Source organism: Klebsiella sp. A-Nf5 (genome assembly GCF_002810545.1).
In the GTDB taxonomy this organism is placed as follows: Bacteria; Pseudomonadota; Gammaproteobacteria; order Enterobacterales; family Enterobacteriaceae; genus Klebsiella; species Klebsiella variicola.
The window spans coordinates 1-57,671 of the sequence record NZ_PIOG01000121.1; the positions used below are offsets into that span (position 1 = coordinate 1).

Sequence of the window (57,671 nt, forward strand, 5' to 3'; positions counted from 1 at the left end):
GCTACGCTTGCCCGGCCTACACGAGTGCGCAGGGAGAATGTAGGCCCGGTAAGGCGCAGTCGCCACCGGGCATTGAAGCGGGAACGGCGCAGAATGCCCCTTGCCGGTGACTGCCGGACGGTTCCCTCTCCCTTCAGGGAGAGGGTTAGGGTGAATGGAAGTGGCGTGACACTGTCACATCTCGACCCACCCCTGCAGGGCCTCGGTCATTAGCTCGCCGAGCAGCGCCACGGCGGCGGAATGCTGTCCCTCTCGCGTGGTTTGTTGCAGGTTAACGGCCAGGCTCCCTGGCGATGGCAGTCGCCCGGCGACGGTGCGCAGGTTGCCGGGCATACCGATGCGGGTGCGTATCGTCAGCCCCAGGCCAGCCTGTACCGCCGCCCAGATGCCGTTCAGGCTGTGGCTGACGAACACCACCTGCCAGGGGATCCCCGCGGCATCGAGACAGGCGATAGCGCGGGAACGCATCAGGCACGGGCTATCGAACATCACCAGCGGCAGCGGCTCGCCGGACGCCAGCAGAGCACGAATATCCAGGTCAGGATGTGCAATCCACGCCAGCGGGCAGCGACCCAGCCCGGGGCCCTGATCTTCGGTTTGCCACAGCAGCGCCAGATCCAGCGTCTCCTCCGCCAGCGCCTGGCGCAGCGGAGTATTGCGATCCACCCTGGCGACTATCCGCACCTGCGGATGGTGCCGTTTAAACTGCCCAAGGATCCCCGGCATCAGCGATTCGCCAAAATCTTCTTGCATACCAAGGTGGATCTCGCCGGTGAGCCGCTCGCCCCGCAGCGCGCGCAGGGTTTCATCATTGAGCGCCAGCAGTCGTCTGGCGTAGCTCATCAGCTTTTCGCCTTCCGCGGTGAGCACCAGATGCCGCCCCTGTTTGGCCACCAGCGCCGCACCGCACTGGCTCTCCAGCTTTTTAAGCTGGGCGCTGACGGCGGAAGTGGAACGCGACAGGCGCTGCGCTGCCTGGGCGAAGCTGCCGCACTCCATGCCGGTCACAAAGCTGCGCAGGGCGTCGAGATCCAGCCCCGGTAAGCGTTTCTCCATCATCATCCTCATTTTCAGGATGTTCATCCTGAACGTTGTTATTCTCGGGATAGTACTGTGGCATCGCGAAAGGCAGGCGTCAACGGGCCCTGCGACCAGCCAGGGAGCAGAGAACGTCAGTGGCGCGGAAAGAAATAAAAAAGCCGATAAGGGCATTATCGGCTTATTGCAGGCAAGGCTGACAGCGGGGCGGCAGGCGCCGCCTCGCCAAGGCAGGTTATTGCGCCAGCAGCTCCTGAGCGGTGCGTTCCACCAGGTTCAGCAGCACCTTCACGTCATCCAGCGTCACCACCGGGTTCAGCAGGGTCAGCTTCAGGCAGGTGACACCGTTGTGCTCGGTCACGCCAACGTTAGCGCGGCCGGAAGCCAGCAGAGCATCGCCGACACGCTGGTTGAGCAGGGCGATAGCCGCCGCGTCGCTCTGCGCCATCTGCGCCGGACGGGAACGGAACAGCACGCTCGCCAGCTGCGGCTGCATCACCAGCTCCAGCGTCGGCTGAGACTTCACGTACTCCGCCACGTTTTTCGCCATCGTGACGCCGTGATCGATGATCGCCGCATACTGTTTCTGGCCCAGCGCTTCCAGACCCATCCACAGCTTCAGTGCATCGAAGCGACGGGTGGTCTGCAGCGACTTAGACACCAGGTTCGGTACGCCGTGTTCTTCATCGAACTCGGAGTTCAGATAGGCCGCCTGATAACGCATCAGCTCGTAATGGCGCGCGTCCTTCAGCAGGAAGGCGCCGCAGCTGATGGTCTGGAAGAACTGCTTGTGGAAGTCCAGGGTAACAGAATCCACCAGCTCCAGACCGTCAAGGTAGTCACGATACTGCTCAGACAGCAGCAGCGCGCCGCCCCAGGCTGCGTCAACGTGCAGCCAGATCTGATGCTCCGCAGCGATACCGGCGATGTCGCGCAGCGGGTCGATAGCCCCCGCGTCGGTGGTGCCGGCGGTGGCGACGATCGCCATGATCTGCTCGCCGTTAGCCTGCGCTTGCGCAATCTTCGCTTTCAGATCGGACACGTCCATCCGCGCGAATTCGTCGGTTTTCACCAGCGTGACCGAGCGGTAGCCGAGGCCCATCAGCGCCATGTTCTTCTGCACCGAGAAGTGGGCGTTTTCCGAGCACAAGACTTTGTACTTGCGGATATCCCCCGGCAGCCCATCCTGCTGGATAGAGTGCCCCTGACGGGCAAAGAAGGCGTCGCGCGCCAGCATCAGGCCCATCAGGTTGCTCTGGGTGCCGCCGCTGGTGAAAACGCCGGCGTCGCCAGCCGGATAACCGACCCGGGCGCGCAGCCATTCAATCAGCTTCATCTCAATGATGGTTGCCGACGGGCTCTGGTCCCAGGAGTCCATGCTCTGGTTGGTGGCGTTGATCAACACTTCCGCCGCCTGGCTAATCACCAGGCTCGGGCAGTGCAGGTGCGCCACGCACTGCGGGTGATGCACCGACAGGCTGTCTTTCAGGAAGTACTCGATCGCACGATCAATCGCCGCCTGGTTACCCAAACCCTGTTCGTTAAATTCAAGGGAGATACGCTCACGCAGCTCGTCAACGCTTTTCCCCTGATACATCTCAGGTTGCTTCAGCCACTGCACAACGGCCTGGCTGGTCTGCTCGATAACCTGCTGATAGGCCTCAACGCTCTGCGCTGAACCAGCAAGAATCGGATTCAATGTGGACATGGTGGTCACTGACTCCACTCAGACCGGCTTTACGCCGGCGGCCAGCAGGGCCTGTTCAAATTTGTCGAGGAACACATCCAGTTCCGCGTTGCTGATCAGCAGGGACGGCAGCAGACGCAGCACGCAGCCGTGACGACCACCGCGCTCGAGGATCAGGCCCGCTTCAAAGCATTTCTTCTGCAGCAGGGCAGAGAGTTCGCCGTCAGCCGGGTAGCAGCCCATGTGATCCTGAGCTTCGTTCGGCTTGACGATTTCGATACCGATCATCAGACCAAGACCACGTACGTGGCCAATGACCGGGTAGCGTTTCTGCAGCTCGGCCAGTTTGCCTTTCAGCCACTCGCCCTGGGCAGCGACTTTGTCGGCAATCTTGTTGTCGCGCAGATGACGCAGGGTGGTCAGACCGGTAGCCATCGCCAGCTGGTTGCCGCGGAAGGTGCCGGTGTGGTGACCCGGTTCCCAGGCGTCGAACTGTTTTTTAATGCCCAGCACCGCCAGCGGCAGACCGCCACCGACCGCTTTCGACATCACGATGATGTCCGGCTGGATACCGGCGTGTTCGAAGGCGAAGAATTTACCGGTACGGGCAAAGCCAGCCTGCACTTCATCGACGATCAGCAGAATGCCATGCTCTTCGGTCACTTTGCGGATGCGCTGCAGCCACTCGACCGGCGCCGGGTTCACGCCGCCTTCACCCTGCACGGCTTCGAGGATCACCGCCGCCGGTTTACGGACGCCGCTCTCCACGTCGTTGATCAGGTTTTCGAAGTAGTAGGTCAGGGCTTTCACGCCGGCTTCGCCGCCGATGCCCAGCGGGCAACGATACAGGTGCGGGTAAGGCATGAACTGGACTTCCGGCATCATGCCGTTAACCGCTGCTTTCGGCGACAGGTTGCCAGTGACGGACAGCGCGCCATGGGTCATCCCGTGATAGCCGCCGGAGAAGCTGATCACCGCCGTACGGCCAGTGTATTTTTTCGCCAGTTTCAGCGCGGCTTCCACGGCGTCAGCGCCGGAAGGACCGGTGAACTGCAGGCAATACTCTTTCCCTTCGCCCGGCAGGCAAGAGAGCAGGTATTCGGAGAAACGATCTTTTAACGGGGTTGTCAGATCGAGGGTATGTAACGGCAAGCCGCTGGTAATGACACTTTGGATGCTCTGCAATACATCAGGGTGGTTGTGGCCCAGAGCGAGAGTACCGGCGCCCGCGAGGCAGTCCAGGTACTGTTTGTTATCCGCATCCGTCAGCCACACGCCTTCAGCTTTAGTGATAGCCAGCGGTAACTTACGCGGGTAACTCCTGACATTCGATTCGAATTCGGCCTGACGGGCCAAAAAGGTTTCGTTGTTTGCGTCTAATAAATCGGCACGTAAAGTATCAATACGGACTTTATCCGTCATCATATCACTCCCACAACCAGCATTGCGGTTGAACGCTGGTTGAATAATTGGTCTAAGGAATTGAATTGGCATTCATAAAGCGCGCACAATATATGGCTTTTTAAATCCGCATTCAACGTTTTATTGATTGCGCTATTTTGACGTTATTCTTACCGGGGTAATAATTAACGTAACCTGCTGAATTATAATAGAACAACTGCGTGTCACGATAACCCTTTAAAGTGTAATTATTAGTGAGAAAGTCTCTATATTTTTATTGCCGCTGCGTTAAAACGCTGACGGCATGCGTTCCGTCAGCGATAGCAAGACTCAATGCAGTTCAACCGCATAATTTGTTAAAGGTGTGACTTTTTTCACCAACTTATTGTTATATAAAAACTGTTCATAAGCTTCATAGCGCGGTTTATCCAGTGCCGCCGGATCGGTGGCGAACAGCGGCACGGTTTGCAGCCACGCCTGGTGGTTGAGTTCGGTTTTCAGCTCCGGGTGGGCGGCGGCAAACGCCTCCCAGCTCTCCTGCGGATGGGCGCGCAGATAGCTCACCCCGGCCTGCAGGGCGGTGAGGAATTTACGGATCCTGGCCTCATGAATCGCGTCGCGATGGGCGACAATCACCAGCTCGTCATAGGTCGGTACGCCATAATCTTCGACGTTCATCACCACCGGCGTTTTGCCCTGCAGCTTCAGCTCCTGCGCTTCTATATTACGATAGCCGCCGATGACTGCGTCCACCTGGCCCGCCAGCAAGGCGCTGGTCAGCTGGAAATTGACGTTAACCAGTTTGATGCTGGCCGGATCGATACCCGCGTGTTGCGCCATGGTCGACAGGGTGGCCTGCTCAATGCCGCTGACCGAGTAGCCCACCTTCTTGCCTTGCAGATCTGCCGGAGTTTTGATGTGCTTATCCAGGGCGATCACTGTGTTCAACGGCGAGTTAATCAGGGTTCCGACGCGCACCAACGGTAACCCTTCGTCAGCGAAGAAGTGCACCTGCGGCTGGTAGGTGATGGCCAGATCCGCCTGACGGGCGGCCACCATGCGGGGAGGCAGCGCGGGATCGGAGGGAGGGACAATCTTGACGTCCAGCCCCTGAGCCTTAAAGGCGCCGATCTGCTCGGCCACCATAATCGGCGCATGGTCGGGGTTAATGTACCAGTCCAGCACCAGCGTCAGCGGTTCATTGGCCAGCGCGTGGCCGCTGAACAGAGCCGTCAGGGTTGCCCCGGCGAAAAGCGACTTTTTCATCTGTTTTCCTTTATTACTTCATCTTTATTCCGGTGACCAGTCGATCAGCCGGTGCAGCAGGGTATCTACCGCCAGCCACAGCAGGAGGGTCAGTAGCACTAAAATAAACAGCGCGGCGAAGCAGATATCGGTTTGCAGCCGCGCATAGGCATTGAGCATGACGTAGCCCAGCCCCTCAGCGGAGCCGACCCATTCGCCAATAATCGCGCCGATGGGCGCCACCGCCGCCGCCATCCGCAGGCCCGAGCCCAGCGCGGGCAGGGCAGCCATCAGGCGGACATGCCGCAGCTGAGCGCCAAAGGAGGCGTTCATGCTGCGCGCCAGATCGAGATATTCCTGGTTGACCCGTCGCAAGCCATCAAAGAAGGCGGAAGTCACTGGAAAGAAAATCACCAGCACGGCCATTGCCACTTTGGCGCTCATGCCAAAGCCCAGCCACAGCACCAGCAGCGGGGCGAGGGCAAAGACCGGAATCGCCTGACTGGTGAGCACCAGCGGCATCAGCCAGCGCTGCAGGCGTGGAGAGAGGATCATGCCCAGCGCCAGCGAGACGCCGAGCGTTACGCCCAGCGCCAGGCCGCTCAGGATCTCACTGAGCGTGATAAGCGTGTGCCAGCCGAGATAGGCGCGATTAACCCACAGCGCCTCGGCGACCGCCATCGGGGAGGGTAAAAGAAAGTGAGGAATGCCGCTGCGGCTGGCCAGACCCCAGAGGATCATCAACCCGCAGAACACCATACCTCCCCGCCAGAGACGTCCGGTCATGGATGAGCCCTCATCAGTTGCTGCAGCAGGGCGGCCTGGCTGTTCAAGAGATCGGGCGCGTCCGGCGCGCGCGGAGGTGTGCCGGCGAGGTGATGGCTGTCATCGATGTCGCCGTCGGCCGCCGAGAGGACCAGCAGGCGGTGGCTCAGCCGGCAGGCCTCCAGCGGATCGTGGGTGATCAGCACCACCGTGCGACCAGCCAGCAGGGTGGCTGCCAGGGTTTGAATGCGCGTGCGGGTGAGGGTATCCAGCGCCGAGAAAGGCTCATCCATCAGCACGATGGGGCGATCCTCATACAGGGTGCGGGCCAGCGCGGCGCGCTGACGCATGCCGCCGGAGAGGGTTGCCGGCCGGGCGTCGGCGCAGGACGAGAGCTCCACCTGGTCAAGCAGGGCGGCGACCCGGGCGCGATCGACTTTTTCACCGCGCAGCCGCGCGCCGAGGGCGACGTTGTCCCGGACGCTCAGCCAGGGGTAGAGCAGATCTTTCTGCCCCATCCACGCCAGACGGCCCTGAATCGGCTGCCCATCGCTGGCGACCACCGCTCCACGGGTGGCGGGCGCCAGACCGGCCATTACCCGCAGCAGGCTGGTTTTGCCAGCCCCGCTGGCGCCGAGCAGCGACACCCACTGCCCGCCGGGGACCGTAAACGACAGGTTGTCGAACAGCCGGCGGTCGCCGAAATGCAGGCTCAGGCCACGGACCTCGATACCCGGCGCCGTCACGCCCGGGTCTCCGCCGCCGCGTTGAGGCCCATCTGCCAGAACTGCGCCTCAAGGCGGGTGGCGGTGGTAAAAATCTCGCTCAGCTCAGTGAGCCGGGCCTCGCTCCCGCGCTGCTGCCACACCGTTTCCAGCAGCGCCAGCGCGGCGTTGACGCCGTGCAGATAGCCTTCATCGCCATAGTTGCGGATCCACGAGGCGTAGGGGTTATCGTTCAGCCGGGTGGCGGGATGCTGCAGCAGGCCGAGACCGATTTCCGCATAACCGGCTACGCAGGGCATCAGCGCGACCAGCAGATCCAGCGCGTCACCCGAGTGGCCAATATCCAGCACGTAGCGAGTATAGTTAATGGTTTCCGGCGCTTCAGGCTGGGTAGCCATCTCCTGCTCGCTAATGCCCCACCGGGCGCAGTAACCGACGTGCAGCGGCAGTTCGTTGAGGATGGCGTTCATTGAGGCGGCCGCGGCCCGCATCTCCGGCAGCGTGCGCAATTTACTCACCAGCAGCGCGTAGCTGCGGGCAAAGTGGATCAGAAACAGATAATCCTGGGTCAGGTAGCGACGAAACGCGCTTTCCGCCAGGGTGCCCTCGGCAAGCTGCTGGACGAAAGGATGCGCCACATAGTGCTGCCAGTCAGCGGCGGCCAGCTGGCGTAAACGGCCGTAAAGACCATGGCTAAACGCGGGAACAATCACAGGACCTCCAGTCATTCAGGGGAGATCCGGGCGTGCAGGGGTGTGAACAGGCAATGGCGGTAATGCAGGCAAAATTGCCGACCCGTCCCTTCGCTGGCATGACCCAGATCAGGTTCAAAGGGTTCGGCTTGCGCCATCTCAGCCCTCACGGGACACCCCTCGGTAGCGCTATGTTATACGACATTCACCTTTTGAATACAATCACCGCGCTGTCCGGTATTGCGATGGCATGTTTCTGTGATAGCCAGCACTTTTTCGTATAAAAATAACCTAAAAACAGGCGGCTGCGCGTTGGTGAGCATTATTCTCTTACGTTATATTTTCATTATCCCGTTGTGATAATCCTGTTCGCCACGCGTGTTGTGCGCGCCCCAAAGCCCCGGAGTGAGCATGAAATTTCCGCTGTCCACGCTGGCGCTTCTGTTCCTGTTGTGTCCGCCTGGTGATGCCGCCGATCTGTTCGATGCGGAAGATGGCATGCTCGATATGAGTCAGTATCTCGCGGAAAACCGTTATGGTTTTCTGCCGGTGCCGCTGGCGATCACCGAGCCGGCGATCGGCTATGGCGGAGGGCTGTTTGGCCTGTTTTTACACGGTAAAGGCAGCCGGGAAAGTGGGCAGTTTATTCCTCCGCCGCTTACCGCCTTTGGCGGGGCCGCCACGCAGAACGGGACCTGGTTTATTGGCGGCGGTCATCGCCACACCTGGCAACATGACCGCATTCGTTACCTGGTGGGGGCGGGTTACGCTAACGTTAATCTGGATATCTATTCCGGCGATACGGGCGGCTTCCGCCACGGTAAATCGGTGCAGACGGAGACCAAAGGCATCGCTGCGCTGCAAAAACTGCTGTTTCGCGTGGGCGACACGCCGGTATTCCTCGGGGCTTCGCAGGTGTATGCCCGAGCGGATGTCTCCAGCGACAACCCGCTGGTCAACCGGGTCTGGCAGCAGGTGCTCGGGCAAAACAGCACCTCTTCGGCGCTGGGGGTGGTGGCGGAATATGACACCACCGATAATATTTTCTATCCTCAGAGTGGGTTAGCGCTGAAGGGTGAATATCGTTTTTTCCGTTCGCTGCTTGGGGGCGATTATCACTACAACACTTTCTCGCTGGACGGGAAGGTTTTTATTCCACTCAGCCACACGCTGACGCTGGCGGTCGCGGGCAATTATCAGTCATTAACCCACCATGATAACCCTCTGATGCCGATGGCACGTCCCTATATCGCGCTGCGCGGCATTTCGCGCTACCGCTATCAGGGCGACTACGTGGTCACGGCGCAAACCCAGCTGGCCTGGGCGTTCACCCCGCGCTGGATCCTGCAGGGATTCGTTGGCGCGGGGAGCGCCGCTGACACGGCGGGCGCGCTAGGGGAACAGTCAGAGGTGGCATGGGGGGCCGGTTTTCGTTACCTGATTGCACGACAGTACGGTTTGCGTACCGGGATTGACGTGGCGTTCAGTGAGCATGAGCAGGCGGTCTATTTCAATGTCGGTTCGGGTTTATAACTACACATGAGAATAACAATGAGAGCATCCGGAACGGTGTTAACGCTGCTGTTGGCGGCCTGTGGCGCGTCGGCCGCGGAGCAGAGCGAGAGCGACAGCTATTTTCCGATATGGGGCGATGAGGCACGCGCCCGGGGGTATTCGATCCCGTTACCCTACGGCGTCAACCTGAGCTATATGAATATCCGTCAGGATATCATGGTCGACAGTATTACCTTTTCCGGGCTTAAGCTGGGCAACCATCCCATTCCCAGCGATATGTTCGCCATCGATGCCGGGCACACCCGCGAGAAGAGCAAAACCGAAAACCTGCGCCTCGATATGTGGGTCTTTCCGTTTCTCAACGTTTACGGGCTGGTGGGGCATACCCGCGGGTCGTCTGTCTCCCAGGTCTCCGTGGATTCGGATCCTTCACAGTTTCGCGGTTTGGATCGGGTGATCGCCGGCGCGGTTCACCAGCTTTATCAGAGCGGAAAACTACAGAATATTGATTTTACGCTTGATTTCAAAGGAACCACCTGGGGAACCGGCTTTACGCTCGCCGGGGGATACGGCAACTGGTTCGGGTTAGTAGACACTAACTACACCCGTACCGATTTCGATATTCTCGACGGCAGCATCTCGGCGGTCACCGTCTCGCCGCGCGTCGGCTACCGCTTCAGTTTTCAGGGGATCGACGGGCCGTCCCACCTCAGCCTGTGGGTCGGGAGCATGTATCAGGACGTGCAGCAGGAGTTTAAAGGCGATCTGGCCGACCTGCATATGCCGCCAGAGCTTCAGCCCCTGATTGCCGCGGTCAATAAAGACGGCGAGGGGAAATTCGACGTCAAGCAGAAGCTGACCTCACCCTGGAATATGCTGATTGGCGCCCAGTATGAAGTCACCAAAAACTTTAACGTGCTGACTGAATTTGGTTTTAACGAGCGCAATAGCTTCTTTGTCTCTGGTGAATACCGTTTTTAACTAAAACTGCTGGCGCCATCTGCCGGTAAGATGCGCGCTCTTTTGTTGTTGTGGAGAGGCTATTGATGCGTAAAGCCTTATGGCTGCTGTTTGCACTGTCGCTGCCGGCGCTGGCGCAGGATCCGGTGCTGCCCGCTGTGACGGCGATCCATCCGGTGCCCACCCTGGGTGAGCTGCCGCCGCCGGAGTCGCTGCGACCGTGCTGCGCTTTTGGTTACGACCTGCACGTGCGCGCGGTGGGCATCCCGATCCCGGTATACCAGATTGGCAATGTGCTGACCCTGGATACGCTTGGCAAGCACCATTACAACGACAGCGCGTTCGGGGCGGTGAAAAACCTGCTGGGGCTCAGCGAGGAGCAGAACGGGCTCATCTATACCCGTCGCGGCGGGTTTATTGATATCGCCCATGTGCGCGATACGGCGGACTACACCTTCTATCTGTTCAATCGTATTGCGCCGACGCTGGGCCAGGCGGGGCGGATCTTCTATAGTGAAGAGCTGGGCGTGCGCCGCGTTCAGCTGAATGCCTTTACGCCGCCGGCGGGCGTCAGGCAGCGCTATCAGCTGGCCGCCTGGCTGGCGGGTCATCTGGCCTTCGAAATTGCCCAATGGCATGAAATTGCCCAGTGGTATGGCTTCCAGTCTGTCCCCGGGTTTTCTGAGGAGATCTCCGCTTTTTCGCCAGAGGATCTCTACTCCAATTTACTCGGCGCCAGGCTGGCGATTAACGTGATCCTCAGCGGGCACGGAGGTTCGCTGGAAGACTATAACCAGGCCATGGATGCGGCGCTGAAACAGGTGCTGACCCGATTGATGGTGGCGACGCGAGGGGAGACGGAAGCGATGTTTCAGCGGATCGACGGCGACTGGTGGAACAGTCACCGGCGGGTGCCGGATAAGTTTCTGGTGCTGAAACGTAACTACGATCTGCAGGAAAATCGGCTGCCGACGCCGGTCCCTTTCGAAACCCTGCCGCCGTATCGCCTGACTATGCCGGAGCAGGTTGGGGGGTTCCGCTTACGCGACCTCGGCGAACTGCAGATCTACCCAGGGCATGATATGCAGGCGCTGCCGGTTCCCGCGCAATACTATGGCGCCGGCGCGTTCCAGGCGCTGGCGGATAGCGCACGTGAGGCGGATAAGACCCAGCTGTCACGAATTGAAAAATAGCCGTAAAGGCTCAGGGCGAGCGCCCTGAGCCAGTGAGTTAGCGGAAGTCGACCCAGCAGGCGCCGTTGTCGGCAGACCGTACACAGTTTTCCACCCAGCGCACGCCGAATGCGCCGGCGCGAGCGTCCGGATACCAGAAGTCGGCCAGCAGCGCTTCATCGCGACGGTCGGCGGCATCCATCGCGATGGCGAAACGGCGATAGAGATTCGACCATGCCTCAAACAGCCCCTCCGGATGACCGCCGCCGATGCGGTCATCCTGACGCGCCAGCGGATCGAGATAGTCCATGCCGCGCTCGAGGATGCGCACCGGCTCGCCCTGGATTTCATAGCGCAGCTGGTTGGGCTGTTCATCCCACCATTCAAGGCTGGCTTTTTCACCGACGATACGCACCTTTTGCCCGTGCATGGATCCGCAGTTAACGGCGGAGCTCCACAGCGAGCCGACGGCGCCGTTGTCATACTCCATAAGCACATGGGCGTTATCTTCCAGCGGCGCGCGGCTTTTGACGAAGCTTTGTCTGGCGCACATCAGCCGGGTGATGTTCAGCTGTGGGGCCATGGTTTCAACCAGAAACAGCGGATGAGTGGCCAGGTCGCCCAGAACATAGCTGGGGCCGACAAAGCGAGGATCGACCCGCCAGCGGGTACTGGCGTTTTCCAGCTCCACCGGCTGGGCGTGAAAACCGTGGGCAAACTGCATATTGACGATACGGATGTCGCCCAGCAGCCCGTCGGCGATCATCTGCCGGGCCTGCAGGATCAACTGGTGGCCGGCATAGCCGTAGGTCACCCCGATGATCTTGTGCTGCCGCTGGCTGAGCGCCACCAGTTCGTCAGCTTCCTCGCTGCTGAAGCACAGCGGCTTTTCGCACACCACGTGCAGCCCGGCCTCCAGCGCCGCCCGGCAGATGGCATAATGGGTGTTATTTGGTGTAGCAATCGACACCGCCTGAATGCCGTCCGGACGCTCCGCCTCGCCGCGGAACAGGCTCTGGTAGTCGGCGTAACAGCGTTCGGGATCCACCCCCAGCTGTTGGCCGAACTGGCGTCCGCGCTCGGCATCAATATCAAAGGCGCCGGCCAGCAGCGTAAAGGTGTTATCACGCAGCGCCGCTGAGCGGTGAATATAGCCGATCTGGCTGCTGCCGCCGCCGCCGACCATGCCCCAGCGCAGGGTGCGGTCGAGAGGTTTTAAACCGTTAATCATGTTGCGTCTCCTGTCAGAATCCCACGTCGCGCAGATAGCGCAGACTTTCCGTGACCGCCTGCAGGCTGCCTGCGGCATGGCGCGGATCACGCTCTTGTTCAATGGTTATCCAGCCCTGATACCCCCGACGGGCGAGAAAGTCTTTGATGGCCGGATAGTCAATGGCGCCGCTGCCGAGCGGGCACATTACCCCTTCGGCGCAGGCGGTGAAAAAGTCGATGCCCTCGGCGAGGGCGCGCTGGTAAACCTGCGGATCCACATCCTTGAAGTGCAGGTAGTCGAGTCGCGGGTAATAGCGATCCAGCCAGTCGAGCGGATCCATACCGGCGTAGTAGAGATGTCCGGTATCCAGACACAATCCCGCGACGTCGTGCGGAATATCGTTCGCCAGCCGCTCGATTTCATCCGCAAATTCGATGCAGCCCCCGGCATGGGGATGGATAACCGCCCGGACGCCATACTCCTGCCAGGCGAGGGTGCTGAGGGCGGTAATGTGCGCCATCATGCGCTGCCAGTCTTTGTCATCAAGACGTGGAGCCAGTGCGCTACGCCCGGCAAAGCGCGCTCGCTCAGGGTTGCCGAAATCAATAATCACCAGGTAAGGCGGCTGAACAGGATGCCCTGGCGTGGGTTCGGCGGCCGGAACCTGCGACAGATTGCGGCAGATTTGATGCGTCAGCGCCATCAGGGTGGGGAAATGGGCCTCGCTGACCAGATCGTCAAAGATCGTACCGGCTACCAGCGACAACTGATGCTGCTCCAGCGCCGCGCGCAGGTTGGCCGGGTCGGTGGGCAGGTAGCCCCAGGGCCCAAGCTCAATGCTGCGATAGCCGGCCTGCGCCGCCTCCTTCAGCACGGTAGCCCAGGCGGGAAGGTCAGGGTTATTTGGGTCATCCACGCCCCAGCTGCAGGGGGCATTGGCGATAGAGAGTGTCATGTTGGCTTCCTTTTTACACAGGGGATGCCGCTGAGTATTGAATAAATATTTCATTCTCAACAATGATGGAATGATGATTTTTTGATGGCCATCATGCTTTGAATTGATGTTGTTTTTGATAGTTTTTTATCAAATTGAGGGCGGGCGCGGTCTGCCCGTTAACTGGCCCCGGCGGCGGCGGGGCCGGGAATTTACATATTTTCTTTGGTGATGATATCGAAAGGCTGAGGGAGAGAAATCACCTCGCTGTGCGAGCGAGAAACCGCGTCCGTTATGGTGCGTAGCGTGGCAGCGGCAAACGCCTCCAGCCGGTGGTTAAGCATGATGTCGATGGTGCCATCGATCAGCGCCAGTTCACTGTCGTTTAGCGGGCCGTGGCAGACCAGGGTGATCGCCTGCTGACGGCCGCTGTCGCGCAGCGCCTCGACAATGCCTTCGACGCCGCCGCAGGGGGCATAGATCGCCTGCAGGGCCGGGTACTGACTCAGCATCTGCTCCGTCACGGTCCTGGCGATATCCGCCCGTTCATGGCTGCGAACCGGCTCCAGGATCTGCTGCCCCATGCCTTGTTCACGCAGGCAGGAGCGGAAGCTGATCTCACAGCTTTCCTGACAGGTAAAACGATTGTCGCCAATGATAATGCCAATTTCACCATTCCCGCGGCATAAGCGCTCGATAAACCAGGCGGCGGTGCGCCCGGCTTTTTGATTATCGAGGCCGATATATCCGCTGCGCTGGGGGACCGACAGATCCGAAAGCAGGGTGAACACGCGAACGCCGCGGGCGGCAGCCCGGGCGACTGCGTGGCGAATCAGCGGGTGATCCAGCGCCACCAGGCCTAACACGTCCACCTCGTCACTTAGCCGGTGAATGGCCTGAGCCATCGCTTCCACCGCATCGATGGCAAAATGCAGTATCACCGGCGCCTGGCCTGCCGGTAGCCATGGGGCGGCCTCGCGCGTCAGCGCTCGGGCCAGCGGCAGGTAGAAGGAGTGGGTCTCTTGCAGCAGGATAAACCCCATTCTGACCGTGACCGGCGCTTTACCCGCTGCCAGACGATAGTGGGGTTGCTCGAGGGTAAACCCCAGCCGTCGTGCCGCCTCCAGTACACTGAATGCCGTGGACTCCTTCACCGCCGCACGCTTGTTCAGCACCCGGTCGACGGTGGCAATACCGACTTTGGCTTCACGAGCGATATCGGCAAGCGTGATTTTGGTAGCGTTTTTTTTCACTGTGATGGCCGTTTGTGATGAGAGTTATGATAGAAACTATCACGATTAGTCTGGGCATAAAAGCCGCAACGCGGGCGTCCTGGACAAAGCCAATACGCAGCCAACCGGGGGTAAGACCGATATACATACTCTGTGATCAAAAGCGACTACCAGTTCTGGTATTGCTGCTATGCTGTTGAAATAGAATTAATAAAAAAGACATTTTCGCATCCAGTCGGTTAAACCACGCGCAAAGTCGCCTCGGGTGGGCGTTGCTGCGTGCAGAACCGACTATACTTGCCGCGCATGCGCGTACTTAAGGTTTTTCGGTTTCTTTTTGCTATCACTTTATACCAGCGTCAGAGCCGCTCATCGTTGTGCGTTGCTCCGGCGCCGGGAATTGGTCGGTTTGGGGCCTGTATGTTATTAAAAGAACTGGCTGTTTTTGATGTATTAAGTACCCCGATATGGGTAGTCCATCCTTTTAATGAAAGTGTGGTCTATGCCAATCAGGCTTCCCGGACGTTGAGCGGCGATATGTCGCTGAAGGAGATGCGTAACGGTATCTATTCGACCTGTCCTGAAACACAGTTACAACATTATCTTCGCTATCTCGATACGATGACCGAGATATTTGAAGTCTGGACGCTACAGACTGAGAAGGGCCTGCAGTCGGTGTATTGTAAAACCACCCTGGTTGAGACTGACGACAGCGGTACCTTACTGCTGTTTGAAGCCGTGAAGCTGCTGGCGCAAAATCAATCCATTCACACCGGCTCCCGCCGCTACCAGCGGCGCAACAATGGCTTTTTTGCCCGCTTTTTTATGACCAATACCGCGCCGATGCTATTGATCGATCCCAATAAGGATGGTCGAATTGTCGATGCCAATATTGCGGCGCTGCGTTTTTATCATTATTCCGATGAGGAAATGCGCAATAAACATACCTGGCAAATTAATACCCTTGGTCGGGACGTGATCCCCATCATGAATAATATTGCCAATATGCCAGGCGGGCATAAACCGCTTAATTTTACGCATATTTTAGCCGACGGTACGCTGCGCCATGTCCAAACCTACGCCGGGCCCGTAGTGCTTTATAATATTCGACTGATGTTGTGTATTATTCACGATATCACCGAGGAAGTGCATCTGAAAAAAGAGCTGGAATTTTCTGCCGCCCACGATCCCCTCACCGGATTGCTTAATCGCCGCGAATTTTATCGCCTCGTCGAGGCACCGTCATTTATCGCGCAAGGGTTTTGTCTGCTGTTAATCGACATCGATCATTTCAAGAGCATTAATGATATTCACGGTCATCAAAAAGGGGATGAAGTCCTGCTGGTGATCTCGCGCATTCTGGAAACATCGGTTGATCGTGAAGATAAAATTTATCGCTGGGGGGGAGAAGAGTTTCTGCTCTTTTTACCCCATTCGCCGATAGCGCGCGCCCTGATACTGGCGGAAGGGATCCGCCAGGCGGTCAGCGAGTATCAGACGCTGTCGGTGACGGTGAGCATCGGCGTGGCCGAACACCATGACGGGGAAGCGATTGATCAGCTTTTTTCCCGCGTCGATAAAGCGCTGTATGTGGCCAAAAATGATGGGCGCAACCGGGTCTCGCGCATGCCGTTTGAAAATGTGGAACTGCTGCACAGCCGCGGAGGCGCGGCCTGACCAGCCCAATGCTTTTTCTCCCCGCCGGACGCGCAGGCTGACTCACCGACTATACTGAGTGAACGCCAGCCTGCTGATTTGGGTGGCAATATTGTTAGCCTGTCGCTGAGGTGGCAAACGACATATGGTGCGTCTTCTCGTTCTCCTGTCGGTACTTTCGCTTTCCGCGCCAGCGACGCTGGCGGCGAACGGCCACGCCATCAAACAGCGTGCCGATGCCGTATTGACCCTGATGAGCTATACCGTTGTCCCTGACGTGACCGCCAGCGATCTCAACATTGGTTCCGGCAGCAACGACAAGCATAATCTGGCCATCACCCAGTTTGGCGGCGGGGCAACCCTCAGCGAGTCGTTCCCGCTGTATCTTGAAGGTACGATGGGTTACAGCCGTTACGACCCGCGCTTTGTGGTCAGCAATGGCGAACAGACGCGGAATGTGCCGACCAAATGGAACAGTCTGACCACCACCGGCGGTGTCGGCTGGGATTTTTCGCTGCACCGGGACAGCCTCGGAGGCAACCTGGTGTTGCGGCCGATCGTCAATGTGATGCTCGGTACCCTGGCCAGCGATGCGCGCCTCGGCAGTTGGGCAATCGAGCGAAAAACCAACGCCGATCTGCAATTCCTCGACGGCGGTCGGTTCAATGCCTGGGGGCTCGGCGGGGCGTTGATGCTGGATTACGAACGCTTTTCCGCCACCCAGGATATTGATGCCGAACTGCGTTACTCCTATATGCATCTGCAAAGTTTCGGCAGTAGCGCTGAGGTGGTGCAGGGAGAGGCCAGCGCGGAGAATCTCGGCTTGTATCTGCGCCGCCGCGCGCCGATAGCGGACTGGACGCTGTTGGGTAACCCGCTGCGTTACGTTCTGGAGGGGGCGCATACCGAATTTCTCGGCGACCAGCGAGGGGCGCTGGGCTTTACCGGTTTGACCTCCCTGGGGATTGGCCTCGAGCTGGACAGCAGTAAATACCCGGTCTTTATCACTCGCACCCGGCTGGTGGCGCGCTATATGTTCGGCAATAACACCACAGGCTATGGTGTAGGACTGGCAATGAGTTTTTGATGACCTCAAATCTGGTGCCGGACAGTTCCCTGGCTCTCAGGGAGGGGGCCTGAGTCGCAACGATTATCGGACGATGCCCTCTCCCTTTAGGAGAGGGCCAGGGTGAGGGTCAATCCTGACACCACACCCGCTCGCCATTCACCCACGTCTCGCTGATATTGCGTTCATCTCCCAGGGTCATCAGCACGAACAACTGCTCATAAATGTCATGGCAGCGGCCTGTGCGCAGACGCTGCAGCGGGGTGACCGCCGGGTCAATCACCACAAAATCTGCCTCTTTGCCCGGCTGAAAATTGCCAATTTTCTCCTCCAGCCGCAGGGCGCGCGCCCCGCCGAGGGTGGCGTGATAGAAGGCCTCGCTGGCGCGCAGGCGATAGCTCTGCAGTTGTCCTACCTTGTAGGCCTCACCCAGCGTGCGCAGCATGCTGAAGGTGGTGCCAGCCCCGACGTCGCTGCCGATGCCCATCCGCACCTGGTGCTGCCAGCAGGCGGGCAGGCGGAACAGCCCGCTGCCGAGAAACAGATTCGAGGTCGGACAGAAGGCGACGGCGGATCCGGTGTCATGCAGGCACTGCCACTCGGCATCATCGAGATGGATCCCGTGAGCAAAAACGCTGCGTTCGCCGGTGAGCTGATAGTGATGATAGACATCCAGATAGTGCTCATGCTCAGGCCACAGCTGTTTAACCCAGGCGATCTCCTCGCGGTTTTCACTGAGATGTGTCTGCAGCCAGGTGTCGGGAAACTCAGTCCGCAGGCGCTGCACGGCCTCCAGCAACGCCGGTGTCGAGGTAGGGGCAAAGCGCGGGGTGATGGCATAGCCCAGCCTCCCGCGCTGATGCCAGCGGAGGATCAACTCCCGGGTCTGCTCGTAGCTCTCCCCGGCGGTTTCGCACAGATAATCCGGCACATGGCGATCCATCATCACTTTTCCGGCGATCAGCCGCATATTCAGACGCAGCGCTTCGCTGAACAGCGCCTCGGCCGAAGCCGGGTGCAAGGTACAAAACACCAGCGCGGTGGTGGTGCCATGGCTAATCAGCTGGTTAACAAAAAACTGCGCTATCTCCTGCGCATAATCCGCATCGGCAAACTGGCTTTCCACCGGGAAGGTGTAGGTGGTGAGCCACTCCAGCAGCTGTTCGCCAAAGGCGCCGATCATTTCAGTCTGCGGATAGTGAATGTGGGTATCGACAAAACCGGGCAACAGCAGCTTGCCTCGCTGGTCGACATAGCCCTTCAGCGGATGCAGAAAGGCTTCTCCTTCCTGCCATGGCAGCAGCGCGATAATTTTCCCATCCTGCAAGAACAACAGGCCATCATCGAGATAGCGGGCCTGGGCGGCCACCTCATCCGGGGTCTCTGCTACGCCGGCGATATCAAAAAATGCACCGCGCACCGCGGTCTGGTAATCCATCATCGAACCTGCCTTCTCTTAACGCTCCGGGAATAGTGATAAATAGCAAGATTGGTGCCAGTTTGCAGACTGCCGCGGCCAGACGCCGCGGCAGGTGGTGAGGGTTACTCTTTTTGCGCTACCGCGCCGGAACGGAAGGATGCTGTCGCCTGCACTTCACGCTCGTCGCGGGCCAGCCAGCGGTAGAGGGTGCCACCGAGGAAGACCCCAATAAACCAGCTGAAGTTCGCCACTTCATGCAGGGCCGGAATAAAGCTGATGATTAGCCCCAGGGCCACTGTCGGCAGCAGGGCGGTAATCGCTTTCGGGTTAAAGCCGTTGCGGTACCAGTATTTACCCTTCGGCGTATCGTTAAACAGATCGTCCACCGACACCCGGCCGCGTTTGATGAGATAGAAGTCGGCGATCAGGATGCCAAACAGCGGGCCAATAAAGGCACCCAGTACGTCGAGGGTATAGTGGATCAGTTCCGGAGAGTTAAACAGGTTCCACGGCGTCAGGAGTATCGAGCCCACCGCGGCAATCATCCCGCCGGTACGGAAGCTGATTTTCTGTGGCGCGCAATTGGAAAAATCGAAGGCCGGAGAGACGAAGTTAGCCACGATATTAATGCCGATGGTGGCGGTAATCATGGTCAGCAGGCCAATGGCCACCGCCAGATCGTTACCCACGCGGCTGACGGTTTCGATCGGGTCAGTGATCATTTTGCCGAACAGCGACTGGGTGCCGGAGACAATCACCACGGTCACCACCGAGAACAGCAGGAAGTTAAACGGCAGCCCCCAGCGGTTACCGCGGCGGATCTCGCCCATGCTTTTGCCGTAGCGGGAAAAGTCACCGAAGTTGAGCAGCGGTCCGGAGAAGTAGGAGACCACCAGCGCCGTGGCGGTGATCATCTGCCAGGTCTGCTCGCCGGCGCTCAGGGATTTGCTGGCGAGGGTAAAGGAGATCCCGTCCAGACCGGTCTTGTATACAATCCAGCCGGCCAGCGCCAGCATCACCACATAAACCGCCGGACCGGCGATATCGATAAAGCGTTTGATGGCGTTCATGCCATGCCAGAACACCATCGCCTGCAGCAGCCACATGGTGGCGAAGCACAACCAGCCGAGCGTCGACAGCCCGAGAAAGCTGCTGCTGGTCAGCGAGGCAAGGGAGGGCCAGAACTTGAGCAGGACCAGCATCAGGGCGTTAGCCGCCAGATAGGTCTGAATACCGTACCAGGCAAACGCGATCAGCCCGCGGATCACCGCCGGGATATTGGCGCCGAAGACGCCAAACGCCTGACGGCAGATAACGGCGTATGGCACCCCGGCCATCTGGCTCGGCTTCGCCACCAGGTTAGCGCACAGCTGCACAATACAGATGCCGACCAGCAGGCAGAGCAGAACCTGCCAGCTGGCCAGTCCAAGCGTAAAGAAGCTCGCCGCTACTACGTAGCCGCCCATGCTGTGCACGTCCGACATCCAGAATGAAAAAATATTGTACCAGCTCCAGTTCTGGTCGCGGGTGGGCGCCAGATCGTCATTACATAGCCGCGGACTGTAGCTGGCGGCCGCCTCGTGAGTCTTCTTCTGCTGCGTGTGGGATGAATGTGGCATGAAACCTGCTCCTCTGAATGAAAACCCTTTGATATGGATTGCTGAGGCTATTGCAGGATCCAGGCCAGAATGATGAATCTTGTATACAAAAAATAAATTTTATGTATACGATCTGCTATCGATAAGTGAAACCGGAGTGGGTTAATGAATAATGAACATCGTCTCCAGGCCGCGCCAGCGCTGCAGGACAAGGACGAAAGCATTTACCAGGCGCTGATGACGGCCATCGTCGAACATCAGTTGCCGCCGGGCAGCAAACTGCCGGAAGAGGCGCTGGCGGAGGTATTCGCCGTGAGCCGCACCGGCATCAGAAAGGTGCTGCAACGACTCGCCGCTGTGCAACTGGTCACGTTGACGCCCAAACGTGGTGCACATGTCACCAGCCCCAGCGTGGAAGAGTCCCAGGCGATCTTTCGCACCCGGGCGCTGCTTGAGGTCGCCAATTTGCCCGATGTGATCGCGCGCTGTCAGCCGCCGCATCTGGCGGCGCTGGAGAACATTATTCAGCGTGAACAGCAGGCGCATGAGGCGCATGACGGCCCGGCGGCGATCCGCCACTCCGCTGACTTTCATATTCAGCTGCAGGCCATCTCCGGTAACCCGGTGCTCACCGAGATGGTGACCCGCCTCAGCCAGCGCTCCTCTTTAGTGATTGCCGCCTGGGGCGCCCCCTGGCGACAGGGCTGTCGCTGCGACGATCACCAGCAGCTGGTGGGTTTGCTGCGGGATAAAGCCCTGCAGCCACTTAGCGAGGCGCTGATGCACCATTTTGATCATATTGTCGCCAGCTTGTGTTTCGAGCGCGATGGCGTCAGCCTGCCCGATTTTTCCCGGTTGTTCGCCGGCCACAAGGAGTCGTGATGTCTGCCATATGTATACAAGTGATCAACCCCAATACCAGCCTGGCGATGACCGAAACGATAGGCGCCGCCGCGCGTGCGGTCGCCGCGCCGGGTACCGAGATCCTTGCGGTCTGTCCCCACGCCGGGGTACCGTCCATTGAAGGCCACTTTGACGAGGCCATCGCGGCGGTCGGCGTGCTGGAGCAGATCAAGGCCGGACGCGAGCAGGGGGTGGACGGGCATGTGATCGCCTGCTTCGGTGACCCGGGGCTGCTGGCGGCGCGGGAGCTGGCGCAAGGGCCGGTGATCGGCATTGCGGAAGCGGCGATGCATATGGCGACGATGGTCGCCACCCGTTTCTCCATTGTGACCACGCTGCCGCGCACGCTGATCATCGCCCGTCATTTGCTGCACCAGTACGGATTTCATCAACACTGCGCGGCGCTACACGCCATTGATTTGCCGGTGCTGGCGCTGGAAGACGGCAGCGGCCTGGCGCAGGAGAAAGTGCGTGAGCGCTGCATTCGCGCGCTGAAAGAGGATGGTAGCGGGGCGATTGTCCTTGGCTGCGGTGGGATGGCGACCCTGGCGCAGGAGCTGACCCACGAGCTGCGGGTGCCAGTGATCGATGGCGTCAGCGCGGCGGTGAAGATGGTGGAGTCACTGGTCGCGCTGGGCCTGGCGACCAGCAAGCACGGGGACTTAGCGTTCCCGGAGAAAAAAGCGTTAAGCGGACAGTTTCAGTCGTTAAATCCATTTTAAAAGGGGCAGGAGATGGGAGAGAACCAGGAGCACTATCCTCGCGATCTGCGAGGTTATGCAGGGCAGCCGCCGCACGCGCGCTGGCCGGGTGGGGCGCGGATCGCGGTGCAGTTCGTCCTCAACTACGAGGAAGGCGCTGAGAATCACGTCCTGCATGGCGATGCGGGTTCGGAACAGTTCCTGTCCGATATTATCGGCGCCGCCAGCTACCCGGCACGCCATATGTCGATGGATTCACTCTATGAGTACGGCAGCCGGGCAGGGTTCTGGCGCATCCATCGTGAGTTCAGCCAGCGCGGGCTGCCGTTGACCGTTTTCGGCGTGGCGATGGCGCTGGCGCGGCACCCGGAGATTGTGGCGGCGATCAAGGCCGCGGATTACGATGTGGTCAGCCACGGCTGGCGCTGGATCCACTATCAGCACATGGATATTACTGAGGAGCGCGAGCATCTGCAAAAAGCGGTGCAGGTGCTGACCGACCTGTTCGGCAAACCGCCTACCGGCTGGTATACCGGCCGCGACAGCCCCAACACCCGCCAGCTGGTGGTGGAGCACGGCGGCTTTGACTACGACAGCGATTATTATGGCGATGATTTACCTTTCTGGAGCGAAGTGGCCTGCAGCGACGGCAGCCAGCGGCCACACCTGATCGTGCCTTATACCCTCGACGCCAACGACATGCGCTTCGCCACCGCCCAGGGATTCAACACCGCGGAGCAGTTTTATACCTATCTGAAAGACAGCTTTGACGTGCTGTACGCCGAGGGTGAAACCGCGCCGAAGATGATGTCCGTGGGGATGCACTGCCGGCTGCTGGGCCGCCCGGGCCGTTTCCGCGCGCTGCAGCGTTTCCTTGACTATATCCAGCAGCACGACAAGGTGTGGGTCTGCACCCGGCAGCAGATCGCCGACCACTGGCGCGAAACCCATCCGTATCGCGGGTAGCTTGCTGCCTCTCATCTGGCCCTCTCCCCAGGGAGAGGGTACCGCCAGATAGTGTATGTTGCATTGACATACCCTGAGAGGCTGGCGGCTGTGTACCAGGAGGGCATGTGGTAAACTCAGGCGTAACAATGTCCAGAGGAATACCTTTAACCCAGGTGGACCTCATTTCCTTGCGACTGTCTTTGTTATCGAATAACGGACTTAACAGCCATAAGGGTCCTTTTTCGAATCCATCCACTGCCTGCCCGTATTGCCAGCCAGTAAGCCGTCATTTTCAGCAGAGTCGCTCTATCCGGACAGTAAATAAACGTTTCAGTTTGCAGCTCATGTTGCCCTTCATTCACTGTTTTTACTCGGTAGCGCAGTAAGAGCTTCGCGCTGCCCGGCATCACAGGCGCCAGATAAGCTTCAGTATTCGGCACGTTTTCCAGGCCGAAGTCCGCACGCCAGAATTGTCCGCGCAATCCGTAGCAGAGCTCGGATGCTGACTTTTCCAGAAGGGTAAAACTGTCCAGGCCAAAGCGGCTAACCGGCAGGGGGTATTTATTGCGCCGAAATTTTTGCGGAAATTGTCGTACAGACATCAATAACCGGATAACGGCGTCCTGCTGAATATCGAATGTCGCTATTAACGGCAGGATTTTTTCAGGCGAGTACGTCCTGATGATCGTCTGGTGTTTTTCATGGAACTGAAACTGTGGCAAGAAAACGGGTATATCCTGCCATTGAGCAAGTGCTCTGCTGGTAACGAATCCCGGGTTCAGCATGTTATTTCCTTATTATCCTTCAAGCCCAACCAGAGTAACAGATGCTTCACGGCAAACAAGAACCGCACAGCATCCGGTGATGACATTGTGATAGGTTACTTTATGGGGAGCAGCTAACATCGCTTAATTCAACGGCATATACACAAGCTGAATACGGAGCACTTGATGGTCACCACACATGTTTTTATCGCGGTCAGTCTTGATGGATACATCGCCCGGCAGGATGGCGATATTGACTGGCTGTTGCAGCGCGATGACCCGACAGAAGATCATGGCTATGCAGCATTCATCGCGGACAAAGATTGGATCGTTATGGGGCGAGGTACCTATGAGAAGGCGCTTACCTTTGACGAATGGCCTTATGATCGACCCGTACTGGTTCTCTCCCGACAGCTAACCGATACCTCCGTGCCCAACGCGTTGAAGGACAAAGTGCAAATCTCATGCCGCACGCCAAGGGAGGTGCTTGCTGACCTGACAGTAGAGAACGCGCGTCGCGTCTATTTAGATGGCGGGCAGGTCATACAGTCGTTCCTGCGCGAGGGGCTGGTCGCCGATATCGTTATCACGACCATTCCTGTCCTGCTTGGCTCGGGAAAACCGTTGTTCGGATCCCTGACCAGGGATATCGATTTGACGCTGTTATCAAACCGCAGCTTTCCTTCGGGTCTGGTGCAGTCGCACTATCGGGTGACGTCATAAACTGCCTATAAACATAGCGGTGTGCTACGCAAAAGCGAGAGTACCATCCTGCCGCCAGCGGTACTCTATTATATAGGGCATTCACTTCATCTCTGGTGGGCTTTAGCAGGGGAGCAACCTGCTATAGACAGATTCACCGCTACATCCACCGGAATGAAAACGAATTTTACCCCTACATTTAGTGATGGCTACCTACAGATGGTTCGTCTATTCTGCCTGTATTAACGACCAGGCCGGAGTCACGCTTTGTGGATAATCCCATTATTCTGAAAACCATCGTTAGCTTTATTCTCATTCTGTGGGTAATCGATGTATTCAGGACCAGGAAAAGAAAACGTTTTGATCCCGCTATTGAAGCCGCTGATGCCAGAGAACGCCATCAATGGCGCTATTTCAGATGGGCGTTCCGGATCATACAAGTGGTAGCGGGAGTGTATGTCTTCGTGCAGCTGATTCAGGTTTTACTGAGATAGATTCTACAGCCAGGTACGACTGGACAGAACATCCTGGTGAGCAGAATAACGCAAGTGCATTGTTCTGTGGCGGCGCGCAGAAACTTCTGCCGCCGATGAAGATGTGCTCATGGTTCAAATCCTTGCAATTGAAAAACAGGGTGCGCCGCCATCATTCGGCACCCGATACAGGCGAGACATGCGCGCGCAAGCGAAGCTGACCCGTGGTGCGCTCCAGGGAGAAAGAATGCCGCTCTCATCAATGAAGGAGGGTAAGTTAAGCAATAACCAGAGAGTAAACGTCTTGCACCGAAAGTAACCTATCGTATGGTGCAGGGCTAATCTGAAGCTTCGTTGAATAGAAGAAATGCAACGCCTCATTTTGGTGCTTTACGGTATCTCTCCTGCATCATGATGATCCATGCTCCATAGTAAATTACCATTACGCATCATGTTATCTTATTGATAATAAATGAATAAATTAATGGCACGCTTTGTGCTTAAATTAATGTGAAAGCTTAAAAATTTAACTCCATGAACAAGTGATAATAACCTGTAGCTTGCATTGTCAGTACCGATGCGATGGGCCAAAAAATGATTTTCAATGCGATCATAATTTAACTCGCAACCGATTAAACGTTCACATTGACGATGATGGCCAAGGGGAGGTGACGGTACACAATATAACCATCAATACTAAATCAAAAATTCATGCAGAGATTTTTTATAAAATGACTCTGTGTTGCAAATAATAACTCCTCCTGTGTTTTGAGAAACGAAAGCTTTGAAGCTTTGTTCTGTGAAAGTAAAGTCTATACTGCCCAGGTCGGCGATTTAACAAGGATACAATGCTGATGCATAAACTCATAAAAAATTACGAAGCCGACATCTTTTTCGATGAGCTGATCGACCATGAGGGCAATCCACGTTTTTCCGCACAACGTCTGATTCAATGCCTTGATTCTCTTCCGCCGGATGAACTGGAGAAACGTCGTCTGACGGCAGAGGCGACAATTCAGGAAATGGGGATTAGTTTTACGGTATATACCGATAAAGGAAATATCGACAGGATTTGGCCATTCGATATTATTCCACGCATTATTGATGCCAGAGACTGGGCAATAGCGGAAACAGGCCTGAAGCAACGTCTTACCGCTCTGAACCGCTTTATCGATGACCTGTATAATGAACAAAACTGCATCAAAGATGGCATTATTCCTGAATATATTATTAAGGAATCTAAAAATTTCCGTCCTGAGTGTGTTGGCATGAAGCCACCGTATGGCGTATGGGCGCATATTTGCGGTACCGATTTAGTCCGGGATGAAACCGGGCAATTCTACGTCCTGGAAGATAACCTGCGGGTGCCTTCTGGCGTCTCCTATATGCTGGAAAACCGCGCCATTACCAAGCGCGTCCTGCCAGAACTGTTTGAAAGTGACGAGATCAAACCGATTGATGCTTATCCGGCACAGCTGCTGGAAACCCTGACGGCCCTGTCGCCGCGGCAGATTGAACGCCCGGAGATCGTGGTGCTGACACCGGGTATTTATAACTCCGCCTACTTCGAGCATGCCTTCCTGGCTCAGCAAATGGGGGTGGAACTTGTCGAGGGCGCCGATCTGTTTGTCGGCGACGACGACTGCGTCTACACCAAAACGATCTATGGCCCGGAGCGGGTGGACGTCATTTACCGGCGCATTGACGACATGTTCCTCGATCCGGAAGTCTTCGAGCCTGAGTCGGTTCTTGGCGTGCCTGGCCTGATGCGGGCCTGGAAAGCCGGAAATGTCGCGCTGGCTAATGCGCCGGGTGCCGGAGTGGCGGACGACAAGGTGGTCTATGCATATGTTCCGGACCTGATTCGCTACTATCTTGACGAAGAACCCATTCTCCCGAATGTCGAAACCTTCCTTTGCCAGAACGATGACGACCGCGAATACGTACTGCAGAATCTGAATAAGCTGGTGGTGAAACCGGCTAATGAATCAGGTGGTTACGGTATGTTGGTCGGGCCGCATTCAACCAAAAAAGAGCAGCAGATATTTGCCAAACTGATCCAGGAAAATCCCCGTAATTATATTGCTCAGCCGACACTGAAGCTCTCCACCGCACCGGCGCTCATCGCCAAAGATTATCTCGAGCCGCGCCACCTTGATTTACGTCCATTTATTTTGCAAAGCAAAGAGACTTACGTGACGACCGGCGGCCTGACGCGGGTGGCGATGAAAAAAGGTTCGTTAGTGGTGAACTCATCGCAGGGCGGTGGCAGTAAGGATACCTGGATCGTGGAGAGCAAACGATAATGAATATGCTATCAAGAGTTGCGGCACGCCTGTACTGGAGCGCGCGTTATCTGGAACGCGTGGAGAATATCGCACGGTTAGTCAGCGTGTATGACGATCTGCTTTACGATCTGCCACGCGATATTGCGGTTTCCTGGTATAACCTGATTGAAATTAACAGCGGTGTCGTCTTGTTTAACCAGCGCTATAAGATTAAAGACGAACGTAATGTTCTGAAATTTCTGCTGGCTGACGAGAGCAACCCAGATTCACTGCTGTCGTCATTAAAAATGGTCCGTGAAAATATCCGGACCAGCCGCGATGTGGTGCCGGGCGAAATGTGGGAGCTGATTAATGAGCTGGATCTCTATGCCCGCCAGAATATCCGCCTCGGTATCAACCGTTCTGAACGGCATACCTACCTTAATACCATCATAGAAGGATGTCAGAAAATTGTTGGTTTACTGACCGGTTCGATGAGTCGTGATGCCGGCTGGTATTTTCTGAACATGGGGCGCTATCTCGAGCGCGCCGATATGAATACACGCATTCTTGACGCCGCGAATTCCCTGATGATGCAGGCGCGTGAGGAAGAGAGCATTAAGTTAGGCCAGGTCGTGTGGTCGAAGGTACTGAAATCACAAAGCGCCTATCTCAGCTTTCGCCGGGTGATGCGCTGCTCTATTAAAGGCTCGCTGGTGGTCACTTTGCTCCTTACGGACAGGCATTTCCCCCGTTCGCAGCGCTTTTGTCTGGAGCAGATCAAACTGGCCGCCGCTGAGCTGCCGCGGGCATCAGCCGTTTCTGTGCACATCGACAGCCTGCTGCTTGCGACCCGGGGCGTTGAACACTCTCACGATCTGAACCGAGAGTTCAGCCTCTATCTTAATGAAATCCAGCTCAGCCTGATTGCGCTTCATCATCTGATTACCGACAACTGGTTTCATTTCCTGCAAGGAGATGCCGTATGACCATCCGGGTAGCGATTCAACATAAAACGACCTATGACTTCGATCGTTTGATCAACGTGGCGCCACATATTTTGCGTCTGCGGCCTGCGCCACATTCACGTACGCATATCCATGGCTACTCCCTGAAAGTGACGCCAGAGGACCATTTTATTAACTGGCAGCAGGATCCCTTCGGTAACTATCAGGCACGTCTGGTGTTTCCTGAAAAAGTGAAGCGCCTGGAGTTTGCGGTGGAGGTGATCGCGGATATGACCGTGATCAACCCGTTTGATTTCTTTATCGAAGAGTATGCCGAGAATTTCCCCTTTGCCTATGATGCCTTGATGCAAGAAGAACTCGCGCCTTATCTCAAGGTCACCGAGCAGTGTCCTGAGCTGGAGGCGTGGCTGGCAAGCGTTGATTGTGAGGAAATGGTGCCTATCGTCACCTTCCTCGTGCAGCTCAATAGCCGACTGGCCAACGAAATTGACTACGGTATTCGCCTTGAACCCGGCGTGCAGAGTTGTCAGGAGACGCTGACATTAAAAAAAGGCTCGTGCCGGGATACCTCATGGTTGCTGGTACAGATACTGCGTAATCTGGGGCTGGCCGCGCGCTTTGCCTCTGGCTATCTGGTGCAGCTCACCGCCGATGTGAAAGCGCTTGATGGCCCCTCAGGCCCGGAACAGGATTTCACCGATCTGCACGCCTGGTGCGAGGTCTATTTACCCGGCGCCGGGTGGGTGGGGCTCGACCCGACCAGCGGTCTGTTCGCGGGCGAAGGGCATATTCCTTTAGCCTGTACGGCTGACCCGCAGTCTGCGGCGCCGATTACCGGCGCAACCGACCCGTGCGAATGCGAGTTTAGCTATTCCAATATTGTCACCCGCATCCATGAAGATCCGCGGGTCACACGGCCTTATAGCGAAGACGAGTGGCTTAACATCAATGCACTGGGGCGCGCTGTTGACGCCGAACTGCAATCTAACGATGTGCGACTGACAATGGGGGGCGAACCGACGTTTATCTCCATTGACGATATGGATTCCGCACAGTGGAATACCGATGCGCTGGGTAAAGATAAATTACGCCTCGCGAAAGATCTGTTACTGCGCTTAAAAACGCAGTTTAGTCGCGGCGGATTGCTGCATTATGGTCAGGGAAAATGGTATCCGGGCGAAGAGGTTCCGCGTTGGGCGCTTGGATGCTTCTGGCGTACCGATGGCGAGGCGTTGTGGCACGACCAGGCGCTCCTGGCCCGTGTCGATCGGGATTATGGCCACACCCTTAGCGACGCGGAACGATTTGGTGAGGCTCTATGCCGGCAGTTAGGCGTTGCCGCCCGCTATTTACAACCCGCTTATGAAGATTCGCTCTACTATCTGTGGCTGGAGCGTTCTCTCCCTGAGGGGGTCGATCCGAGGACCGCAAATCTGAATCATGACCTCGAACGGCGGAGACTGGCGAGTTTGCTTAGCCGCGGGATGGAAAACCCCACGGGCTACATCCTGCCTGTCGAATTCGATGGCGCATGCTGGCAAAGTAGCCCCTGGCCAATGCGTGCCGGGCTGATTACACTGATCCCCGGTGATAGCGCGATGGGCTACCGTCTGCCGCTCAATTCGCTGCCGCCATTAGCCGACGATGAGATCGTCGTCGAACGAGATCCTTTTGAACCTCGCGAACCCCTTCCGGTCTTTGCTATGGGGGGAGAGACGGCCCCTGTTCGTGCCCGGCAGACCTTACAGCAACAAAAAATGGTCGCCAACGGCACTAAAAGCGTGGTCCGTACCGCACTGTGCTTCGAACCGCGAGAGGGCAAGCTGCATCTGTTCCTGCCCCCGGTAACCCACCTCGAGAATTATGTGGCCCTGGTGCATGCCATCGAGGAGGCGGCCAGTGAACTGCAGCTTCCGGTGGTGATTGAAGGTTATGAGCCGCCAAAAGATCCTCGCTTGCAAAAGCTGTTATTGACCCCCGATCCGGGGGTTATCGAGGTCAATATTCACCCGGCCAGCCACTGGGATGAATTGGTGCATAATATTGAAACACTCTACGAGCAGGCGCACCAGGCAAGGCTGGGGGCCGAGAAGTTTATGCTTGATGGTCGGCACACCGGCACCGGAGGGGGAAACCATGTCACTTTGGGCGGGAGTACGCCAGCCGACAGTCCGGTACTTCGACGTCCCGATCTCCTGCGTAGCCTGGTGACCTACTGGCAACATCACCCCGGTCTTTCCTACTTATTCTCCGGTATGTTTATTGGACCAACCAGTCAGGCTCCGCGCCCGGATGAAGGGCGCGATGAAGCCCTCTATGAAATGGAAATTGCCTTCCAGAATATGCCGGAAGGGCTGGTTGATACGCCATGGCTGGTGGACAGACTGATGCGCAATCTGCTGGTGGATGTCACCGGCAATACCCATCGTTCAGAATTCTGCATTGACAAACTCTATGCGGCAGGCAGCAGTAGTGGTCGCCTGGGGCTGCTGGAGTTCCGCGGTTTCGAAATGCCCCCTCACGCTCGCATGTCGCTGGTGCAATTACTGCTCCTCCGGTGTCTGGTGGCGCGTTTCTGGAAAGAGCCGTATCACCAGCCGCTGGTCCGCTGGGGGACACAGCTGCACGATAAATTTATGTTGCCGCATTTTGTCTGGCAGGATGTGAAAGAGGTGGTGGATGATCTGCAGCGTCATGGTTATCCCTTCAAACTGGCGTGGCTGTTGCCGTTTGAAGAGTTCCGTTTCCCACACTATGGCCGTCAGCAAATCGATGATATTGAGCTGGAGCTGCGCTGGGCCATCGAACCGTGGCATGTTCTGGGTGAGGAAGTGACGCTGTCCGGGACGTCGCGCTATGTTGACTCCTCCGTCGAACGTATACAGGTGCGCCTGTCGGGTTTAACCGAAGGGCGCTACGTGCTGGCGTGTAATGGCCGCCGCGTGCCGCTGCGGGCTACCGGAAGACAAGGAGAGATGGTGGGGGCGGTACGTTATCGGGCGTGGGCGCCACCGTCAGCGCTGCATCCGACGATTGGGGTAAATACCCCGTTAGTGTTTGATTTGATTGATACCTGGAATGGTCTTTCCATCGGCGGCTGCACCTATCGCGTCAGCCACCCTGGCGGACGTAACTATGAGACGCGACCGGTTAACAGCAACGAAGCCGAAGCCAGGCGTGTCAATCGCTTCTGGGATCATGGTTTTACCCAAGGTACATTGATCCCCCCACCGGCATTCAGCGCGCTAAGGACCTTCTATGAGCATGAGCAGGTACCACGCCCGATGGCTCCGCCTGCAGAGGAACCTGGTGATGAATACCCACATACTCTGGACCTTCGCAGGAAGTATACTAGGATTTAGTTTTGAGCCGGGTAATCAGAATACATGACTGCTTCTTTTTCTGAATCAATCGCGCCGGCCTGTGAGCCGGCTTCTTTCTCTGTCGAGAACGCGTCGACAGCAATTTATAACGAGGCCTGCGATCTGACGAACATCCTCCGCCCACACTGGACGGAGGTGATGAACAGCGTCAGTGAGATGGGTGTGGAAGGGATGGAAAACCGTCTTCGCCAGGCACAGCGTATTTTGCGTGATGATGGCGCCACCTATAACCTTAATGGTGATCCGCTTTCGCCAAACGTCTGGTCGCTGGATATCATTCCCACTCTGTTGGCGGAGGGGGAATGGGCAACCGTGGAACGTGGGCTGGCTCAGCGTTCGCTGCTATTCGATCTGATGCTTAAAGACCTCTATGGTGAACAGCGCCTGCTGAAAGAGGGGATCATCCCGTCAGAAATTGTCTTCTCTCACCCAGGTTTTCTGCGTCAATGCCACGGTATTCGTTTGCCTGGGGCTCACAATCTGATCTTCCATGCTGTCGATTTGGTTCGCGGTGGGAATGGACAGTTTGTGGCGATTGGCGATCGCACTCAGGCCCCGAGTGGTACTGGCTATGTTCTGGAAAACCGAATCGCTGTTTCCCGCGTACTGCCATCGTTGTTTCGTAACAGTCATGTCCGGCGACTTTCCGGTTTCTTTCATGCGCTGCGGCATACGCTGGCCAGCCTTGCCAGCCACAAAACCGATACCCCGCGGATCGTCGTCCTCACTCCCGGCGCCTACAGCAGTACCTATTTTGAGCACGCTTATCTGGCAAACTATCTCGGCTTTCAGCTGGTGCAGGGAGGCGACCTGACCGTGCGTAACGGCAGAGTATGGTTGAAATCCCTGAATGGCTTGTCGGAAGTGGATGTGATTTTGCGCCGGATGGATGATACCTACTGCGATCAGACAGAACTCCGTTCCGACTCTCGCCTGGGGGTACCCGGGCTGCTTGAAGTGGTGCGCAACGGTAACGTCGTGCTGGCTAACCCACTGGGCTCAGGGGTCCTTGAAGCTCCGGCGTTGCTGGCGTTTATGCCTGAAATAAGTCAGTTTTTGCTGGGTGAACCGCTGTTGATCCCCACGGTGAAGACCTGGTGGTGTGGCCGGGCGGAGGACCGCGACTTTGTGATCCACCACCTTGATCAACTGATCATCAAACCGTCTTATCGGAGTTTTGATAGCAAAAGTATCTATGGCCATAGTCTGGATGACGCAGGCCGCAAGCTCATTCTTCAGCAAATTACTGCTAGTCCGCACAGCTACGTGGCTCAGGCCTATATTCCGGGTTCACGTGTTCCGGTGTGGGCTAACCAGCAAATTGAGTATCGCCCCACGATTTTCCGTGCTTTCACCGTTGCCGCACCGGAAGGATACTGCGTCATGCCAGGAACGTTGTCGCGGGTAGCAGAGTCTGCAGATGATTTTATTGTCAGCGACTTATCCGGCGCGCGGAGTAAAGATACGTGGATACTTGGTGAAAGCTTCGATACCGCGCAGCCACTTCTGACAGACTCGATTCCCCGCGATGAGGGAAATTTGCCCAGCCGGGTGATAGAAAACCTGTTCTGGTTCGGCCGCTATGCGGAACGCGCGGAAATGAGCCTGCGCCTGATACGTATTCTGTTCAAACAGCTTAATGGCGTTGAGCAATTTATGCCTGAAAGTCGCGAAATTCTGCTGGGGGCATTATCAGCGCTCACCGGGACATTTCCTGAAAGCGACGCTGTCGGCGACCAGAATCATGAACTGTCTTCACTGGTTTGTGATGGCCAACGTGCGGGATCGATAAAATTTAATATCCTCAACATGCTGGCCTGCGGTGAGCAGGTGAAAGAGATGCTATCGGCCGATACTCGCATAATCATCAATGAATTACGTGATTATATTCGGACGGTGGAAGTCGCCTATCAAGACGGGCTGCCGGAGTTGCCGGAGGAGTCGCTGGATAATCTGGTCACCTCTTTACTGGCCCTGTCCGGACTGAGTCATGAGAGCATGCTGCGGGGCATGGACTGGCGGTTCCAGGAGATTGGTCGCCGCGCTGAACGGGCGCGTCTGACCGCCATTCTGCTGAAACATACCTTAACCCGCGCCGTTCCTGGTTTGCAGCAACAGCAAATTTTAGAATCGGTACTGATGAGCGTCGAGGCGTTAATTTCCTTTCGACGACGTTACCGGGGGCAGATGAATATCATTTCCGGTCTGGATTTATTGATGCTGGATGGGACGAACCCGCGTTCATTGATTTACCAGGTTGATCGGTTGCGTAAATATCTCCTCGATTTGCCGCGCCTGGAGGGACAAACCTCCAGCCTGACATCTGATATGCGACCGGTGATGAAATCACTCACGGATATTCAACTCGCCGATCTTGATCTACTGGCACAGGTTGATGAACAAACCGGACTGCGGGAACAACTGGATACGATAATGACGCAGATAATCAGCCAGCTGGAGCAATTCACCACCTTGCTGAGCGACAAATATTTCGACCATGCCAATGGACCGCAGCAACTGATTAACACCCAGTGGAAGACCGACTTATGAAATACCGGGTACGACATCTTACAAAGTACCAGTACAATTCTCCGGTGACGTTATGCTACAACATGACGCACCTGTTGCCGCGAAATACCGCGAATCAGCACTGCCTGCAACGGCGGATCATCGTAACGCCGATGCCGGTTTATCAGAACGAAGGCTGTGATTATTTCGGCAATTTGACGTTTTATTTTTCGATCCAGGTCCCGCACGACACCCTGACCATTGAGATGGAAAGTGAGCTTGATATTGACGAAATCAACCACGCGGACCTGCTGAATAGCCACTCTCTGACCTGTGGAGAGTATCGGCAGCGATTACATGAGTCCGGCACGCCGGAGCTGCGGATGGCGAAAGAGTATTTGCTCGATTCCAGTTTAATTCGCCGTTCTCAGCAACTGGCTTCCTACGTGGCGGATATTTTTCACGATGATGCCCCGGTCATTCAGGCGGCGGCGGCATTGACCCATCGTATTTTTGAGGAGTTTACCTTCGATCCGATTGCGACCAGTGTCAGCACCCCGCCAGAGCAGGTCTTACAGGAAAAGCGGGGCGTCTGTCAGGATTTTGCCCATCTGGCGATCGCCTGCCTGCGTTCCGTCGGCTTACCCGCTCGCTATATCAGCGGCTATATTGAAACGCTACCGCCCGAGGGGCAGGAAAAATTAGTCGGGACCGATGCGTCGCATGCGTGGTTTGCCATTTTTATCCCGGATGCAGGCTGGCTGGAGTTTGATCCGACTAACGATCTCATGCCTCAGGGACAACATATTGTGACGGCGTGGGGCAGGGATTACGCCGATGTTGCCCCATTGCAGGGGGTTATTTTTGATGGCGGAGCCACGCTGGCCCTTGAAGTTGCGGTCGATGTACAGCGCGGCTGAGCACTAATATTTCCCCCTCAGCGAGAGCGGAGGGGGAAAATTGGAAGTAACCCTGGGCGTTTAGTGTATAACCTGCGACAAAAACGTACGGGTACGTTCTGATTTTGGATGGGAGAAAAATTCCTGTGGCGGCGCCTGTTCGACAATCTCACCGCGGTCCATGAAGATCACCCGATCGGCCACCGTACGGGCAAAACCCATTTCATGCGTGACGCACAACATAGTCATACCATCTTCCGCCAGGCCAATCATTGTATCGAGCACTTCTTTGACCATCTCCGGATCAAGTGCTGAGGTAGGCTCATCGAACAACATGATTTTGGGTTTCATGCACAAAGAACGGGCGATCGCCACACGTTGCTGTTGACCCCCCGACAGCTGCCCGGGAAATTTATGCGCATGTTCCGCAATACGGACACGTTGCAGATAGTGCATTGCCAGCGCTTCCGCTTCTTTAGCCGGCATCTTCCGTACCCAGGTCGGCGCCAGGGTACAGTTCTGCAAAACGGTCAGGTGGGGGAACAGATTAAAGTGTTGAAATACCATGCCGACTTCAGTGCGTACACGTTCTATGTTGCGGACATCATCGTTCAGATGAATGCCATCAACGACGATCCGCCCTTGCTGGTGTTCTTCCAGGTGGTTGATGCAACGAATCGTGGTCGACTTACCCGATCCTGAAGGCCCGCAAAGAACAATGCGTTCACGAGGTTTCACCTGCAGGTTAATATCTTTCAAAACGTGAAACTGACCGTACCATTTATTCACATTTTCGAGCGTAATCATCATGGCGTCAGCAGAATTAATCATAGTATGTGTCATGTAAAACCTCAGTGCGATTTGCGCCCGGTGTGAAAGCGCTTTTCCAGATACTGGCTGTAGCGCGACATGCTAAAACAGAAAATCCAATAGACGAGGGCTGCGAAAACATACCCCTCTGTCGACATACCCAGCCAGGCAGGATCTACCGTTGCCTGCTGTACGCTACTGAACAGATCGAACAGTCCAATGATGATCACCAGACTGGTGTCTTTAAATAGCGCGATAATCGTGTTTACCAGCCCCGGGATGGTGAGCTTGAGCGCCTGGGGGAGAATAACCAGAACCTGCGTTTTCCAGTAGCCCAGCGCCAGCGATTCCGCCGCTTCATACTGTCCTTTGGGAAGCGCCTGTAGCCCCCCACGCACGACTTCGGCAATGTAGGCCGACTGGAACAGAATCACCCCGACCAGAGCGCGCACCAGCTTATCGATAGTGCTCCCTTCGGCCATAAACAGCGGCAGCATCACCGATGACATAAACAGCACGGTAATCAGCGGCACGCCTCGCCAGAATTCAATAAAGATGACCGACAAGGTACGAACCACCGGCATCGTTGACCGCCGTCCCAGCGCCAGTAAAATCCCCAATGGCAACGCGCCGGCAATCCCGACAGAGGCGATAATTAATGTCAGCGTCAGGCCCCCCCACTGGCGGGTTTCAACACGTTCGAGGCCGAAAAACCCGCCGTACATCAGGAACCAGACCATAAGAGGATAGATCACGGCCCAACAGGCGATATAACGGCCCCGGCGCGGCATCGACTTGATAAACATCGGGATAATCGACAGCACGCCGATTATCAGCGCGAGATTAATGCGCCAGCGCAGTTCATGCGGATACAGCCCATACATAAACTGGCCAAAGCGTGCATGGATGAACACCCAGCAGGCGCCTTCTTTGGTACAGTCGGCACGGGTGGTGCCCATCCAGTTAGCCTGAAATACCAGCCAGTTTAGCGCTGGCGGTATAATGTTGCAGATAATCCACAGGCACAACAGTGTCAGCAGCGTATTGAACCCGCTGGAGAACAGATTTTTACGTGCCCAGCGCCAGGCTTTGCGCACCGGGCTGGTGGGGACTGGCGGTGTTTCATGTGTGGTAGCAAACATAGTCATTCCGTTCTCTTAACGCTCAACCAGCGCAATTTTGCGGTTGTAGAGGTTCATCAGCAGCGAAATCATCAGACTGATAACCAGGTATACTGCCATGGTGATGGCAATCGTCTCGATAGCCTGACCTGTCTGATTCAGTACCGTACCGGCAAACAGCGAGACCATATCCGGGTAGCCGATCGCAGCCGCCAGTGAGGAGTTTTTTACAATGTTGAGGTACTGACTGGTCAGCGGGGGAATGATGACCCGCATCGCCTGCGGGATAATCACCTGCCGCATCGTTACGGGATTCGGCAAACCCAGCGAACGGGCCGCTTCATTCTGTCCATGTGGAACAGACTGGATACCGGAACGAATGACTTCGGCAATAAATGAAGAGGTGTAGATCGACAGCGCCAACGTCAACGACGCCAGCTCCGGTATCATGACGAATCCGCCACGGAAGTTAAACCCGCGCAGCTGTGGGATATCCCAGTGAGTGGCGGCGCCAAACAGGATATGGGCAATCAGCGGGAAGAGAACGATCATTGCCGCCGCAATCGGCCATGTTCGCCGTAACTGGCCGGTTTTCAACTGATGTTGACGGTTGTAATGCCGTAAACCGACGCTACCAGCGATCGCCAAAACCAGCGCAATAACGAACGGCCAGCTGCCAGGTGCGTAGGTAGGCCAGGGGATGTACAGACCGCGGTTGCTGACAAATGCCAGGTCGAATGCGCTCAATGCTTCTCGCGGACCAGGTAAATTACGCAGCACGGCGAAGTACCAGAAGAAAATTTGCAACAATGGCGGAATATTACGGAATGTTTCGATGTAGATGGTCGATAGCCTTCGCAGCAACCAGTTATCCGATAGCCGCGCGAGGCCGATGAAGAACCCAAGAACAGAAGCGAACACAATGCACAGCGCGGAAACCAGCAGGGTGTTGGTTAACCCCACGAGAAAGACGCGAGCATAGGTATCGCCTTCCGTATAATCAATCAGATGCTGGACGATACCGAAACCGGCGCTTCGCTCAAGAAAACCAAAACCAGAGGTAATACCGCGATTGGCAAGGTTGATCACCGTGTTGTGGATCAGATATCCCACAATAGCAAGCACGGCTATGATGGCGGCCATCTGGTAAAGCCAGGCGCGAACCGTGGGGTTACCGAACGAAAAATCCCTTTTCACGGTTGGGCGTTGAGACATGTTGAAACCTCATTAAAAAAAGCGCATCGGCTACCCCCCGCGAGGGGCGGTAGCCGTCTGGAAGGCAGAATTAACGTACCGGCGGTGCGTACTGGATGCCGCCCTGGTTCCAGAGCGCATTCTGTCCACGCGCGATTTTCAGAGCACTATCTTTACCGACGTTGCGGTCAAAACTTTCCTGGTAGTTACCCACCTGTTTAATAATGTTGAACGCCCATTTGTTGTCGAGCTTCAGATCTTTGCCAAAGTCACCTTCAGCCCCCAGGAGGTGAGCAATGTCAGGGTTAGACGGTTTTGCCGCCATCTGCTCAACGTTTTTCGACGTGATCCCCATCTCTTCTGCGTTCAGCATGGCGTACAGAGACCATTTAACGATGGTGAACCAGTCGTCATCTCCACGGCGAACCACTGGACCCAGCGGCTCTTTTGAAATCACTTCTGGCAGAACAACAAATTCATCCGGTTTGCCCAGCTTAATACGCAGCGCATACAGTTGAGACTGGTCGGAAGCCAGCGTATCGCAACGACCGCTGTCGAGGGCTTTCGCGGACTCGTCAGAGCGATCAAAGGTCACTGGTGTGTATTGCATTTTGTTGGCTTTGAAGTAATCAGCCACGTTCAGTTCAGTATCCGTACCGGCCTGGATACATACGGTGGCGCCATCCAATTCTTTAGCGCTTTTGAGACCCGCTTTTTTATGGGTCAGGAAGCCAATGCCGTCATAGTAGTTAACCCCCGCGAACAAGAACCCCATCCCGCCATCGCGCGAAGAAGTCCAGGTTGTATTACGCGACAGAATATCCACTTCACCTGATTGCAGGGCGGTAAAACGCTCTTTGGCCGTCAGCGGGGTATATTTGACCTTGCTGGCATCGCCAAACACTGCCGCTGCCGTAGCACGGCAGATATCGACATCAATACCGGTGAATTTGCCGCTCGCATCTGCATAAGAGAAGCCCGGTAAACCATCACTGATACCGCACTGAACAAACCCTTTTTTCTTAATTGCATCCAGCGTGGTACCCGCATGCGCTTGCTGCGCGACAGCGAACAGAGAAGCCGCGGCGACCAGTGTGGAGAACATTATTTTTTTCATAAATCATCCTGTGTGGATAAGTCGTGGTGTTATGTGGTTGTGTTGGGCACTGTACCGTGCATTTTTCATGTGGCGGTCTGCCATTTTGGCTTAAGCAAATTTGATGCCATGCCTTCATATCGCTGAATTTACGAGAGGATTTGCGCATAATCTGAATCTGCAAGTAAGTTACACTCACTCTTGAGCACTAAAAGGAGACAATGTGAATCTTGGTGAGCAAAAACAGTGCAAAAGTTTCACGAAAGAAAGCAGCATGAGCCAAATAAGTTGTTGGCAATGGAATTTAATGACGAAACGGCTTACGGGTATAGAAAGTGGATTTTTAAGGGCGAAAAGGGGAGGCGCTGGACAATATCGTTGACAGTAGAGGAAAATTTGCAGGCAAAATCGAACTATTTTACCTGCAACTATTGTTTCTCTCAGGAAGCTAAATGTTTCATCACTTATTGCTGATTTGCCATTGATACAGCAATACCAGGTTTAAAGCCCCACTCACTTCAGTCATAAGCAGGATACAAAATTCAAGCCGAGCAATAAAGTTGCAGAACTTATTGAGACTGCCAGTAAAGCGGTGAACCGAACGCGTCTATGTAGTAATCGATAATCGCCCGAACGTTCAGCGGAGGGTGGCGGGCATTCGGATAGATTGCCGCGATGTGCTGTGGCTCCGTTTTTATGGACCTATCCAGTTCCGGCAGCAGTCCGACAAGCTCGCCGCTCTTCAGCCGGTCTCCAATCAGCCAGTCAGGAAACAGCACAATCCCCATCCCCCCAAGTGCGGCAATCAGCAGGGTTTCAGCATTATTCGATGACATCAGGGGCGAGACGGGATAGTGCACCCATTCCTCTCCGCGCCTGCGCAGCAGCCATTGGTTTGGTCCTGACGAACCGCGATAGACCAGGCATTTATGCCGCGCGAGCTCTTCGGGTGATCCCAGCATGCCGTGCCGGCGGATGTAATCCGGTGACGCGGCAAGATGATAGAACTGCTGGCCAAACACGCGCGCATGAAAGGCGGAATCCGTCAGCACGCCAATCCGGAAAATCACGTCAGCCGGCTCCCGGTGCGGATCGATGTAATCATCCTTCAGCGTAAGCTCAATACTGAGCTTCGGATATCGCTCCGTCAGGCCGGGTAACGCGGGTGCGACATGGCGTTGTCCAAAGAATACCGGTGCGTTTATGCGGACCATTCCGGAAGGCTCAAGCATTCTCTCGTTGAGTTCCCGCCGCGCCTCCTCCATGCTGCCCGTCATCGCTCGCGCATAGCGGATAAAAAGATGGCCGCTTTCCGTCGGGATTATCGCCCGGGTATTGCGGTAAAAAAGCTGCTGCCCGAGCACATCCTCCATCTGATGGATGACGCGCGAAACCTGAGAGGCTGATATCCCTTCCCGCCGTGCCACCACCGAGAAATTCTGCGTTCATAAACGTCTATAAAAATCAGCAGGGCGCGAATACTGATGTTCCCAAGCTCACTCATTAATGCATATCCTGCACAGGTGTTTATCTCATTATGGCATTTTTCACATCCATGTTAAGTCGTAATCTTCTCCGCCTGGACTACGGGAGATTGATTGCTATGCAACTAATATTGATTTTTATCGTCATTGCCGGAGGCATGGGACTGTCCATAGAGGCAGGATTGCTCGGGCCACTGGGTGGGGAGGTCGGTGACCTCTGGGCGACCTTCAGCATATTTGGCGTGGGCGCGGCGCTGACCTTCCTGCTGATGCTTTTTTTCAGCCCGCGTAACAGCCCGTCATTCTTTGCGCAACCAGCGTGGCAGCTACTTGGCGGCGTGCTTGGGCCGATTTACGTCATCATCCTGACCGTGGTAACGCCGGCAATCGGCATCGCCATGACTATGATTGGCATCCTGGCAGGCCAGGTGTTCAAGAGCCTGATTATCGATCACTTCGGCCTGCTCGGTACGTCGCACAGGAAAATTGACAGTAAACGTATTATTGCGCTGATTTTCATCATTGCAGCGCTGGTTATGGTTGCACAGGGTTAAATTAACTTTATGACTATTATCATGATTCTTCTTGCCGTCGCTGGTGGCGCCATGCTGAGTACCCAGGCGGCTATCAATGGCCAGCTGGGCAGCAAGGTCGGCGTATTCAAAAGCGCGTTCCTGACATTTTCTGTTGGCGCACTGGTGACGGGGCTGCTGATCTTTTTCTTCGAACCCAAACACACCCTGACGTTGATGGAGGTACCTAAATGGCAACTGCTGGGCGCAATGTTTGGCGTACCGTATATCGTCATTATGGTACTGGCCGTCCAGCGTATTGGCGCGGCAGTTGCTACGGTCGCTGTCATTTTTGGCCAGTTAACCATGAGCATGCTGATCGATAACTTCGGCTGGCTGGGCAATGCGTCGATTCCATTCTCGATGAGCCGTCTCGGCGCCATTGTCTGCCTGGGTATCGCGCTGTTCTTCATTTACTCCAGCAGCAGGTCAAAAGCCGCAACGGCGAAAATGCCCAGGCAGCAGGAAAACGCTAACACATAAGCCCAGGCAGTTCAGATGCTCTCTCTGAAGAATGCCAGAAATATCCTGGCACTCTTCAGGTGTTACACGGCAATACCATGGGCATATTATCAGGGACAAAAAACCGGTGCGCGTAGGGTTTATCCCGCTTTTGCTATTGAGAAAGGTCGTTTAATTTGCTTCCGGCAACGGTTGAAATTTGTAAGGTATGTCACATTTTTAAAAAATATCAAAGTAAGCTATTGTAAAACACTCCTACAAAATATTTAAATACACAGGCAGAACGACAGGCGTGTAACTGGTAAAGCAGGCAAGACCTGAGATGAGCGATGAATTTAGACCTATTCATTGTTCATCTCAGGTCTTTTTTTTTTGCATTTGAGGTAGCAAATGGATTCCAAAAAAACAGCGCAGAAAATACGTAAATTGAACGGCGTGGCAAGCAATTTTGAACATATTTAACATTGTTTTCCCGGCTACGACTCAGCTTAAATGACAAAAAACTTTCTGCTCCGGACAATCCAAATGGCGTCAGGCTTACTTTTATCGGGAAGGGCGGTCATCTGCGTGCATTTGTAACAACAGAACTGTTGTGACGAGATAAGGCAAGAGAAGTATCCGTTCACGTTGCGAATCAGCACTGTTAAAGGAGCTACAACAATAAAATAATTTTGAAAGCATTTTTTATTTCCAAAAACAAGATTAATGATAAGAATTGCTCCGTTTCACTGGAGTTAAATAGCTATGAAATAATCAGGCTAAATACGCTTGCTTACCATATATATTTCAACCTGGAAAGGCGGGGCATAATTTTATTTTAATATGCGCTTTTACCCCTGTATTTTATATGAGAATTTTAAAATATGAACAAGACTATTCTATTTTGCCTTATCTCTGCCATGTTCAGCAATGCTTATGGACAGAGTTTAACAGTGGAAGAGAGACTGGCTTTGCTTGAGAAACAACTCCAGGAAAACACTGCAGAATTAAAAAGCACAAAAGCAGAATTAACCAAGTATAAGCAAGCTGATAAAACAAACAGAAACACAGTCAACTCAGTAGATGAAAAAAGCCAGCCAACAACAAATTCTGCCACTTCAACTATTGTTGCAGCATCGAGTACTAGCAACAAAACAGGCAATAGTGCCACGACTAAAGTTAATAATGATCTTACATTGAAAGAAATTAGTGACTTTGTTAAAAACGATATTGGATTTTCGTACAATGGTTATTTCCGTTCTGGTTGGGGAACGGCTAATCATGGATCGCCAAAAGAATATGCTATTGGATCTCTTGGCCGTTTCGGCAATGAATATACCTCATGGTTCGATCTTCAACTCAAGCAGAAAGTGTACGACCAGGATGGTAGAACTGCACATGCTGTCGTTATGCTGGATGGTAATGTGGGTGAGCAATACAACAATGCAGTCTTTGATAAAGATGCCGAGAGTAACTTACAATTTTCTGATATCTATCTCACGACGAAGGGATTTCTTAATTTTGCCCCTGAAGCTGATTTTTGGGTAGGTAAGCACTATCTGCCTAAGTATGAGATACAGATGCTTGACTGGAAAAGCGTCAGAACAGAAAGCGGAGCAGGGCTCGGTATAGAAAACTGGAAAATGGGTCCAGGCAAATTTAACGTTGCTGTAGTGCGGCAAGACCTGAACGCGCGCGCTCTTGATTATGATACATCAGGAAATTCATTACAGATCAATACGAATGCGCTTGATATACGTTATCGTGAAATTCCCTTATGGGACAAGGCAACATTAGAACTTGATGGTCGCTATAACATGGCAAACAAATCAGATGTCGTGAAGTCAGGAGAGGCTGATGGTCAGTATTATCATGTAAAAGATGCCTGGCTGGTAGGTGCGATTTTAAGGCAGAAGTTTGACGCAGGGGGTTATGACGAATTAACCCTGCAAGCTGCCGATAATTCTATTGCCAGTTCTTTTGCAAAAATTTCTGGAGCAAACCCAACATTTGGGAGTGGTGATAACTATTATGGAAATCACACAAATGGCAAGGCATTCAGAATAATTTCTCAAGGGGAATTTTACCCCACGGGAAACACTATTATTGCACACGCACTAGTATATTCAAATGGTAATGATATATTTAGCTATGATACTGGTGCTCATACAGATTTTGAAAGTTATCGAAGTGTCATCCGTCCTGCTTATATCTGGGATAAATTCAACCAGACCGGGGTAGAACTCGGATGGTTTAGACAGGATAACAAAACTCAAGAGCAGACATATAGTGAATCAGGTTACAAAACAACATTGTATCATGCGCTTAAAGTTAATACATCAATCCTAACCTCAAGGCCAGAAATTCGTTTCTATACAACGTATATCCGGGCAAACCAGAACGAGATATCGAATTATCAATTCAACGATAATAAAAAAGATCAATTGTCTATTGGCGCTCAAGCTGAGGTGTGGTGGTAACTATCGGTTAAGATAAAGCAAATATAATACAGGAGGAAAATATTCTCGGGAGGATTTTTATATCGTGGTCATTTACGAGGATTATTATGTGATAACTGTCAAATTTTGATAAAAGATGGGTTAATTGTATTGCCTGTAACTATGTATATAGTATATTGTTGGCAAATATGTAGTACAGGCGTGTAACTGGTAATGCAGGCAAGACCTGAAATTCTCCCCCTCTTTTGGGGTGAGAATTTCAGGTCTTTTTTTTTGCTCATGAGGCAACTTATGGATCATCTAAATACTGGGCGTTCAATTCTCAAATTAGTCGGTGGAGCAGGTAACATCGAACACATTGAACATTGCTCAACCAGATTGCGATTAAGCTTGTATGACAATGCTAAAGTTGAAGTATCTGACCTCAAAAAATTACCTGAGGTAATGGGTGTCGTGACAAATGTGCAGTGTCAGATAGTCATTGGCAAAGACGTTGTTAAAGTGTTTGATGCTATTAGATCGTTAATGGCTAATGATGCTGACGCAAAACAGAAGCCAGGAACCAAGAAGAAATGGAATGCATGGTTGATTGATTTTGTTATCAGTATCTTTCAACCACTCATACCTGCAATTGCAGGTGGCGGCGTGCTGAAATCCATTTTAATTATTTTGAATATGGCTGGATGGCTGACTAAAGACAGTTCGACATATCAAATTTTGGACTGCATCGGAACCGCGCCTATTTATTTTTTACCCTTACTTATCGCCATCACTACTGCGAATAAGCTTAAAGTTAATCCATTAGTTGCATTGACTGCTGTCTCAGTCTTGTTGTTGCCCACATTTACTACCCTGGCAAAACAAGGTGCAACGTTAATGACTTTCGACATTACGAACGTCTCCTATGCAGCGCAGGTGTTTCCCGCAATTCTCTGTGTTATTTTTTATGCACAAACGGAATCTCTTTTCAATCGTTATACGCCTAATGCATTACGTGGTTTCTTATCGCCCATGTTATCGCTGGTCACGACGGTCCCCGTCACATTGCTTATCCTTGGCCCATTAGGTTTTGAAATGGGTTCTCTGTTAACGCATCTGATCCTTTGGATGCATGGCAAATTTGGATTCATCGCAACAGGCTTACTTGCGGGCGGACTGCCATTTATTGTAGCGGCCGGTATGCATAAACCTTTCCTCCCTTATGCCATAATGTCAATGGGGCAAACAGGTAAAGAATCTTTGTATAACCCGGCTTCCTTAGCTCACAATATCGCTGAAGCAGGAGCCTGCCTTGCCGTTTCGCTAAAAAGTAAAGATAAAATGTTTAAAGGGACTGCTCTTTCCTCTGGAATATCAGCTCTGTTTGGCATTACTGAACCTGCACTTTACGGGATTACTTTACTGCATAGGCCAGTACTGATCTCTGTGATGTTGGGTGCAATGGTCGGTGGATCCTTCATGGGATTTATGATGGTCTCAGCTTATGCAATAGTAGCGCCGAGCCTTGCCAGTATCTCAATTTTTGCGTCACCGGATAATCCAACCAGTTTGATATATGCAATCATCGGTGCACTTGTTTCATTCTGCCTGGCATTTTTATCAACATTATTCTTCTGGAAAGAAAAAACGGCAACGCCCCATCCAGAGGAGGAAATGCCCAAATTTGAGAAGACTGAAGCCACTGCTAATCCAGTCTTAATGAATGACTTTACCTTTACCAGTCCGGTTGAAGGGAAAGTCATCCCCCTGACAGATGTCAACGACGATGTATTTTCTTCAAAAATCATGGGGGATGGTATCGCTATCGTTCCAACTGTGGGAGCACTATATGCACCTGCCGATGGCGTTATTGAGCATGTGTTCGAAAGTGGCCATGCAGCCAGCATGATGACTACCCATGGAGTAGAGGTTATCTTTCATATAGGAATTGATACGATACAAATGAACGGTCAAGGCTTTCACCCGAAAATTACAGATGGCCAACACGTTAAAGCGGGTGAACTATTAATCGAATTTGATATTGATGAAATAACTAAAGCGGGTTATGACCCAGTCGTAATAATGGTTATTACCAATAGCGATCGTTTTATGATGAAGCCGTCGAACGATCATTCCAATACACTCCAGCAGTTTAATATTTTTTCATTAAAAGAGGCTTGATATTATGTCGAAATCTATTCTTCCCAAGAATTTTTTATGGGGTGCAGCCATTGCAGCCAATCAGGCAGAGGGTGCATGGAACGTTGACGGCAAAGGGCCTTCTGTTGCAGATGCAGTTGCCTATAAGGCGCATTTGAGCACAAGCGACTATGCCGGCCATATGGCCGTATCTGATCAAAACGTGAGTGATGCGCTTGAGGGGAAGAATGATCAAAATTACCCTAAACGCAGAGGCATAGATTTTTATCATCGTTACAAAGAAGACTTAGCGCTTTTTGCCGAAATGGGTATAAAAGTCCTGCGCGTATCAATCGCATGGTCACGAATCTTCCCAACAGGTGAAGATGAGCAACCGAATGAAAAGGGATTACAGTTCTATGAAAATATGTTCACTGAAATGCGCAGACTTGGCATTGAACCATTGGTTACGCTCTCACATTATGAAATGCCATTAGCATTGAGTGAGAAGTATAATGGCTGGGTCCACCGAAATGTTGTTGATGCGTTTGTACGCTTTTCAAATGTATGCTTTGACCGTTATAAGAATTTGGTACGTTACTGGTTAACATTCAACGAAATTGATAGCATTCATCGGCATCCTTTTACGACAGCGGGTGTCCGCGAAGAAAAAAGTCAACCAGGAGAAAGCACGCAGGATATTTATCAGGCGTTGCATCATCAGTTTGTTGCTTCGGCGTTAGCGACAAGAGACTGCCACGAAAAGATACCTGGCAGCCAGGTCGGATGTATGCTTACTAAGTTAACAACTTACCCACTGACCTGTCATCCTGCTGACGTAGAAGCCACTCTGAAAAAAAATCTCGAAAACTATTTTTATTCAGATGTTCAGATTAAAGGCGAATATCCACCATTAATTAAGCGGGACCTGGAACTGCGTAATATCAAGATAAAAATGCAGCCGGATGATTTGGAAACGTTACGTCGCTATACTGTAGATTTCCTTTCATTCAGCTATTATATGTCCATCACGGAATCTGTTCAGTCCGATGCAGAGCGCACGGCAGGAAATACTATCATGGGTGTAAAAAACCCTCATCTACCGGCTTCTGAATGGGGATGGCAAATAGATCCTGTAGGGCTTAAAATTTCGCTACTGGAGCTTTACGATCGATATCAAATTCCTTTATTTATTGTTGAAAATGGGTTTGGTGCAAAAGATACAGTGGTTGATGGGAAGATACATGACGATTACCGTATTAATTATTTTCGTGCGCATTTTGAGCAGATGATTGAAGCTGTCAAAGAAGGTGTCGATTTAATAGGGTATACGAGTTGGGGAACAATTGATATTATTAGTGCTGGAACGTCGCAAATGACCAAACGCTATGGTTTTATTTATGTAGATCAAGATGACGAGGGGAACGGTTCTTTGAATCGGTTACGCAAGGACTCCTTCTATTGGTATCGCAAGGTCATAGCGACTAACGGGACTGATTTAAGTTAATCATTGCTACCGCGGGAACTGAGATGAAAGTTAAAAAGTCCTTAAATAACAGCATGTTGCTTGCCGAAAATGACGGTAAAGAGATGATGCTCTTTGGCAAAGGTATCGGTTTTAACACCAAGCCAGGGACAATTATCGACTTGCAAAGTGTAGAACAGGTCTTTATGCCTTTGGATACCCTCAAGTCGCGACATTATCTGTCACTAACGGACACAATTCCCGCGGATTTCTTTGAGATCACTCATGAAATTGTCAAGCTGGCTCAAGCACATTACAGCGAAAAGCTTAATTCAGTTTTATTATTCACCCTCGCGGAACACTTGCATTTTGCTGTTGAACGCTGTAAGACAAATACGAACATTGCGAATAAACTGACCTGGGAAATAAAGCGGTACTATCAGAAAGAGTATAGCATTGGCGAGTTGGCAAGAGATTTGGTATCAGCTAAGTTTGCGGTGAGCCTTCCTGATGACGAGGCTGTACACATTGCTTTTCATATTATCAATGCAACTTTTCAATTTGATGAGACTAACGCACATAAGCAAGTAGAGTTAGTGAACAGAATTGCTGAAATTGTACGTTATAAACTCAATCAAAATATTGATGTTAATTCAATTCACTATGCCAGGTTTATTACGCATTTAAGATATTTCGCTGAAAGGGTATTAAATAATAGCCTTGCAACAGAAGAAACTGACGACTTCTATAATGAGTTAATTCGTTTCCATCCAAAAGCGATGGTGGTTGCTGAGGTGATTCGTGACTTTATAAAAAGCAATTACGCCATTGCTATTCCTAATGATGAACTTACCTGGTTAGGCATACATATCAGCAAACTCAGTAAGTATTCAAAGTAAAATTTTAGTTTGGGAACAGGAGTGAGGTTAGAGATTGATGCCATCGCGATGAGATGATTCACGCTTGAGCGCTCATCTTCTTTTACGTAGCGCATCAAGCAGCGCCTGTGTGGCATCAGAAGACGTTCCGGATGGCGAACAAACCAGCCCAAATTCACGATGAATAGCCGGCGTCACTGGCGCCACGCACAGGTTGCGCAAGGACTCCGGCAGGGCGGATTCCGGTACCAGCGCGACGCCCATCTCTTCACCGACCAGTTTACAGGCGCTTATCCAGTCGCGAACCGTCACGCGGATATCTGAGAGTTGCAACCCGGCCTTTTCCATCAGGCTTTTGCCATTCACGACACAGCCGCCCGTCGCCAGAACAAAGGGCTGGTCCGCCAGCGCCTTTAGCGTTATTCCATCAGCTCTCGCATGCTGTGCCAGCCGATGGCTGGCGGGAAGGACCGCGACCCATGCATCCTGTCCTAATACCACCTCTGCACGTCCGGGAACGGGATTCATGACTACCCCAAGCTCAACGGTGTCTGCGGCAAGCCACGCTTCGACTTCTTCGTCAGAGCCTTCCAGCACGACAACGTCAATACCCGGATGCAGGCGCTTAACGTCGCGCAGCAGGCCGGGCAACAAGGTAGACGTCACGGAGGGAAAACTGGCCAGCCGAATGCGACCGTGGGTGACGTTCCGGCCCCGATCAGCCAGTTCGCGGATGGCGTTCAGTTGCGAAAGCATGTTTCTGGCATGTTCAACCACCTGCTCACCGAGGGCGGTAATCCCGATGTATCGTCGATCACGGGTAAATACCGGAAAACCCAGGGAAGCCTCCAGCTGGGCAATGGCCTGGCTGGCGCCGGACTGGGTCATGCCTATCTCCTCGGCAGCGCGTGAGATATTGCTAGCATCCGCCACGGCTACCAGCAGGCGCCAGTGTAAAAGATTCATCATGATTATCAGTAGCTCAGCTAATAGTTCTTTTCTATATCATTAATTTTACAGTGCGATCGGCGTTAAATACAGTGTGCTGAGGATCGTTCAGGACGTTGTCCGACGGCTTTACACATTAACGGAGACAAGATGAAACTCTATTACGCGCCAGATACCTGTTCATTATCACCGCACATCGTGCTGCGCGAGCTGAACCTTGAGTTTGAACTGGTGAGAGTCAACAACAGAAGCAAGATCACCGCTGATGGTCGCGACTTCCTCACCATTAACCCGAAAGGGTATGTCGCTGCGCTTGAGCTGGATGATGGGCAGATACTCACCGAGGGGCCGGCGATGGTGCAGTACCTTGCCGATCGTAAACCCGAATATGGCCTGGCGCCGCGCGCGGGCAGCTGGGAAAGGGTGCGCCTGCAGGAATGGCTTAACTTTATCACCAGTGAAATACACGCGGGTTCGGCACCGCTGTTTAATCCCGCGCTGCCGGAAGACGTCAGAACGATGTTCCGGGACAAGCTATTCCGACGGTTCGATTTTCTCCAGACGACGCTCAGCGAAAAAAACTATCTGACGGGGTCATCCTTTAGCGTGGCGGATGCCTACCTCTTCACGGTGCTGGGATGGTGCAAATTCTTCGCGATCCCTCTGGATCGCTGGCCAGCGCTATCGTCGTACATGGAAATAATAAATGCCCGTCCTGCTGTACAGGCGGCATTACTGGCTGAAGCGTCTCAACAGGGCAGGTAGAAGGCGACATGCGTAGAAAAGGCCGCGCAAAAGAGGCGGCCTTCGGTGTCAGACTGCTAGTTCAGGCATCTGCGCCATCACAAACGCGAAAACTTTTTCCGCGTCGAGTGAGGCATAGGGCAGACTTTCAATCACCGCAATAGAACGAGCGTCGCCAACGATCCCTCTTATCTCCGCGACCTTATACTGAATATGCGGCGCAACGAGAAATCCGTCGAAAGCGGGCGCCACGCTGGCAAAATTTTCCAGGCCCACTGCGCTGACAATGAGAGGATGGCCCTTTTTTTCCGCCAGTAACTGTATCTTTTTGGCGAGAGAATTGGCGGTGTTGCCAAACAAACAACATATCAGAAGCTTTTTCATGGTGTTACCTCCTGAGAATTAATCACAGGATATGACTCGCCATGCACATAAAATGAGCGCCACCTCATAATTGCGCGAAGAATTCATCATGATGATGATTTCTAAGCATCATGCCTGCTGACCACCTGAGAGAGGTTGTTTACGGATAATGAAGACGATGGGGTCTGATTTTTGATCCGCTCTTTGTAATTCCCAGGCGACATGCCCATGACACGACTGAAAGCCCGCCTGAATGCGGTCTCATCACTATATCCGCAGGCGTTGGCGACCTGAGAAATCGTTTTGCCAGGAATATCCAGCATAAGCGTCGCCGTTTCAATACGAACCCGCGTGATAAAGTTTTTCGGATTCTCCTGGATCAGCGCCATCATTTTGCGATTGAGGGTACGGGGTGTCAGATTCAAGGCCTCAGCCAGCTGATCTACCGTGATGCCGGGGTTTTGATAACGCACCAGATGTTCAGCCTTCATCAGAAGAGGATGCCTTGAATTAAGAAATCCGGCAGGCGCATAAAGCTGCTGTGACAATGGCTGGCTATCCGCAACGGCCATATCAGCCGTCAGTTTGGCAATCTCATTGCCCGCATATTTGCGAACAATATAGATAACCAGGTCAATCCACGAAAACGGGCCTCCTGTGGTAATGATGTTGTCCTGTTCTGCCATGACTTTCCCCCAGACGGGCTTCGCCAGAGGGTATCGCGATCGCAAGGTATGATACAGCCACCAGGTCGTGGTACAGGCGCGTCCGTTGAGTAACCCGGCTTCACCCAGGATAAATCCACCGGCGCAGGCCCCTGCAATGCAGCTGCCCTGAAGATATTTTTCTTTCATCCATTCTGCGGCAGCGGTAACGGCCTCTTGCGCGAGGGGAAGCTTCTGCTCGTCAAGCTGCATACCGCTGGCAATAACCAGATCAACAGGTTCGGCATCATTGAACGAGCCATCGCTAACGATTTTTCTCCCCTGTACGTCCATGACTGGCAGGCCATCGGCGGTGACCACCATGACCTCAAAAAACGGTGTCGTCCGTGCAATATCCGCGTTGACTTGCGGATTTTGGACGATGATCTGATTGGCGAGCCAGAACATGTCGGCTATGCCGGCAAGTGCCGATCTCATGCTGCCCGGTATAGCCAGTAACGCAATTCGCATGGTGAGTCCTGGGAAAAAAATTTTGTCTGATTTAGCATGATACCTGTCTTTTAAGACACTTTATAGGTTTCAGCCTGGCGCGTTAAAGTGTTCAAAGTTCTTTTAACGTCAACGGTAGAGTGAGAGTCGATGAACCATTTTCTTAAGAAAAACATTCGTCTGGGAGCATTCGTTATGTCTTTGATGACCTCATTCGCCTCGCCTCTCCGGGCAGAGGCGACGGATATTAAAAACATTGTTCTGGTCCACGGGGCGTTTGCGGATGGCTCCAGCTGGTCTGCCGTTATCCCGTTGCTTCAGGCTGACGGTTATCACGTCACCGCCGTGCAGAATCCCTTGACCTCATTGCAGGATGACGTGACGGCGACGGAACGCGTCCTCGATCGTCAGAAGGGCGGCGTTCTTCTGGTGGGGCATTCATGGGCTGGCGCGGTTATTACCCAGGCAGGTAATGCATCAAACGTGAAGGGACTGGTCTACCTTTCTGCCCTGGCGCCGGACTCAGGAGAATCTGTCGCCGATGCGCTGACACGGCTTAATGCGCCGATGGAGGGGATGCAGGCGGATAAAAACGGCTTGATCTGGCTGGATGATGCGAATGCTTTTCATCAGATCATGGCGAATGACCTTTCTGCATCACAGGCACGCCTTCTGGCGGCGCAGCAGCAGCCCATCGCCGCGGGCGCCTTCAGCGAAAAGATAGAGACCGCCGCCTGGCATAGCAGGCCATCATGGTACCTGATCACCGAAAATGACCATGCGCTGAATACGTCGGTCCAGGCGCGTTTTGCCCACGAGATGGGCGCCCACATTTCGCGGATGAATTCCGGTCACCTGTCCATGATTTCCCATCCCGCTCAGGTCGCTGAATTGATTAATCAGGCGGCGCTCAGCATAAAATAAATTCAGCGTTAGCTGGAGTCATGAAACCCGTTATTCAGACATGTGCAATTAAAAGAAATAAGTCAGACATTGAGATCAGTTTTCAGAACAACAACGACGATTTGCTAATGAGGTGTAGGCCATGATGCACGCGATAACATTGACATACCTGAGTTCGGAAGAGGAAATCTCAGCCCATCTTGAGGCACACAAGCAATGGCTGGTGAGAGGAATTAAAGAAGGAAAAATTCTGTTTGCCGGCCCTGTTGATAATCATGCCGGTGGGTTCATTCTTATGCGCGGAAACGATAAGCCCTTGATTCACGCTTTTCTGCAGGAAGATCCTTTTATCGAGCACAACATTGCTGATGCGGTGCTGCTCAGTTTTGAACCCCTGTTATGCGCTCAGGGCGTGCCTGTTGCATGGGCAGATAAGGCTAAATTTATTTAATCCATGTGGCGCGTCCGTGTTCTGATTACCCCCGCCGGCCAGTGCCGGCGGGGGAGCTGACGATTATTCCCAGCGTTTCAGCAGCAGGCTGGCGTTAACGCCGCCAAAGCCAAAACCGTTTGACAGCGCATAACGCATTTTCTGCGGGCGGGCCTGCAGCGCCACCAGGTTCAGGCCTGCTGCGTCTTCATCGGGGTGATGCAGGTTCAGCGTCGGCGGCACCACCTGGTCACGCAGCGCCTGAATGGTAAAGATGGCCTCAATCCCGCCGGCCGCGCCTAACAGATGGCCGGTGGCGGATTTCGTCGAGGTAATGGCGACCGGATGGGCGCCAAACAGCGTTTTAATCGCCGCCAGCTCACCCTTGTCACCGACCTGCGTTGAGGTGGCGTGGGCATTGATATGATCAATCTCTTCGACGGTCACCCCGGCCTGGCGAAGGGCGGTTTCCATGGCCCGACGCGCGCCGTTACCGTCTTCCGGGCCTGCGGTCAGGTGATAAGCATCTGCGCTGGTGCCGTAGCCCACCAGCTCGGCCAGCGGCGTGGCGCCGCGCGCCAGCGCGTGCTCCAGTGACTCGATCACGATAAGCCCCGCGCCTTCTCCCATCACAAAACCATCGCGGTCACGGTCAAAGGGGCGGGATGCGGCTTCCGGCTGGTCGCTGGAGGCGCTGGACAGCGCCCGCGCTGCGGCAAAACCGGCCAGACTAACGCGATGAATCGCCGCTTCCGCGCCGCCGCAGAGGGCGATATCCGCCTCGCCGCTGCGGATCATCCGCGCCGCATCGCCAATGGCCTGGGCGCCTGCCGCACAGGCGGTGACCGGCGCGCCGATGGGGCCCCGGAAGCCGTGGGCGATAGACACATGCCCGGCGGCCAGGTTGGCCAGAAAAGAGGGGATGGTGAACGGCGAGAGGCGACGCGGCCCGCGTTCATCGGTGGTATGTACCGCATTGGCGATCTCGCTGAACCCGCCGATCCCGGTGGCGATCACCGTGGCGGTGCGTTCCTGTTCGGCCTCGGATGCTGGCGACCAACCGGCCTGGGCCAGCGCTTCGCGGGCGGCGACCAGCGCAAACTCAATAAAGCGATCCATCTTTTTGCGCTCTTTCGCCGGGATGGTCGCCAGCGGGTCGAAGCCGTGCAGCGGATCGCTGTCAATGGACGGCACCTGGCCGGCCACTTTGCAGGGAATATCTGCGACCAGCTGCTCGCTGAGCCGGGTGATCCCTGACTTTCCTGCCAGCAGCGACTGCCAGACGTGCTGTACGCCGCAGCCCAGCGGGCTGACAATCCCCATCCCGGTGACGACAATGCGTTTAACGGAAACGCCCATAGTTAACTCTCCTGTAGTATCAGTGTGCCGGCGGCTTTTTCATCAAGGGAACCAGCAGCGCGGCAAGCAAAAAACCCATCATGATGAGGTAGAAAGCATCGGAAAATGCCTGAGTTCGCGCCTCCCGCAGCGTCAGTGCGGAAAGATTTTTCAGTGCCGCCGTCTGCGCGGCATCCGGTGAGAGTCCCTGAACGGCGAAGTTTGCCGCGCTGCGCTGAACAAAATCGCTCATCGCCAGGTTGGCGTTATTCAGATGGTCCGCCAGACGGCTGTAGTGCAAATTGGTTCTGTCATTAAGCACCGTCCCGCACAGGGCGATGCCGATGGCACCCCCGAGGTTGCGCATCAGATTAAACAGCCCGGAGGCCAGCTTCAGGCGCGCGGACGGCAGGCTGCCCAGCGTCAGGGTCACCGTTGGCGCGACGGCAAACTGCTGCGCCAGTCCGCGAAACGCCTGTGGGATCAGCAACTGGTCCGCCCCCCAGTCGTGGGTGATCGGGACAAAGCTATACATCGACACCGCAAAGCCGATCAGCCCGGCCATCAACAGCCAGCGCAGGTCGACGCGGTTGGCGAGCCACGAATAAAACGGAATAGACATGACCTGGAACAGGCCGGTGGAAAATACCGCCAGGCCGATCTCCAGCGCGCTGAAACCGCGCACGCTACCGAGATACAGCGGGGTTAAATAGATGGTGGCGAAGATGCCGACGCCGGCCATAAACGAGAAATAGCAGCCGAGGCTAAAGGTTCGGTCCTGCAGGGCCCGGAGATCCATCACTGGCTGCGGATGGCGCAGGGTGCGGATCACAAAGGCCACGCCGCAGAGCAGGGCGACCCAGGCGGTGGTCGTCAGGGTCGCGTCATCAAACCAGCCCCAGCGCGGACCTTCTTCAAGGGTATATTCCAGGCAGCCGAGGGACAAGGCCAGCAGCAGAATACTGAGATAGTCGGCGCCGCGCAGCAGCGAGGGGTCGGCGCTGTCCACTTTCACCAGCAGCGGCACTGCCACCGCGATGTAAATCCCCGGAACAACGTTGATGAAGAACAGCCAGTGCCAGTTGTAGTTTTCGGTGATCCAGCCGCCCACCGTCGGACCCAGCGTGGGGGCGAGGGAGGCCAGGCCGCCGATCGTCGCCGCGGCGATGACTCGCTGTTTGCCCTGAAAAAAGGCGAAGGCGGTGGTGAACACCAGAGGGATCATCGACCCGCCCGCCAGTCCCTGCAGGGCGCGGAAGGCGATCATACTCTGGATGTTCCACGCCCAGCCGCACAGCAGACTCATCAGCGTGAAGCCCGCCGCGGAAGCGGCGAACAGCCAGCGGGTCGACATGACCCGGGCCAGCCAGCCGGAAAGCGGGATAATAATGATCTCGGCGATCAGGTAGCTGGTTTGTACCCAGACGGTTTCATCGTCGCCCGCCGACAGGCCGCCGCCGATATCCCGCAGCGAGGCGGAGACGATCTGGATATCGATAAGCGCGATAAACATCCCCACGCACATGCTGGCGAAGGCGAAGATCTTCTTTGCCGTCGGCATCGACAGTCCCTTCGGGGCAGACAGCGCCTGAACGGTGCTCATCGAGGGCTCTTCTCGTTCACGGTGACGATCACCGACAGTCCCGGGCGCAGGACGTCAAGCTTTGCCCCGTCACCTTCCAGCGCAATGCGGACCGGTACCCGCTGCACGATTTTAGTGAAATTGCCCGTCGCGTTCTCTGCGGGCAGAATGCTGAAGCGTGAGCCGGTCGCCGGCGCCAGGCTGGCGACATGCCCCTTAAAGGTATGGTTCGGCAGCACATCGGCGACGATGGTCACCGGCTGACCGGCACGCATATGCGCCAGCTGGTTTTCCTTGAAGTTGGCGTCAATCCACAGGCCGTGCGCGGGTACCAGGGAGAGCAGCTGCGTACCGCTGCTGACGAACGAGCCGGACCACGCGCGGCGGTTGCCAATCACCCCATCGAACGGTGCGCGAATGTCGGTATAGCTGAGGTTCAGCCTGGCCATCTCGAGGTTAGCCTGGGCCTGCGCCAGGGCAGCCAGGGTTTGCTGCTGGCGAGCATCCAGCACCGCCAGCTGACGTTCGGCCACGGTTTTATCCGCTTTGGCCTTCTCCTGCTCGGCGTGCGCCCGGCGGTAATCGGCGGAGGCGTTATCGCGGATCTGTGCGGAAATCGCGCTCGACGCGGCCAGGGCGTTATAGCGTCGGTTGTCGTTAGCCAGTTTTTCGGTTGCCGCCGTGGCGGCCAGTAACGAGGCCGCAGAACCGGCAATGGTCGCCTGCTGTAGCTGGCGGGTGGCCAGGATATCGGCCAGCGCGGCCTGCTGCGCCGCCACTTCTCCGGCGGCTTTAGCGAGGGCGGCGCGATAATCGCGGTCGTCAATGCGGATCAACAGGTCGCCTTTTTTCACCGCCATGTTGTCCTGCACCGCCAGCTGCTGGATATAGCCAGAGACTTTGCTGGAAATGGCGCTAATGTCGCCGCCAACATAGGCGTCATCGGTGGTCTGCATAAAGCGCCCGGTATGCCACCAGTAAGCGCCGTAGCTCGCTGCCGCCAGGGCGGCGACGCCGAGTGCCGCCAGGATGAGGACGCTTTTCTTACTGGCCGGATTCATTGCTGGCCTCTCTGTAGGGTTCAGGCTGGAATTTTTGCCCGCTATCGCCTTCGAGTTTGCGCTGCAGATATTCATGACGGTATTTCATCATCGGCGAGGCTGCTGGCCCCGGTACCATGGTGTATTTACCCGGGATAATCTCTTCCCCGGTTGCTTTATCGACCATGATCGGATCCACCCGCCGCTGGGTTGCCGTTTCCACCAGCTGCATCTGACGGCCTTCGGGAGCGAAGTGGCGATTACCCCATTCCGCCAGCGCCAGCAATACCATGCGAAAATCGCGGCCGCTTTGCGTGAGATGGTATTCGTAGCGCGGCGGGGTGCTGCTGTAGCAAACCTTCTCCAGCAGCCCGTCGTCGACCAGCGCCTTCAGGCGGCGCGACAGAATATTGGGCGCGACGTTGCTGCTTTTCTGGAACTCGTCAAAGCGGGTAAAGCCCGCGAAGGCGTCGCGCAGGATCATGATGCTCCAGCTGTCGCCGATGCGGCCAAGGCTGCGGGCAATGGGGCAGGGAGCGTGGCAAAGCGGTTCATTTTTCATGGGCTGTCCAGTAACCAGGTGGCTTTTGCCAGCAAATTGACATAGTCACTATCAAAATGCAAGTTACTCTTCATTGTACCCTGGGAAGAAGCCGCTCCCGTTCCGCTACGTCGTTTCTCCTTTGAATGCCGAAA

Annotated in this window: 47 protein-coding genes, 3 pseudogenes and 1 riboswitch; of the genes and pseudogenes, 24 read left to right on the top strand and 26 right to left on the bottom strand. The window is 54.6% G+C overall.

The genetic code is table 11. The features are described 5' to 3' along the window. Positions 1-174: 174 nt before the first annotated feature. From CWM53_RS11805 to tenA, 7 genes are all read right to left on the bottom strand, one after another. Positions 175-1,068: a LysR substrate-binding domain-containing protein gene (locus tag CWM53_RS11805; RefSeq protein ID WP_100729642.1), complete on the bottom strand. Its 894-nt coding sequence runs from the start codon at positions 1,066-1,068 to the stop codon at positions 175-177. A 205-nt stretch (positions 1,069-1,273) separates the two neighbouring features. Then, positions 1,274-2,755, bottom strand: a complete 1,482-nt coding sequence (locus tag CWM53_RS11810; protein WP_162493254.1) for a pyridoxal phosphate-dependent decarboxylase family protein — start codon at positions 2,753-2,755, stop codon at positions 1,274-1,276. 9 nt (positions 2,756-2,764) lie between these two features. Beyond that, positions 2,765-4,150, bottom strand: a complete 1,386-nt coding sequence (locus CWM53_RS11815) for a diaminobutyrate--2-oxoglutarate transaminase (RefSeq protein ID WP_008804788.1) — start codon at positions 4,148-4,150, stop codon at positions 2,765-2,767. 306 nt (positions 4,151-4,456) lie between these two features. Further along, positions 4,457-5,392 (bottom strand): ABC transporter substrate-binding protein, encoded by a 936-nt coding sequence (locus tag CWM53_RS11820; RefSeq protein ID WP_100675550.1) that lies wholly within the window; start codon positions 5,390-5,392, stop codon positions 4,457-4,459. Positions 5,393-5,416: 24 nt separating this feature from the next. After that, positions 5,417-6,157 (bottom strand): ABC transporter permease, encoded by a 741-nt coding sequence (locus CWM53_RS11825; protein ID WP_100729643.1) that lies wholly within the window; start codon positions 6,155-6,157, stop codon positions 5,417-5,419. Then, positions 6,154-6,882 carry an ABC transporter ATP-binding protein gene (locus tag CWM53_RS11830; RefSeq protein ID WP_100675551.1) on the bottom strand — a complete coding sequence of 243 codons (729 nt, stop codon included), beginning with the start codon at positions 6,880-6,882 and terminating at the stop codon, positions 6,154-6,156. The genes CWM53_RS11825 and CWM53_RS11830 overlap by 4 nt, the downstream gene beginning before the upstream one ends. Continuing rightward, the gene (tenA, locus tag CWM53_RS11835) at positions 6,879-7,574 is read right to left on the bottom strand and encodes a thiaminase II (protein ID WP_100630520.1); all 696 of its coding nucleotides are present in this window, start codon (positions 7,572-7,574) and stop codon (positions 6,879-6,881) included. The genes CWM53_RS11830 and tenA overlap by 4 nt, the downstream gene beginning before the upstream one ends. 68 nt (positions 7,575-7,642) lie before the next feature. Further along, a riboswitch (TPP riboswitch) is annotated at positions 7,643-7,744 on the bottom strand. A gap of 220 nt (positions 7,745-7,964) precedes the next feature. Here tenA and CWM53_RS11840 point away from each other — a divergent pair. The 3 genes from CWM53_RS11840 to CWM53_RS11850 all read left to right on the top strand — a co-directional run bounded on the left by CWM53_RS11840 (position 7,965) and on the right by CWM53_RS11850 (position 11,221). After that, positions 7,965-9,086 carry a BamA/TamA family outer membrane protein gene (locus CWM53_RS11840; RefSeq protein ID WP_100729644.1) on the top strand — a complete coding sequence of 374 codons (1,122 nt, stop codon included), beginning with the start codon at positions 7,965-7,967 and terminating at the stop codon, positions 9,084-9,086. A gap of 18 nt (positions 9,087-9,104) precedes the next feature. Next, on the top strand, positions 9,105-10,049 hold the full coding sequence (locus CWM53_RS11845) for a hypothetical protein (RefSeq protein ID WP_012968151.1): 945 nt from the start codon (positions 9,105-9,107) through the stop codon (positions 10,047-10,049). Between the two features lie 65 nt (positions 10,050-10,114). Continuing rightward, positions 10,115-11,221 (top strand): DUF4056 domain-containing protein, encoded by a 1,107-nt coding sequence (locus CWM53_RS11850; RefSeq protein ID WP_100675553.1) that lies wholly within the window; start codon positions 10,115-10,117, stop codon positions 11,219-11,221. A gap of 37 nt (positions 11,222-11,258) precedes the next feature. Here CWM53_RS11850 and CWM53_RS11855 read toward each other — a convergent pair whose 3' ends face one another. From CWM53_RS11855 to CWM53_RS11865, 3 genes are all read right to left on the bottom strand, one after another. Beyond that, complete coding sequence (locus tag CWM53_RS11855) at positions 11,259-12,431, bottom strand: Gfo/Idh/MocA family protein (protein ID WP_022065966.1); 1,173 nt, start codon at positions 12,429-12,431, stop codon at positions 11,259-11,261. A 13-nt stretch (positions 12,432-12,444) separates the two neighbouring features. Further along, positions 12,445-13,368, bottom strand: coding sequence for a TIM barrel protein (locus CWM53_RS11860; protein ID WP_074385779.1), 924 nt, complete (start codon positions 13,366-13,368; stop codon positions 12,445-12,447). A 191-nt stretch (positions 13,369-13,559) separates the two neighbouring features. Further along, positions 13,560-14,600, bottom strand: coding sequence for a LacI family DNA-binding transcriptional regulator (locus CWM53_RS11865; RefSeq protein ID WP_074385780.1), 1,041 nt, complete (start codon positions 14,598-14,600; stop codon positions 13,560-13,562). A 399-nt stretch (positions 14,601-14,999) separates the two neighbouring features. Here CWM53_RS11865 and CWM53_RS11870 point away from each other — a divergent pair, with 399 nt between their 5' ends. Both CWM53_RS11870 and CWM53_RS11875 read left to right on the top strand, forming a co-directional pair. Further along, positions 15,000-16,256 (top strand): sensor domain-containing diguanylate cyclase, encoded by a 1,257-nt coding sequence (locus CWM53_RS11870; protein WP_100729645.1) that lies wholly within the window; start codon positions 15,000-15,002, stop codon positions 16,254-16,256. 124 nt (positions 16,257-16,380) lie between these two features. Next, positions 16,381-17,322 carry a hypothetical protein gene (locus CWM53_RS11875; protein ID WP_074385782.1) on the top strand — a complete coding sequence of 314 codons (942 nt, stop codon included), beginning with the start codon at positions 16,381-16,383 and terminating at the stop codon, positions 17,320-17,322. 109 nt (positions 17,323-17,431) lie between these two features. Here the strand turns inward: CWM53_RS11875 and guaD are convergent, their stop codons facing one another. Both guaD and CWM53_RS11885 read right to left on the bottom strand, forming a co-directional pair. After that, a complete protein-coding gene (guaD, locus tag CWM53_RS11880) occupies positions 17,432-18,742 on the bottom strand; it encodes a guanine deaminase (RefSeq protein ID WP_100630515.1) in 1,311 nt (436 codons plus the stop codon). A gap of 101 nt (positions 18,743-18,843) precedes the next feature. Further along, positions 18,844-20,340 carry an NCS1 family nucleobase:cation symporter-1 gene (locus CWM53_RS11885; RefSeq protein WP_100675555.1) on the bottom strand — a complete coding sequence of 499 codons (1,497 nt, stop codon included), beginning with the start codon at positions 20,338-20,340 and terminating at the stop codon, positions 18,844-18,846. A 144-nt stretch (positions 20,341-20,484) separates the two neighbouring features. Between CWM53_RS11885 and CWM53_RS11890 the strand changes: the two genes are divergently transcribed. The 3 genes and pseudogenes from CWM53_RS11890 to puuE all read left to right on the top strand — a co-directional run bounded on the left by CWM53_RS11890 (position 20,485) and on the right by puuE (position 22,889). Continuing rightward, positions 20,485-21,201 (top strand): GntR family transcriptional regulator, encoded by a 717-nt coding sequence (locus CWM53_RS11890; RefSeq protein WP_002905523.1) that lies wholly within the window; start codon positions 20,485-20,487, stop codon positions 21,199-21,201. Next, positions 21,201-22,069 (top strand): annotated as a pseudogene (locus CWM53_RS11895) (aspartate/glutamate racemase family protein); the annotation flags it as partial. The gene CWM53_RS11890 and the pseudogene CWM53_RS11895, both read left to right, overlap by 1 nt. Then, complete coding sequence (gene puuE / locus CWM53_RS11900) at positions 21,957-22,889, top strand: allantoinase PuuE (RefSeq protein ID WP_074385786.1); 933 nt, start codon at positions 21,957-21,959, stop codon at positions 22,887-22,889. The pseudogene CWM53_RS11895 and the gene puuE, both read left to right, overlap by 113 nt. A 185-nt stretch (positions 22,890-23,074) precedes the next feature. On the opposite strand, the gene CWM53_RS11905 is transcribed toward puuE, so the two are convergent. Further along, positions 23,075-23,656, bottom strand: coding sequence for a hypothetical protein (locus CWM53_RS11905; RefSeq protein WP_074385787.1), 582 nt, complete (start codon positions 23,654-23,656; stop codon positions 23,075-23,077). A 165-nt stretch (positions 23,657-23,821) separates the two neighbouring features. On the opposite strand from CWM53_RS11905, the gene CWM53_RS11910 reads away from it, so the two are divergent. The 7 genes from CWM53_RS11910 to CWM53_RS11945 all read left to right on the top strand — a co-directional run bounded on the left by CWM53_RS11910 (position 23,822) and on the right by CWM53_RS11945 (position 34,856). Beyond that, the gene (locus CWM53_RS11910; RefSeq protein ID WP_100729646.1) at positions 23,822-24,358 is read left to right on the top strand and encodes a dihydrofolate reductase family protein; all 537 of its coding nucleotides are present in this window, start codon (positions 23,822-23,824) and stop codon (positions 24,356-24,358) included. 248 nt (positions 24,359-24,606) lie between these two features. Beyond that, on the top strand, positions 24,607-24,831 hold the full coding sequence (locus tag CWM53_RS11915) for a hypothetical protein (protein WP_100729647.1): 225 nt from the start codon (positions 24,607-24,609) through the stop codon (positions 24,829-24,831). A gap of 833 nt (positions 24,832-25,664) precedes the next feature. After that, complete coding sequence (locus CWM53_RS11925; RefSeq protein WP_074386186.1) at positions 25,665-27,116, top strand: circularly permuted type 2 ATP-grasp protein; 1,452 nt, start codon at positions 25,665-25,667, stop codon at positions 27,114-27,116. A 5-nt stretch (positions 27,117-27,121) separates the two neighbouring features. Then, positions 27,122-28,066 (top strand): alpha-E domain-containing protein, encoded by a 945-nt coding sequence (locus CWM53_RS11930; RefSeq protein WP_061156364.1) that lies wholly within the window; start codon positions 27,122-27,124, stop codon positions 28,064-28,066. Next, complete coding sequence (locus CWM53_RS11935) at positions 28,063-31,407, top strand: DUF2126 domain-containing protein (protein WP_100630505.1); 3,345 nt, start codon at positions 28,063-28,065, stop codon at positions 31,405-31,407. Before CWM53_RS11930 ends, CWM53_RS11935 begins: the two co-directional genes overlap by 4 nt. 159 nt (positions 31,408-31,566) lie before the next feature. Next, on the top strand, positions 31,567-33,978 hold the full coding sequence (locus CWM53_RS11940; protein ID WP_206053094.1) for a circularly permuted type 2 ATP-grasp protein: 2,412 nt from the start codon (positions 31,567-31,569) through the stop codon (positions 33,976-33,978). Further along, positions 33,975-34,856 (top strand): transglutaminase family protein, encoded by an 882-nt coding sequence (locus tag CWM53_RS11945; protein WP_074385792.1) that lies wholly within the window; start codon positions 33,975-33,977, stop codon positions 34,854-34,856. Before CWM53_RS11940 ends, CWM53_RS11945 begins: the two co-directional genes overlap by 4 nt. Positions 34,857-34,916: 60 nt before the next feature. Here CWM53_RS11945 and CWM53_RS11950 read toward each other — a convergent pair whose 3' ends face one another. The 5 genes and pseudogenes from CWM53_RS11950 to CWM53_RS11975 form a co-directional block, all read right to left on the bottom strand. After that, positions 34,917-35,678, bottom strand: coding sequence for an amino acid ABC transporter ATP-binding protein (locus tag CWM53_RS11950; protein WP_061154520.1), 762 nt, complete (start codon positions 35,676-35,678; stop codon positions 34,917-34,919). Between the two features lie 8 nt (positions 35,679-35,686). Continuing rightward, positions 35,687-36,787 (bottom strand): amino acid ABC transporter permease, encoded by a 1,101-nt coding sequence (locus CWM53_RS11955; protein ID WP_074385793.1) that lies wholly within the window; start codon positions 36,785-36,787, stop codon positions 35,687-35,689. 15 nt (positions 36,788-36,802) lie between these two features. After that, a complete protein-coding gene (locus CWM53_RS11960) occupies positions 36,803-37,981 on the bottom strand; it encodes an amino acid ABC transporter permease (protein ID WP_100729649.1) in 1,179 nt (392 codons plus the stop codon). Positions 37,982-38,051: 70 nt separating this feature from the next. Further along, positions 38,052-39,077, bottom strand: a complete 1,026-nt coding sequence (locus tag CWM53_RS11965) for an amino acid ABC transporter substrate-binding protein (protein WP_061154523.1) — start codon at positions 39,075-39,077, stop codon at positions 38,052-38,054. Between the two features lie 548 nt (positions 39,078-39,625). Further along, positions 39,626-40,560 (bottom strand): annotated as a pseudogene (locus CWM53_RS11975) (LysR substrate-binding domain-containing protein). Positions 40,561-40,659: 99 nt separating this feature from the next. Here CWM53_RS11975 and CWM53_RS11980 point away from each other — a divergent pair. From CWM53_RS11980 to CWM53_RS12005, 6 genes are all read left to right on the top strand, one after another. After that, positions 40,660-41,094 carry a DMT family transporter gene (locus CWM53_RS11980; protein ID WP_085334002.1) on the top strand — a complete coding sequence of 145 codons (435 nt, stop codon included), beginning with the start codon at positions 40,660-40,662 and terminating at the stop codon, positions 41,092-41,094. A 9-nt stretch (positions 41,095-41,103) separates the two neighbouring features. Then, entirely contained in the window at positions 41,104-41,595 is a 492-nt protein-coding gene (locus CWM53_RS11985) for a DMT family transporter (protein WP_100729650.1), read from the top strand. Between the two features lie 842 nt (positions 41,596-42,437). Next, a complete protein-coding gene (locus tag CWM53_RS11990; protein WP_100729651.1) occupies positions 42,438-44,033 on the top strand; it encodes a carbohydrate porin in 1,596 nt (531 codons plus the stop codon). A gap of 270 nt (positions 44,034-44,303) precedes the next feature. Continuing rightward, positions 44,304-46,172 (top strand): beta-glucoside-specific PTS transporter subunit IIABC, encoded by a 1,869-nt coding sequence (locus CWM53_RS11995; RefSeq protein ID WP_100675773.1) that lies wholly within the window; start codon positions 44,304-44,306, stop codon positions 46,170-46,172. A gap of 4 nt (positions 46,173-46,176) precedes the next feature. Further along, entirely contained in the window at positions 46,177-47,637 is a 1,461-nt protein-coding gene (locus CWM53_RS12000) for a glycoside hydrolase family 1 protein (protein ID WP_100675559.1), read from the top strand. Between the two features lie 23 nt (positions 47,638-47,660). Continuing rightward, entirely contained in the window at positions 47,661-48,494 is an 834-nt protein-coding gene (locus CWM53_RS12005) for a PRD domain-containing protein (RefSeq protein ID WP_100729652.1), read from the top strand. A 72-nt stretch (positions 48,495-48,566) separates the two neighbouring features. Here CWM53_RS12005 and CWM53_RS12010 read toward each other — a convergent pair whose 3' ends face one another. Continuing rightward, positions 48,567-49,442: a LysR family transcriptional regulator gene (locus CWM53_RS12010; RefSeq protein ID WP_100750795.1), complete on the bottom strand. Its 876-nt coding sequence runs from the start codon at positions 49,440-49,442 to the stop codon at positions 48,567-48,569. Between the two features lie 129 nt (positions 49,443-49,571). Here CWM53_RS12010 and gstA point away from each other — a divergent pair, with 129 nt between their 5' ends. Next, positions 49,572-50,186, top strand: coding sequence for a glutathione transferase GstA (gstA, locus tag CWM53_RS12015; RefSeq protein ID WP_100729654.1), 615 nt, complete (start codon positions 49,572-49,574; stop codon positions 50,184-50,186). Between the two features lie 48 nt (positions 50,187-50,234). Here the strand turns inward: gstA and CWM53_RS12020 are convergent, their stop codons facing one another. Both CWM53_RS12020 and CWM53_RS12025 read right to left on the bottom strand, forming a co-directional pair. Continuing rightward, positions 50,235-50,549 (bottom strand): PTS sugar transporter subunit IIB, encoded by a 315-nt coding sequence (locus tag CWM53_RS12020; protein ID WP_012968173.1) that lies wholly within the window; start codon positions 50,547-50,549, stop codon positions 50,235-50,237. 101 nt (positions 50,550-50,650) lie between these two features. After that, positions 50,651-51,703: a GlxA family transcriptional regulator gene (locus CWM53_RS12025; protein WP_074385801.1), complete on the bottom strand. Its 1,053-nt coding sequence runs from the start codon at positions 51,701-51,703 to the stop codon at positions 50,651-50,653. Positions 51,704-51,877: 174 nt separating this feature from the next. On the opposite strand from CWM53_RS12025, the gene CWM53_RS12030 reads away from it, so the two are divergent. Next, positions 51,878-52,606 carry an alpha/beta fold hydrolase gene (locus CWM53_RS12030; RefSeq protein WP_100630739.1) on the top strand — a complete coding sequence of 243 codons (729 nt, stop codon included), beginning with the start codon at positions 51,878-51,880 and terminating at the stop codon, positions 52,604-52,606. Positions 52,607-52,727: 121 nt separating this feature from the next. After that, positions 52,728-53,036 carry a YciI family protein gene (locus CWM53_RS12035; RefSeq protein WP_064179717.1) on the top strand — a complete coding sequence of 103 codons (309 nt, stop codon included), beginning with the start codon at positions 52,728-52,730 and terminating at the stop codon, positions 53,034-53,036. Between the two features lie 63 nt (positions 53,037-53,099). Here the strand turns inward: CWM53_RS12035 and fabF are convergent, their stop codons facing one another. The 5 genes and pseudogenes from fabF to CWM53_RS31010 all read right to left on the bottom strand — a co-directional run. Next, the gene (gene fabF, locus CWM53_RS12040) at positions 53,100-54,374 is read right to left on the bottom strand and encodes a beta-ketoacyl-ACP synthase II (RefSeq protein WP_100630493.1); all 1,275 of its coding nucleotides are present in this window, start codon (positions 54,372-54,374) and stop codon (positions 53,100-53,102) included. Between the two features lie 19 nt (positions 54,375-54,393). Then, the gene (locus CWM53_RS12045) at positions 54,394-55,956 is read right to left on the bottom strand and encodes a DHA2 family efflux MFS transporter permease subunit (RefSeq protein WP_100729655.1); all 1,563 of its coding nucleotides are present in this window, start codon (positions 55,954-55,956) and stop codon (positions 54,394-54,396) included. Further along, the gene (locus CWM53_RS12050; protein ID WP_100729656.1) at positions 55,953-56,996 is read right to left on the bottom strand and encodes an HlyD family secretion protein; all 1,044 of its coding nucleotides are present in this window, start codon (positions 56,994-56,996) and stop codon (positions 55,953-55,955) included. Before CWM53_RS12050 ends, CWM53_RS12045 begins: the two co-directional genes overlap by 4 nt. Then, positions 56,980-57,537: a winged helix-turn-helix transcriptional regulator gene (locus CWM53_RS12055; protein WP_100729657.1), complete on the bottom strand. Its 558-nt coding sequence runs from the start codon at positions 57,535-57,537 to the stop codon at positions 56,980-56,982. The genes CWM53_RS12050 and CWM53_RS12055 overlap by 17 nt, the downstream gene beginning before the upstream one ends. Continuing rightward, positions 57,534-57,653, bottom strand: a pseudogene (locus CWM53_RS31010) (hypothetical protein); the annotation flags it as partial. The pseudogene CWM53_RS31010 and the gene CWM53_RS12055, both read right to left, overlap by 4 nt. Positions 57,654-57,671 lie beyond the last annotated feature (18 nt).

Bases quoted from the DNA above. Each gene is read 5' to 3' on its own strand.
- CWM53_RS11910 (WP_100729646.1), top strand. From the start codon at position 23,822: ATGGTCACCACACATGTTTTTATCGCGGTCAGTCTTGATGGATACATC.
- CWM53_RS11955 (WP_074385793.1), bottom strand. From the start codon at position 36,787: ATGTTTGCTACCACACATGAAACACCGCCAGTCCCCACCAGCCCGGTG.
- CWM53_RS11990 (WP_100729651.1), top strand. From the start codon at position 42,438: ATGAACAAGACTATTCTATTTTGCCTTATCTCTGCCATGTTCAGCAAT.
- CWM53_RS12000 (WP_100675559.1), top strand. From the start codon at position 46,177: ATGTCGAAATCTATTCTTCCCAAGAATTTTTTATGGGGTGCAGCCATT.
- CWM53_RS11860 (WP_074385779.1), bottom strand. From the start codon at position 13,368: ATGACACTCTCTATCGCCAATGCCCCCTGCAGCTGGGGCGTGGATGAC.
- CWM53_RS12020 (WP_012968173.1), bottom strand. From the start codon at position 50,549: ATGAAAAAGCTTCTGATATGTTGTTTGTTTGGCAACACCGCCAATTCT.
- CWM53_RS11805 (WP_100729642.1), bottom strand. From the start codon at position 1,068: ATGAGGATGATGATGGAGAAACGCTTACCGGGGCTGGATCTCGACGCC.
- puuE (WP_074385786.1), top strand. From the start codon at position 21,957: ATGGGAGAGAACCAGGAGCACTATCCTCGCGATCTGCGAGGTTATGCA.
- CWM53_RS11950 (WP_061154520.1), bottom strand. From the start codon at position 35,678: ATGACACATACTATGATTAATTCTGCTGACGCCATGATGATTACGCTC.
- CWM53_RS12035 (WP_064179717.1), top strand. From the start codon at position 52,728: ATGATGCACGCGATAACATTGACATACCTGAGTTCGGAAGAGGAAATC.
- CWM53_RS12030 (WP_100630739.1), top strand. From the start codon at position 51,878: ATGTCTTTGATGACCTCATTCGCCTCGCCTCTCCGGGCAGAGGCGACG.
- CWM53_RS12050 (WP_100729656.1), bottom strand. From the start codon at position 56,996: ATGAATCCGGCCAGTAAGAAAAGCGTCCTCATCCTGGCGGCACTCGGC.
- gstA (WP_100729654.1), top strand. From the start codon at position 49,572: ATGAAACTCTATTACGCGCCAGATACCTGTTCATTATCACCGCACATC.
- CWM53_RS11965 (WP_061154523.1), bottom strand. From the start codon at position 39,077: ATGAAAAAAATAATGTTCTCCACACTGGTCGCCGCGGCTTCTCTGTTC.
- CWM53_RS11840 (WP_100729644.1), top strand. From the start codon at position 7,965: ATGAAATTTCCGCTGTCCACGCTGGCGCTTCTGTTCCTGTTGTGTCCG.
- CWM53_RS11945 (WP_074385792.1), top strand. From the start codon at position 33,975: ATGAAATACCGGGTACGACATCTTACAAAGTACCAGTACAATTCTCCG.
- guaD (WP_100630515.1), bottom strand. From the start codon at position 18,742: ATGATGGATTACCAGACCGCGGTGCGCGGTGCATTTTTTGATATCGCC.
- CWM53_RS11870 (WP_100729645.1), top strand. From the start codon at position 15,000: ATGTTATTAAAAGAACTGGCTGTTTTTGATGTATTAAGTACCCCGATA.
- CWM53_RS11815 (WP_008804788.1), bottom strand. From the start codon at position 4,150: ATGATGACGGATAAAGTCCGTATTGATACTTTACGTGCCGATTTATTA.
- CWM53_RS11980 (WP_085334002.1), top strand. From the start codon at position 40,660: ATGCAACTAATATTGATTTTTATCGTCATTGCCGGAGGCATGGGACTG.
- CWM53_RS11985 (WP_100729650.1), top strand. From the start codon at position 41,104: ATGACTATTATCATGATTCTTCTTGCCGTCGCTGGTGGCGCCATGCTG.
- CWM53_RS11825 (WP_100729643.1), bottom strand. From the start codon at position 6,157: ATGACCGGACGTCTCTGGCGGGGAGGTATGGTGTTCTGCGGGTTGATG.
- CWM53_RS12055 (WP_100729657.1), bottom strand. From the start codon at position 57,537: ATGAAAAATGAACCGCTTTGCCACGCTCCCTGCCCCATTGCCCGCAGC.
- CWM53_RS11820 (WP_100675550.1), bottom strand. From the start codon at position 5,392: ATGAAAAAGTCGCTTTTCGCCGGGGCAACCCTGACGGCTCTGTTCAGC.
- CWM53_RS11875 (WP_074385782.1), top strand. From the start codon at position 16,381: ATGGTGCGTCTTCTCGTTCTCCTGTCGGTACTTTCGCTTTCCGCGCCA.
- CWM53_RS11855 (WP_022065966.1), bottom strand. From the start codon at position 12,431: ATGATTAACGGTTTAAAACCTCTCGACCGCACCCTGCGCTGGGGCATG.
- CWM53_RS11940 (WP_206053094.1), top strand. From the start codon at position 31,567: ATGAACAGCGTCAGTGAGATGGGTGTGGAAGGGATGGAAAACCGTCTT.
- CWM53_RS12010 (WP_100750795.1), bottom strand. From the start codon at position 49,442: ATGATGAATCTTTTACACTGGCGCCTGCTGGTAGCCGTGGCGGATGCT.
- CWM53_RS11930 (WP_061156364.1), top strand. From the start codon at position 27,122: ATGCTATCAAGAGTTGCGGCACGCCTGTACTGGAGCGCGCGTTATCTG.
- CWM53_RS11885 (WP_100675555.1), bottom strand. From the start codon at position 20,340: ATGCCACATTCATCCCACACGCAGCAGAAGAAGACTCACGAGGCGGCC.
- CWM53_RS11935 (WP_100630505.1), top strand. From the start codon at position 28,063: ATGACCATCCGGGTAGCGATTCAACATAAAACGACCTATGACTTCGAT.
- CWM53_RS12025 (WP_074385801.1), bottom strand. From the start codon at position 51,703: ATGCGAATTGCGTTACTGGCTATACCGGGCAGCATGAGATCGGCACTT.
- CWM53_RS11995 (WP_100675773.1), top strand. From the start codon at position 44,304: ATGGATCATCTAAATACTGGGCGTTCAATTCTCAAATTAGTCGGTGGA.
- CWM53_RS11850 (WP_100675553.1), top strand. From the start codon at position 10,115: ATGCGTAAAGCCTTATGGCTGCTGTTTGCACTGTCGCTGCCGGCGCTG.
- CWM53_RS11905 (WP_074385787.1), bottom strand. From the start codon at position 23,656: ATGCTGAACCCGGGATTCGTTACCAGCAGAGCACTTGCTCAATGGCAG.
- CWM53_RS11960 (WP_100729649.1), bottom strand. From the start codon at position 37,981: ATGTCTCAACGCCCAACCGTGAAAAGGGATTTTTCGTTCGGTAACCCC.
- CWM53_RS12005 (WP_100729652.1), top strand. From the start codon at position 47,661: ATGAAAGTTAAAAAGTCCTTAAATAACAGCATGTTGCTTGCCGAAAAT.
- CWM53_RS12045 (WP_100729655.1), bottom strand. From the start codon at position 55,956: ATGAGCACCGTTCAGGCGCTGTCTGCCCCGAAGGGACTGTCGATGCCG.
- CWM53_RS11925 (WP_074386186.1), top strand. From the start codon at position 25,665: ATGCATAAACTCATAAAAAATTACGAAGCCGACATCTTTTTCGATGAG.
- fabF (WP_100630493.1), bottom strand. From the start codon at position 54,374: ATGGGCGTTTCCGTTAAACGCATTGTCGTCACCGGGATGGGGATTGTC.
- CWM53_RS11890 (WP_002905523.1), top strand. From the start codon at position 20,485: ATGAATAATGAACATCGTCTCCAGGCCGCGCCAGCGCTGCAGGACAAG.
- CWM53_RS11845 (WP_012968151.1), top strand. From the start codon at position 9,105: ATGAGAGCATCCGGAACGGTGTTAACGCTGCTGTTGGCGGCCTGTGGC.